At 65.3% G+C, this 57,113-nt stretch carries 51 protein-coding genes (1 of these 51 running past the window's edge); 17 read left to right on the forward strand and 34 right to left on the reverse strand.

Annotated features, from left to right (window positions below):
- Nucleotides 1–433: 433 nt before the first annotated feature.
- From DBO85_RS05200 to DBO85_RS05210, 3 genes are all read right to left on the reverse strand, one after another.
- Entirely contained in the window at nucleotides 434–1,993 is a 1,560-nt protein-coding gene (locus DBO85_RS05200) for a cation:proton antiporter family protein (RefSeq protein ID WP_108106159.1), read from the reverse strand.
- A 185-nt stretch (nucleotides 1,994–2,178) separates the two neighbouring features.
- Nucleotides 2,179–2,943, reverse strand: a complete 765-nt coding sequence (locus DBO85_RS05205; protein WP_108105963.1) for a sterol desaturase family protein — start codon at nucleotides 2,941–2,943, stop codon at nucleotides 2,179–2,181.
- Nucleotides 2,944–3,037: 94 nt separating this feature from the next.
- On the reverse strand, nucleotides 3,038–3,400 hold the full coding sequence (locus tag DBO85_RS05210; RefSeq protein WP_199286986.1) for an ArsR/SmtB family transcription factor: 363 nt from the start codon (nucleotides 3,398–3,400) through the stop codon (nucleotides 3,038–3,040).
- 139 nt (nucleotides 3,401–3,539) lie between these two features.
- Here DBO85_RS05210 and DBO85_RS05215 point away from each other — a divergent pair, with 139 nt between their 5' ends.
- From DBO85_RS05215 to DBO85_RS05240, 6 genes are all read left to right on the forward strand, one after another.
- Nucleotides 3,540–4,505 (forward strand): ADP-ribosylglycohydrolase family protein, encoded by a 966-nt coding sequence (locus DBO85_RS05215; protein WP_108106163.1) that lies wholly within the window; start codon nucleotides 3,540–3,542, stop codon nucleotides 4,503–4,505.
- The gene (locus DBO85_RS05220; protein WP_108105965.1) at nucleotides 4,502–5,494 is read left to right on the forward strand and encodes a hypothetical protein; all 993 of its coding nucleotides are present in this window, start codon (nucleotides 4,502–4,504) and stop codon (nucleotides 5,492–5,494) included. Before DBO85_RS05215 ends, DBO85_RS05220 begins: the two co-directional genes overlap by 4 nt.
- A gap of 491 nt (nucleotides 5,495–5,985) precedes the next feature.
- Entirely contained in the window at nucleotides 5,986–8,544 is a 2,559-nt protein-coding gene (gene nirB, locus DBO85_RS05225) for a nitrite reductase large subunit NirB (protein ID WP_108105967.1), read from the forward strand.
- On the forward strand, nucleotides 8,544–8,939 hold the full coding sequence (gene nirD / locus DBO85_RS05230) for a nitrite reductase small subunit NirD (RefSeq protein ID WP_108105969.1): 396 nt from the start codon (nucleotides 8,544–8,546) through the stop codon (nucleotides 8,937–8,939). Before nirB ends, nirD begins: the two co-directional genes overlap by 1 nt.
- Nucleotides 8,940–9,040: 101 nt before the next feature.
- Nucleotides 9,041–9,850, forward strand: coding sequence for a formate/nitrite transporter family protein (locus tag DBO85_RS05235; protein WP_108105971.1), 810 nt, complete (start codon nucleotides 9,041–9,043; stop codon nucleotides 9,848–9,850).
- Between the two features lie 25 nt (nucleotides 9,851–9,875).
- Nucleotides 9,876–11,597 carry a bifunctional protein-serine/threonine kinase/phosphatase gene (locus DBO85_RS05240; protein ID WP_108105973.1) on the forward strand — a complete coding sequence of 574 codons (1,722 nt, stop codon included), beginning with the start codon at nucleotides 9,876–9,878 and terminating at the stop codon, nucleotides 11,595–11,597.
- Nucleotides 11,598–11,693: 96 nt separating this feature from the next.
- On the opposite strand, the gene DBO85_RS05245 is transcribed toward DBO85_RS05240, so the two are convergent.
- Nucleotides 11,694–15,059: a PAS domain-containing protein gene (locus DBO85_RS05245; protein WP_177429738.1), complete on the reverse strand. Its 3,366-nt coding sequence runs from the start codon at nucleotides 15,057–15,059 to the stop codon at nucleotides 11,694–11,696.
- Nucleotides 15,060–15,265: 206 nt separating this feature from the next.
- Between DBO85_RS05245 and DBO85_RS05250 the strand changes: the two genes are divergently transcribed.
- Entirely contained in the window at nucleotides 15,266–15,733 is a 468-nt protein-coding gene (locus tag DBO85_RS05250) for an RNA methyltransferase (RefSeq protein WP_108105975.1), read from the forward strand.
- 430 nt (nucleotides 15,734–16,163) lie between these two features.
- Here the strand turns inward: DBO85_RS05250 and DBO85_RS05255 are convergent, their stop codons facing one another.
- The 4 genes from DBO85_RS05255 to rnd form a co-directional block, all read right to left on the reverse strand.
- Nucleotides 16,164–17,384: a M61 metallopeptidase family protein gene (locus tag DBO85_RS05255; protein ID WP_233356554.1), complete on the reverse strand. Its 1,221-nt coding sequence runs from the start codon at nucleotides 17,382–17,384 to the stop codon at nucleotides 16,164–16,166.
- A 55-nt stretch (nucleotides 17,385–17,439) separates the two neighbouring features.
- Nucleotides 17,440–17,889: a YcgN family cysteine cluster protein gene (locus tag DBO85_RS05260; protein WP_108105977.1), complete on the reverse strand. Its 450-nt coding sequence runs from the start codon at nucleotides 17,887–17,889 to the stop codon at nucleotides 17,440–17,442.
- A gap of 336 nt (nucleotides 17,890–18,225) precedes the next feature.
- Entirely contained in the window at nucleotides 18,226–18,516 is a 291-nt protein-coding gene (locus DBO85_RS05265; RefSeq protein ID WP_108105979.1) for a YcgL domain-containing protein, read from the reverse strand.
- A complete protein-coding gene (gene rnd / locus DBO85_RS05270) occupies nucleotides 18,513–19,640 on the reverse strand; it encodes a ribonuclease D (RefSeq protein ID WP_108105981.1) in 1,128 nt (375 codons plus the stop codon). The genes DBO85_RS05265 and rnd overlap by 4 nt, the downstream gene beginning before the upstream one ends.
- Before the next feature lie 254 nt (nucleotides 19,641–19,894).
- On the opposite strand from rnd, the gene DBO85_RS05275 reads away from it, so the two are divergent.
- The 4 genes from DBO85_RS05275 (at nucleotide 19,895) to DBO85_RS05290 (ending at nucleotide 23,914) form a co-directional block, all read left to right on the forward strand.
- Nucleotides 19,895–20,755: a sulfurtransferase gene (locus DBO85_RS05275; protein WP_108105983.1), complete on the forward strand. Its 861-nt coding sequence runs from the start codon at nucleotides 19,895–19,897 to the stop codon at nucleotides 20,753–20,755.
- 139 nt (nucleotides 20,756–20,894) lie between these two features.
- Nucleotides 20,895–21,524, forward strand: a complete 630-nt coding sequence (locus tag DBO85_RS05280) for a tetratricopeptide repeat protein (protein ID WP_108105985.1) — start codon at nucleotides 20,895–20,897, stop codon at nucleotides 21,522–21,524.
- 373 nt (nucleotides 21,525–21,897) lie between these two features.
- Nucleotides 21,898–23,181, forward strand: coding sequence for a TonB-dependent receptor domain-containing protein (locus tag DBO85_RS05285; RefSeq protein WP_108105987.1), 1,284 nt, complete (start codon nucleotides 21,898–21,900; stop codon nucleotides 23,179–23,181).
- Between the two features lie 115 nt (nucleotides 23,182–23,296).
- The gene (locus DBO85_RS05290; protein ID WP_108105989.1) at nucleotides 23,297–23,914 is read left to right on the forward strand and encodes a response regulator transcription factor; all 618 of its coding nucleotides are present in this window, start codon (nucleotides 23,297–23,299) and stop codon (nucleotides 23,912–23,914) included.
- A gap of 233 nt (nucleotides 23,915–24,147) precedes the next feature.
- Here the strand turns inward: DBO85_RS05290 and DBO85_RS05295 are convergent, their stop codons facing one another.
- Together DBO85_RS05295 and DBO85_RS05300 are read right to left on the reverse strand one after the other, a co-directional pair.
- Nucleotides 24,148–25,938: a hybrid sensor histidine kinase/response regulator gene (locus DBO85_RS05295; RefSeq protein WP_233356555.1), complete on the reverse strand. Its 1,791-nt coding sequence runs from the start codon at nucleotides 25,936–25,938 to the stop codon at nucleotides 24,148–24,150.
- A gap of 19 nt (nucleotides 25,939–25,957) precedes the next feature.
- The gene (locus DBO85_RS05300) at nucleotides 25,958–26,938 is read right to left on the reverse strand and encodes a lipase secretion chaperone (protein ID WP_158268874.1); all 981 of its coding nucleotides are present in this window, start codon (nucleotides 26,936–26,938) and stop codon (nucleotides 25,958–25,960) included.
- 284 nt (nucleotides 26,939–27,222) lie between these two features.
- On the opposite strand from DBO85_RS05300, the gene DBO85_RS05305 reads away from it, so the two are divergent.
- The 3 genes from DBO85_RS05305 to DBO85_RS05315 all read left to right on the forward strand — a co-directional run bounded on the left by DBO85_RS05305 (nucleotide 27,223) and on the right by DBO85_RS05315 (nucleotide 30,230).
- Nucleotides 27,223–27,558 (forward strand): four-helix bundle copper-binding protein, encoded by a 336-nt coding sequence (locus tag DBO85_RS05305; RefSeq protein ID WP_108105993.1) that lies wholly within the window; start codon nucleotides 27,223–27,225, stop codon nucleotides 27,556–27,558.
- A 242-nt stretch (nucleotides 27,559–27,800) separates the two neighbouring features.
- Complete coding sequence (locus DBO85_RS05310) at nucleotides 27,801–28,355, forward strand: peptidylprolyl isomerase (protein ID WP_108105995.1); 555 nt, start codon at nucleotides 27,801–27,803, stop codon at nucleotides 28,353–28,355.
- A gap of 45 nt (nucleotides 28,356–28,400) precedes the next feature.
- Nucleotides 28,401–30,230 (forward strand): ABC transporter ATP-binding protein, encoded by a 1,830-nt coding sequence (locus tag DBO85_RS05315; RefSeq protein ID WP_108105997.1) that lies wholly within the window; start codon nucleotides 28,401–28,403, stop codon nucleotides 30,228–30,230.
- 298 nt (nucleotides 30,231–30,528) lie between these two features.
- Here the strand turns inward: DBO85_RS05315 and DBO85_RS05320 are convergent, their stop codons facing one another.
- Nucleotides 30,529–33,306, reverse strand: a complete 2,778-nt coding sequence (locus tag DBO85_RS05320) for an ATP-binding protein (protein ID WP_199286987.1) — start codon at nucleotides 33,304–33,306, stop codon at nucleotides 30,529–30,531.
- 264 nt (nucleotides 33,307–33,570) lie between these two features.
- On the opposite strand from DBO85_RS05320, the gene DBO85_RS05325 reads away from it, so the two are divergent.
- Together DBO85_RS05325 and DBO85_RS05330 are read left to right on the forward strand one after the other, a co-directional pair.
- Nucleotides 33,571–34,977 carry an iron-containing redox enzyme family protein gene (locus tag DBO85_RS05325; protein ID WP_108106001.1) on the forward strand — a complete coding sequence of 469 codons (1,407 nt, stop codon included), beginning with the start codon at nucleotides 33,571–33,573 and terminating at the stop codon, nucleotides 34,975–34,977.
- Entirely contained in the window at nucleotides 34,974–35,954 is a 981-nt protein-coding gene (locus DBO85_RS05330; RefSeq protein WP_108106003.1) for a methyltransferase, read from the forward strand. The genes DBO85_RS05325 and DBO85_RS05330 overlap by 4 nt, the downstream gene beginning before the upstream one ends.
- Here DBO85_RS05330 and DBO85_RS05335 read toward each other — a convergent pair.
- The 23 genes from DBO85_RS05335 to trmJ form a co-directional block, all read right to left on the reverse strand.
- Nucleotides 35,930–37,069, reverse strand: a complete 1,140-nt coding sequence (locus tag DBO85_RS05335; protein WP_108106005.1) for a GNAT family N-acetyltransferase — start codon at nucleotides 37,067–37,069, stop codon at nucleotides 35,930–35,932. The genes DBO85_RS05330 and DBO85_RS05335 overlap by 25 nt on opposite strands.
- Nucleotides 37,070–37,076: 7 nt before the next feature.
- Nucleotides 37,077–37,544, reverse strand: coding sequence for a hypothetical protein (locus DBO85_RS05340; protein ID WP_108106007.1), 468 nt, complete (start codon nucleotides 37,542–37,544; stop codon nucleotides 37,077–37,079).
- Between the two features lie 128 nt (nucleotides 37,545–37,672).
- Entirely contained in the window at nucleotides 37,673–38,479 is an 807-nt protein-coding gene (locus DBO85_RS05345) for an amidohydrolase (RefSeq protein ID WP_108106009.1), read from the reverse strand.
- The gene (locus tag DBO85_RS05350) at nucleotides 38,467–39,615 is read right to left on the reverse strand and encodes a pyridoxal phosphate-dependent aminotransferase (protein ID WP_108106011.1); all 1,149 of its coding nucleotides are present in this window, start codon (nucleotides 39,613–39,615) and stop codon (nucleotides 38,467–38,469) included. Before DBO85_RS05350 ends, DBO85_RS05345 begins: the two co-directional genes overlap by 13 nt.
- Nucleotides 39,616–39,710: 95 nt before the next feature.
- On the reverse strand, nucleotides 39,711–41,171 hold the full coding sequence (der, locus tag DBO85_RS05355) for a ribosome biogenesis GTPase Der (RefSeq protein ID WP_108106013.1): 1,461 nt from the start codon (nucleotides 41,169–41,171) through the stop codon (nucleotides 39,711–39,713).
- Between the two features lie 115 nt (nucleotides 41,172–41,286).
- Nucleotides 41,287–42,438: an outer membrane protein assembly factor BamB gene (gene bamB, locus DBO85_RS05360; protein WP_177429736.1), complete on the reverse strand. Its 1,152-nt coding sequence runs from the start codon at nucleotides 42,436–42,438 to the stop codon at nucleotides 41,287–41,289.
- The gene (locus DBO85_RS05365; protein ID WP_108106173.1) at nucleotides 42,431–43,036 is read right to left on the reverse strand and encodes a tetratricopeptide repeat protein; all 606 of its coding nucleotides are present in this window, start codon (nucleotides 43,034–43,036) and stop codon (nucleotides 42,431–42,433) included. The genes bamB and DBO85_RS05365 overlap by 8 nt, the downstream gene beginning before the upstream one ends.
- Nucleotides 43,037–43,097: 61 nt before the next feature.
- On the reverse strand, nucleotides 43,098–44,387 hold the full coding sequence (hisS, locus tag DBO85_RS05370; RefSeq protein WP_108106015.1) for a histidine--tRNA ligase: 1,290 nt from the start codon (nucleotides 44,385–44,387) through the stop codon (nucleotides 43,098–43,100).
- 156 nt (nucleotides 44,388–44,543) lie between these two features.
- Complete coding sequence (gene ispG, locus DBO85_RS05375) at nucleotides 44,544–45,656, reverse strand: flavodoxin-dependent (E)-4-hydroxy-3-methylbut-2-enyl-diphosphate synthase (RefSeq protein WP_108106017.1); 1,113 nt, start codon at nucleotides 45,654–45,656, stop codon at nucleotides 44,544–44,546.
- Nucleotide 45,657: 1 nt separating this feature from the next.
- Entirely contained in the window at nucleotides 45,658–46,635 is a 978-nt protein-coding gene (locus DBO85_RS05380) for a helix-turn-helix domain-containing protein (protein ID WP_108106019.1), read from the reverse strand.
- Nucleotides 46,635–47,396, reverse strand: a complete 762-nt coding sequence (gene pilW, locus DBO85_RS05385) for a type IV pilus biogenesis/stability protein PilW (RefSeq protein ID WP_108106020.1) — start codon at nucleotides 47,394–47,396, stop codon at nucleotides 46,635–46,637. The genes DBO85_RS05380 and pilW overlap by 1 nt, the downstream gene beginning before the upstream one ends.
- Before the next feature lie 12 nt (nucleotides 47,397–47,408).
- Entirely contained in the window at nucleotides 47,409–48,554 is a 1,146-nt protein-coding gene (rlmN, locus tag DBO85_RS05390; RefSeq protein ID WP_108106022.1) for a 23S rRNA (adenine(2503)-C(2))-methyltransferase RlmN, read from the reverse strand.
- 20 nt (nucleotides 48,555–48,574) lie between these two features.
- Nucleotides 48,575–49,006 (reverse strand): nucleoside-diphosphate kinase, encoded by a 432-nt coding sequence (gene ndk / locus DBO85_RS05395; RefSeq protein WP_108106024.1) that lies wholly within the window; start codon nucleotides 49,004–49,006, stop codon nucleotides 48,575–48,577.
- 109 nt (nucleotides 49,007–49,115) lie between these two features.
- On the reverse strand, nucleotides 49,116–49,316 hold the full coding sequence (gene iscX / locus DBO85_RS05400) for a Fe-S cluster assembly protein IscX (protein ID WP_108106026.1): 201 nt from the start codon (nucleotides 49,314–49,316) through the stop codon (nucleotides 49,116–49,118).
- Nucleotides 49,317–49,330: 14 nt separating this feature from the next.
- Nucleotides 49,331–49,669, reverse strand: a complete 339-nt coding sequence (gene fdx / locus DBO85_RS05405) for an ISC system 2Fe-2S type ferredoxin (protein WP_108106028.1) — start codon at nucleotides 49,667–49,669, stop codon at nucleotides 49,331–49,333.
- Between the two features lie 5 nt (nucleotides 49,670–49,674).
- Entirely contained in the window at nucleotides 49,675–51,537 is a 1,863-nt protein-coding gene (hscA, locus tag DBO85_RS05410; RefSeq protein ID WP_108106030.1) for a Fe-S protein assembly chaperone HscA, read from the reverse strand.
- A gap of 44 nt (nucleotides 51,538–51,581) precedes the next feature.
- Nucleotides 51,582–52,103 (reverse strand): co-chaperone HscB, encoded by a 522-nt coding sequence (gene hscB / locus DBO85_RS05415; RefSeq protein ID WP_108106032.1) that lies wholly within the window; start codon nucleotides 52,101–52,103, stop codon nucleotides 51,582–51,584.
- A 15-nt stretch (nucleotides 52,104–52,118) separates the two neighbouring features.
- On the reverse strand, nucleotides 52,119–52,442 hold the full coding sequence (gene iscA / locus DBO85_RS05420) for an iron-sulfur cluster assembly protein IscA (RefSeq protein WP_108106034.1): 324 nt from the start codon (nucleotides 52,440–52,442) through the stop codon (nucleotides 52,119–52,121).
- A 10-nt stretch (nucleotides 52,443–52,452) separates the two neighbouring features.
- Nucleotides 52,453–52,839, reverse strand: coding sequence for a Fe-S cluster assembly scaffold IscU (gene iscU, locus DBO85_RS05425; protein ID WP_108106036.1), 387 nt, complete (start codon nucleotides 52,837–52,839; stop codon nucleotides 52,453–52,455).
- A gap of 41 nt (nucleotides 52,840–52,880) precedes the next feature.
- The gene (locus tag DBO85_RS05430) at nucleotides 52,881–54,095 is read right to left on the reverse strand and encodes an IscS subfamily cysteine desulfurase (protein ID WP_108106038.1); all 1,215 of its coding nucleotides are present in this window, start codon (nucleotides 54,093–54,095) and stop codon (nucleotides 52,881–52,883) included.
- Nucleotides 54,096–54,124: 29 nt separating this feature from the next.
- Nucleotides 54,125–54,616 carry a Fe-S cluster assembly transcriptional regulator IscR gene (iscR, locus tag DBO85_RS05435; RefSeq protein ID WP_108106040.1) on the reverse strand — a complete coding sequence of 164 codons (492 nt, stop codon included), beginning with the start codon at nucleotides 54,614–54,616 and terminating at the stop codon, nucleotides 54,125–54,127.
- 122 nt (nucleotides 54,617–54,738) lie between these two features.
- Nucleotides 54,739–55,521 carry a serine O-acetyltransferase gene (gene cysE / locus DBO85_RS05440; RefSeq protein WP_108106042.1) on the reverse strand — a complete coding sequence of 261 codons (783 nt, stop codon included), beginning with the start codon at nucleotides 55,519–55,521 and terminating at the stop codon, nucleotides 54,739–54,741.
- Nucleotides 55,514–56,293 (reverse strand): tRNA (cytosine(32)/uridine(32)-2'-O)-methyltransferase TrmJ, encoded by a 780-nt coding sequence (trmJ, locus tag DBO85_RS05445; protein WP_108106175.1) that lies wholly within the window; start codon nucleotides 56,291–56,293, stop codon nucleotides 55,514–55,516. Before trmJ ends, cysE begins: the two co-directional genes overlap by 8 nt.
- A 139-nt stretch (nucleotides 56,294–56,432) precedes the next feature.
- On the opposite strand from trmJ, the gene suhB reads away from it, so the two are divergent.
- Nucleotides 56,433–57,113: the 5' portion of a type III secretion system regulator SuhB gene (gene suhB / locus DBO85_RS05450; protein ID WP_108106044.1), read on the forward strand. The gene runs 135 nt beyond the window's last position; the window shows 681 of its 816 coding nt (coding positions 1–681); the start codon lies at nucleotides 56,433–56,435; its stop codon lies off the right edge, out of view.

Raw genomic sequence — 57,113 nt, forward strand, 5'->3', positions numbered from 1 at the left:
TCGTAGGGTGGATGACGCCTTGTTCATCCACCAGACCCCCGCCGTGGTGAACGTCTTCGACCATCCACCCCACGAAGATCCGCCCGCTCGGCACGCCCGCAACTCGTAGGGTGGATGACGCTTTGTTCATCCACCAGAACCCCGCTGTGGTGGATGGCTTCGACCATCCACCCTACGAAACTCCACCCGCTCGGTACGCCCGTAATTCGTAGGGTGGATGACGCCTTGCTCATCCACCAAAAGCCCGCCGTGGCAGATGGCTTCAGCCGTCCAACCTACGAAGCTCCGCCCGTTCAGTACGCTCACACCTCGTAGGGTGGATGACGCTTTGTTCATCCACCAGAACCCCGCTGTGGAGGATGGCTTCGACCGTCCACCCTGGTGCGGCAAAGCCAGGCCGGCGCTGCTACCGGTTCCGTCCGGGAGGCAAGCATCAGTCCCGTCGGGCCGGGCCTTGCAGATGCTGGGCGACGTTCTGCGCCAGGCCGGCGCCGGCTTCGGTCATGGTCAGGTAGGTATGATCGGCACCCGCCGCCTCGATCTCGCGTGCCACGTCCTCGTAGAGCGCATGCGACACCACCAGTCCGGTGAAGCCCTTCTCGCGCAGCTTGCGGCTGGCGATGATCTTCGCTTCGGCATCGTTCATGGTCAGGATCACCGCTTCGATGCGATTCATCTCCAGCGTCTGCCAGAACGTCTGATCCTCGGCGTCGGCATAGAGCACGTTGCGCCCTTCGCTACCGGCGCGCTCGACCATCACCGGGTCGGAGTCGAGGCTGATCAGGCGATAGCCCTTGCCCTGCAGATAGTCGTAGGCCGCACGCCCCGAACGCCCCATGCCCATCACCAGAATCTGCGCCTCGCCCAGGGAGACCGGCTGCTCGTCCGGGTGCCGGGTATTGCGCTCCAGGGGAATTAGGCGATGGGCCAGGCGGTCGTAGATCGCTGCGGAAAAGCGGTTGAACTGCGCCGAGATGATGAACGAGAAGACCACGCTCAGGGCGAGCGGTACCAGCCATTGCGGCATCAGCACGCTGATGACGATCAGCCCGAACTCGCTGTAGTTGGTCAGGCTCGCCGCACTGAGGAACGCGCTGCGCGAACGCAGACGGAACGCCAAGAACAGGAAGAAGAACAGCAGCGTCTTCAGCGGCAGCAGCGCTGCCATCACCAGGGCAAAGACCAGCGCATCGACGTCCGGCAGGCCGCCGATGCCGATCTGCAGAAAGAATCCGACCAGGAAGACTTCCTTGACCGACCACAACGAGTCCGACAGCTCACCGGCGCGCTTGTGCTTGGCCAGCAATGCACCGAACGCCAGTGCGCCGAGTTCGGAGCTCAGACCCACCGCCTCGAAACCCATCCCACCCACCACCAGTGCCAGCATCAGGCCGAGCAGTACCAGCAGCTCCTCGTGACCGCTGGCATCGAGCAGACGGAACAACAGCGGCCGCAGCAACGGCAGCAGGAATACCAGCAGCGCCCAGGCCGAAGGCACCTCGCCATTGGCCAGGCTCATGACGACCAGGGCGATCAGATCCTGGACGATCAGCACGCCGATCGCTACCCGGCCATGGAAGGCCTTGAGTTCGCGCCGACTCTCCAGCACCTTCGCCGCCAGCACCGTGCTGGAGAACGCCAGCGCTACCGAGAGCATCAGCGCCTCCTGCCAGCCGAGGTCGAGAAACAGCATGATCGGCGGCAGCATCAGCAAGGATGACAGACCGAAATGCAGCAGCCCGCCACCGATGACTTCCGGGCGCACCAGGTTGCCCGGTTTGAGCTTGAGCCCGACGGTAAACAGCAGCAGGAGCACGCCCAGATGCGAGAGGTGCGAAAGAATCTCGCTGTCCTGCTTGCCAACCCCCAACTGATCACCGAAGGCGGCCAGGGCGAAGCCGGCACCCAGATAGCCAATCAGCGGAGGCAGCCCCAGTTGCCGAGCAGCCAGCCCCAGACCAAAGGCAAACGCAATCCAGGTGGCTTCGATCATCCAGGCTTTCTCGGGCGGTATATGGAAGCGCTGCATTCTACGTGAGGGACGCACGTACCGCTCCGTCCGCCAGCATCAAGCTGCTGTGACTGGCAGTACGCTCGCATACCCGAGCATGCATCGTTCGATCATCGCCCAGCCTTGCGCCGGGAGCGCTGACGTCGGTCAACCGACATGGTGAACGTTCAGGATCGCCGGGGTACTGTCATAGGTGCAGCGGCCGCTACCTCGTTGACATCACGCATCAGCAGCATGTCGGCCAGGCGCGCCGAGGCTGGTGCATCGAACCCCACCCGACCCTCGAAACGCAGCGGGTTGTGGTAGGTGCCGAAGAGCATGTCCCACAGGGGCAAGTCGCCGTAGTTGCGGCCATGTATCTGGTATTCGTGATGCGCGGCGTGCATTTCCGGCCGCGGCACGATCCAGCCGAGCCAGCGCGGGGTATGGATGTTCCAGTGCTGGAACAGCGCCAGCAGGGCAAGCGTCAGAGATACCAGAGCGGCCGCCAGCGGCGCCAGGCCGAGCAGCACCACGCTGACCAGGATGCCAAGGGTGGACTTCACCAGCACTTCCAGCGGATGGCTGTAGAAGGCACCGGGAATATCCACTCGCAAGGCACTGTGATGCAGCTGATGCGCCGCGCGCCAGAGCGGGTCGAAACGGTGCTCGGCGCGATGCCACCAGTAGCCGATGAAGCTGCTCAGCAACAGACCGAGCGGGTAACCCCACAAGCCAAGTTCGGCCAAATCGAATACCTGCAGCGAGGTCAGTCCTGCCCAGTTCCAGAACAGCGGGGTAAGCGAAGCGATGACGATGACCGCAAGGAAGAACAGTGCGCCGGTCAGTTTCCAGCGCCTGACCGGGACGTAGACCCGCGCCGGCCAGCGCGCCTCGATCAGCCACATCAGCAGGAATGCCATGGGTACGGACAGCGACAGCAGGATTTTCATCGTAGGTTCCTCTCGGCCAATTAATGCATCAATGCACCTAAATGCACATATTAAGATAAAAAAGAAGGTGCTTTCGGCACCCCTTGCGCGCCGTTCAGCGCTTCGGACAACACACCGGTGCCAGCTTCCTGAACAGCTCGGTCAGCTCTTCGAGCTGACGCAGAACACCATCACCATCGATCTCGTAGAAGGTATGTCGGCCCTCCTTCGAAGCCCGCAGCAGACCGGCGCGCTCCAGCACCTGCAGGTGGCGCGCAACCACCGAGCGATCCTGCGGCATCTTCTCGGCCAGCGAGCCGACATCCAGCCGACCACGCAGCAGCAGCTCGCGCACCAGCGCCACGCGCGCCGGCTCGGTCAACGCCTTGATGAAGGTGGCGTTGAACGCATCGAAGGACTGGGCGGCGGCTTGTTCACGGGTCAGCATGGACCGGAAGATATGTGCACGCAGATGCATCAGTCAATCGATATTTCGCTTCACCGGTCCAGGGCGTTGCTCGATAAATAGCCGGGCAATGGCGTAGATTGCCCGCTCATCCTTCAGAAGAGCCAACGCAATGCCCCGCCTCGCTCCCCCAGAAGCCAAGCACCGCGAGATGCCCCCCAGCCTGCTTGAACGTTACCGCGGCTGCCTGCTCGGGCTGGCCTGTGGCGATGCCCTGGGAACCAGCGTCGAGTTCATGCCGCGTGGCAGCTTCAAACCGCTGACCGACATGCTCGGCGGCGGCCCCTTTGGCCTGCGTGCAGGGCAATGGACGGATGACACCTCGATGGCCCTGTGCCTGGCAGAAAGCCTTCTTTCCCGCGCAGGCTTCGACGCCCGCGACCAGATGGCGCGCTATCTCAACTGGTGGCAATGGGGCTATCTGAGCTCGACCGGAGAGTGCTTCGACATCGGCATGACGGTGCGCGATGCGCTGACCCGCTTCCAGCAGAATGGCGAGCCCTTCGCCGGCTCGCACGAGCCGAACACCGCCGGCAATGGCTCGCTGATGCGTCTGGCCCCGGTGGTGCTGTTCTTCCATCCGCAGCGCACGGAACTGCTCGCACGCTGCGCCGACAGCTCGCGCACTACCCACGCGGCGCGCGAGGCCGTCGAGTGCTGCAGGCTGTTCGGACTGATCCTGAGCGAGGCACTTTGCGGCGCCACGCGGGCCGAGCTGCTGCAGCAGGACCCCACCCGGTTCCACGAACCGGCCGTCGCGGCGCTGGCTCGCGGCGACTATCTGGAGCACTCCGCGGAGCAGATCGTCAGCTCGGGCTATTCGGTCGCCTCGCTGACAGCGGCCCTCTGGTGCTTCCAGCACAGCGACTCGTTCGAAGCCGCGGTGCTGCTGGCCGCGAATCTGGGTGACGACGCCGACACCACGGCGGCGATCACCGGCCAGTTGGCCGGTGCCTACTACGGCGTACAGGGAATACCCGCGCACTGGCTGGCACGCCTGCACATGCACGACGAAATCCAGCAGACCGCCGATCAGCTGTTGCGCGCAGCGCAGGCGCGCAACAGCATCTGCAGCGAACAGCTCGCGCAGCCATCTGAAGGGAATCGCAACCAATGAAGCTCCATGCGGCGCTACTGTCACTCTGCCTGGCCGGATGTGTTGCCACGCCCCCTGCCGAAAACTCCGACGCGATGATCCACGCCGGCTACCTGAAAGGCCACCTGGAGATGCTCGACACCCATGCACCCTGGATGAGCGATGCGCAGAAACAGGCGCATGCCGAATCCCAGGCGACAGAGGTGATGAAGAGCATCCGCCTGCAGCAGCAGACCGGCAAAGTGGTGCCGCCGGTCATCATCCCCATCGGTGCGCCGCCCGCCGGTGCGCCCTCCGCGCCCGACAGCGCTGCGGCAGTCGCCGCAACCGCAGCGCCACAGCCAACGCCCGTCAGCGCGCCGCCTGTCGTGGCGAGCGAGACGCTCACCCCGCCGCCAGCACCGGATACCCAGCAGAAACTGATGGTCGCCCTCGCCGGCGCCCTGGCACAGGACGAGCAGGCCACGGGCAACCACCAGGGCACCGATTTGCGGGTCGTCGGCAACCAGGATTTCGTCGCCGGAACCTATGTCATGGAGGGCGGCAGCTACTCGATCCAGGTCACCGCCAAGGGCGCCGATCTTCTGGTGATCGAGCCCAATCGCAGTTCGCTCTACCGCCGACAGACCGACGGCAGCTACCAGTTCCACAACCGCAACACCGGCAGCACCTTCTCCCTCCGGGTGGAGGATGAACGTACCCTGCTGCTCGACCGCGTGCCTTCCTCCGGCCGTCCGACCCGCATGCTGCGCGAGAGGGCGTTTCGCGCTGATCTGCACAGCAACAGCGAAGCCCTCCAGGAGATTGCCGAGCGCTACCGCCAACGCGCGCTGAGCGATCCCGAGGATGCGCAACTCTGGACCCTCTGTTCGGCCGCTGCCTACAAGCGCAGCATCAGCGACGACGCGGAGAATGCCCGCTACGCCCGGCAGATCGCCGCCAGCATCCGCCAGATACTCGTCAGCAGCAGCAATCCCTGCCCGGACGCCATCTCCGCCGAGCACTGGTAGTTCGCCGCGCACTTCTGCCACCTGCGGCGCGCAGCCCAGGTGAGCGGACTGCCGAGCCCGCCGCACCAAAACAGGGATGACCACGACGCCGCGCACCAATCCGGCACCAGCACCCGACCCGCCCACCGCCGCACAGCAGCCCCTGCCAACCGCTGCCACAGCCCTCGAACGCCGCCACAGCGCCCTATTGCTGGCCTGCCAGCTCCGTTCGCCGCCTTCCCCGAAGCCACCCCAAAGCCCTGGCACGCAACCTGCTAAGTCCCCTGCAACGCTCGCCGAGATACCCGGCGGGCACTCCCGAGTGGCCAGCGTCGGCCACCGCCCAAGGGGCGCGGGAGCGGAGCGAAACGGGCAACGCAGCCCAGGTTTTCCTCCCCATCAACACCCATGAATACCAGGCAAAGGCGCCTGGAGCTGGCAACGGCTCCAGGCGCCTTTTTTTGCGTGTCCGCCGGGCGAACCCCGGCAACGGCTTCGATTGAGGAATGGCCATGAACGCGATAGTCACCCCGCTCACCCGCGAAACACTGATCATCGTCGGCAACGGCATGGTCGGGCATCACTGCGTCGAGCAGCTGATCGCACGCGGAGCCCTGGCCCGCTACGACATCCATGTCTACGGCGAGGAGCGTCAGCGCGCCTACGACCGCGTGCACCTGTCCGAGTACTTCGGCGGCCGTGATGCCGAATCCCTGGCGATGTGCGATGCCGAGTACTACGCCAGCCACGGCGTGCACCTGCACCTGGGCCAGCCAGTGCTGGAGATCGACCGCGACCGCCGCGAGGTCGTCACCGCCGCTGGCCGTCGTGGCTACGACAAGCTGGTCCTGGCCACCGGCTCCTTCCCCTTCGTCCCGCCGATTCCGGGTGCCGAAGGCAACTCGCGCCTGGTCTACCGCACCCTCGATGATCTCGACGACATTCGCGCTGCGGCCAGCAAGGCCCGCCGTGGCGTGGTGGTCGGCGGCGGCCTGCTCGGCCTGGAAGCGGCCAACGCGCTCAAGTCGCTCGGCCTGGAAGCCCACGTGGTCGAATTCGCCCCGCGGCTGATGCCGGTGCAGCTGGATGCCGAAGGTGGCGCCGCGCTCAAGGCACGTATCGAGGCCCTCGGTGTGGGCGTACACCTGTCGCGCGCCACCCAGGAGATCGTCGCCGGCGAGGAGTACGCCTACCGGATGAACTTCAACGACGGCGAGTGCCTCGAGACCGACCTGATCCTCTTCTCCGCCGGCATCCGCCCGCAGGATGCGCTGGCTCGCGCCGCCGGCCTGGCCATCGCCGAGCGCGGCGGCATCGTCATCGACAACGACTACCGCAGCAGCGACCCGGACATCTTCGCCATCGGCGAATGCGCCAGCTGGAACGGCAGCATCTTCGGCCTGGTCGCGCCCGGCTACGGCATGGCACGCAACCTGGCCGCGCTGCTGGTCGGCGAGGCCCACGAAGCCTTCACCGGCGCCGACATGTCGACCAAGCTCAAGCTGCTTGGCGTCGACGTCGGCTCGATCGGCGATGCCCACGGTGCCACACCTGGCTCGCGCAGCTATCGCTTCATCGACGAGGCCAGCGCCAGCTACCGGCGCCTGGTGGTCTCCGCCGACGGCAAGCATGTGCTCGGCGCGGTACTGGTCGGTGACAACAGCTACTACGACACCCTGCTGCAGTACGCACAGAACGGTATCAAGCTGCCGGCCGATCCCTCCGCGCTGATCCTGCCGCAGTCCGAAGGCGCCCCGGCGCTGGGCCCGGACGCCCTGCCCGAGACCGCGACCATCTGCTCCTGCCACAACGTCAGCAAGGGCGCGGTGTGTTGCAAGGTCGACGCCGGCGTCACCGACCTGGGCGAGCTCAAGGTGCAGACCAAGGCCGCCACCGGCTGCGGCGGCTGCAGCGCGCTGCTCAAGCTGGTGTTCGACGCGGAGCTCGCGGCCCGTGGCGTGGAAGTCGACAAGAGCCTCTGCGAGCACTTCGCCTACACCCGCCAGGAGCTCTACGGCATCGTCCGCGTCGAGGGCATCAAGGCCTTCGACGAACTGCTCGCCAAGCACGGCCGCGGCCACGTCGGCTGCGACATCTGCAAGCCGGCGGTGGGCTCGATCCTCGCTTCCTGCTGGAACCAGCCGATCACCGACCCGGCGCTGGTACCGCTGCAGGACACCAACGACACCTTCATGGCCAACATGCAGAAGAACGGCACCTATTCGATCGTGCCGCGCATCGCCGGTGGCGAGATCACCCCGGACAAGCTGATCGTGCTCGGCGAGGTGGCGAAGAAGTACGACCTCTACACCAAGATCACCGGCGGCCAGCGCATCGACCTGTTCGGCGCCCAGTTGCACCAGTTGCCGGAGATCTGGGGCGAGCTGATCAAAGCCGGCTTCGAGACCGGCCATGCCTACGGCAAGAGCCTGCGCACGGTGAAGTCCTGCGTCGGCAGCACCTGGTGCCGCTACGGCGTGCAGGACAGCGTCGGCATGGCGCTGCGCCTGGAGGATCGCTACAAGGGTCTGCGTTCGCCGCACAAGATCAAGTTCGCGGTCAGCGGCTGCACCCGCGAATGCGCCGAGGCGCAGAGCAAGGACGTCGGCGTGATCGCCACCGACAAGGGCTGGAACCTCTACGTGGCCGGCAACGGCGGCATGCGTCCGCGCCACGCCGAGCTGCTGGCCACCGACCTGGATGACGCCACCCTGGTCCGCTACATCGACCGTTTCCTGATGTTCTACGTGCGCACCGCCGACCGCCTGCAGCGCACCTCGGTCTGGCGCGAGAGCCTGGAAGGCGGCCTGGACTACCTCAAGCAGGTCATCATCGATGACAGCCTGGGCCTGGGCGCCGAGCTGGAAAGCCAGATGCAGCACGTGGTCGACACCTACGAGTGCGAGTGGGCCAATGCCCTCTCCGATCCGGACAAGCTCAAGCGCTTCCGCACCTTCGTCAACGACGCCCGCCCCGACCCGGACATCCACTTCGTCCGCGAGCGCGAACAGCGCCGGCCGGTCCACGCCCACGAACTCCACCTGATTCCCGTCGCCGAGGAGGTGCTCTGATGAGCCAGTCGAATGTTCTGCAAGCCGATTTCGCCCGCGCATCGATCCTGCGCGAACCCGCCACCTGGCTGCCGCTGTGCCGTCGCGGTGACCTGGTCGCCAACTCCGGCGTGGTGGCCTGGCACGAGGGCGTGCAGGTTGCGCTCTTTCACCTGGACCAGGGCGCGGCCGGCGAGCGCCTGTTCGCCATCGAGAATCGCGACCCGAAATCCGGCGCCAACGTGATCGGCCGCGGCATCCTCGGCCAGCTCAAGGGCGAGCTGGTGGTGGCCTCGCCGCTGTACAAGCAGCACTTCCGTCTGGAAGACGGCAGCTGTCTGGAGTACCCGGAGCAGAGCCTGCGGGTCTGGCCCGCGCGACTCAACGGCGACGCCGTGGAGATCGGCCTGGACTGAGCGCCAGGCGCCCGCCGCCGGTACGGACGGGCGCAACGAAACAGCACTACGCGCGGCGCTGCCTGCCCGGTGCCGCCGCCAACCTTTGAGGAAGCCCCCAGATGTCCTATCTCGTTCCCGCAGAATTCGTCAGCAAGATGGTCGACGCCGGCGAATCCAAGATCTACATGTCCACCCGTGATTCGCTGATCCGCGCCTACATGGCCGGCGCCATCCTGGCCCTGGCGGCAGTATTCGCCATCGCCGTCACGGTACAGACCGGCTCGCCGCTGGTGGGCGCCATGCTGTTCCCGGTCGGCTTCATCATGCTCTACCTGATGGGCTTCGACCTGCTCACCGGCGTCTTCGTGCTCACCCCGCTGGCACTGCTCGACCGCCGCCCCGGCGTCACGGTCAGCGGTGTGCTGCGCAACTGGGGCGTGGTGTTCCTCGGCAATTTCGCCGGCGCACTGACCGTGGCTTTCATGATGGCCTTCGTCTTCACCTACGGTTTTTCCATCGAGCCGGGCGCCATCGGCGAGAAGATCTCGCACATCGGCGAGGACCGCACCCTGGGCTACGCCCAGTACGGCGCCGCGGGCTGGTTCACCATTTTCCTGCGCGGCATGCTGTGCAACTGGATGGTCTCGATGGGCGTGGTCGGTGCAATGATCTCGACCTCGGTGAGCGGCAAGGCGATCGCCATGTGGATGCCGATCATGCTGTTCTTCTTCATGGGCTTCGAGCACTCGGTGGTGAACATGTTCCTGTTCCCCTCCGGCATCATCATGGGTGGCGACTTCTCGGTCATGGACTACATGATCTGGAACGAGATCCCCACCGTCCTCGGCAACCTGGTCGGCGGCCTGGCCTTCACCGGCCTGACGCTCTACACCACTCACGTGCGCACTGCGCCCAAGCGCGTGATCTGACCCACGCTCGCCCGGAGCCAGGCCCATGTCCAGTCAGCTCAAGGTCAGCATCGGCCAGCACAGTGACAAGGGCCGCAAGCAGGTCAACCAGGATTTCCACGGCGCCGTGCTGCCGCTGGAGCCGCAGCTCAGCAGCAAGGGCGTGGCCCTGGCGCTGGCCGACGGCATCAGCAGCAGCGAGGTCAGCCAGGTGGCCAGCGAGGCCAGTGTCGCCAGTTTCCTCGCCGACTATTTCTGCACGTCGGAAACCTGGTCGGTGAAGAAGTCGGCGCAGCGGGTGCTCAGCGCGATCAACGCCTGGCTGCATTCGCAGACCCGCCACAGCCAGTACCGCTACGACATGGATCGCGGCTACGTCTGCACTTTCAGTGCGCTGGTGCTGAAGTCCTCGACTGCCTACCTGTTCCATGTCGGCGATACCCGCGTCTATCGACTGCGCGACGGCCGCCTGGAGCAGCTCAGCGACGATCATCGACTATGGATCTCCCGCGAGCAGAGCTACCTGAGCCGCGCGCTGGGGATCAATCCGCACCTGGAGATCGACTACCAGGCCCTGCCGCTGGAGCGTGGCGATCTGTTTCTGCTGGCCACCGATGGCGTCTACGAGCATCTCGATGCACAACGAATGATCGAGACCATCCAGGCCCACCCCGACAACCTGGACACCGCCGCCCAGGCGATAATCGCCGCGGCCCTGGCGCGAGGCAGCGACGACAATCTGACCATCCAGTTGCTGCGCGTCGACGCCCTGCCCGACCGCAACGCCGACGAACTGCAACAGCAGCTGCGCGAGCTGCCCCCACCTCCCGTGCTGCAGGCGCGCAGCGAGCTGGACGGCTTTCGCATCGTTCGCCAGCTGCACGCCAGCAGTCGTAGCCATGTCTACCTCGCCACGGACGGCGCCGACGCCACCCCGGTGGTGATCAAGACGCCGTCGATCGAGCAGGGCCAGGATGCGGCGTACCTGGAACGCTTCCTGATGGAGGAGTGGATTGCCCGGCGCATCGACAGCCCGCACGTGCTCAAGGCCCGCGAGCAGACCCGGCGCCGGCACTACCTCTACAGCGTCAGCGAGTTCGTCGATGGTCAGACCCTGGCGCAGTGGATGATCGACAACCCGCGCCCGCCGCTGGAAACCGTGCGCGGGCTGATCGAGCAGATCGCCCGGGGGCTGCGGGCGTTTCACCGGCTGGAGATGCTGCACCAGGACCTGCGCCCGGCCAATCTGATGATCGATGCCAGCGGTACGCTGAAGATCATCGATTTCGGCTCGACCCGCGTCGCCGGCCTGACCGAACTGGCGGCGCCGGGCAGCCGCGACGAGCTGCTCGGCACGGCGCCCTACACCGCTCCCGAGTACTTTCTCGGCGAAGCCGGCTCGGTGCGGTCGGACGTCTTTTCACTGGCGGTGATCTGCTATCAGATGCTGGGCGGCAAGCTGCCCTACGGCACTCGCGTGGCCGCTACCCGCAGTCGTGCAGCACAGGCGCGCCTGCACTACCAGCCACTGCGCGACGATGATCGTAGCCTGCCGGCGTGGATCGACGAGGTCCTCCGAAAGGCGCTGCAGCCCGACCCCAACAGGCGCTATCAGGACGTCGCCGAGTTCACCCACGCCCTGCGCCACCCCAGCCAGGAATTTCTCATGCGCAACCGGCCGCCGTTGATCGAGCGCAACCCGGTGCTGTTCTGGAAGTGCCTGAGCCTGGCGCTGGGGATCGCCGTGCTGGCGCTGTTGCTCGATTGAGCCCCAGGGCCAGTCGCGGCGGGTGCTGACAGTGCAACCGGCGCCGTCTCAGGCCTGGCTGGCCGCGCCTGGCCGGCCGCACCTGGCCGGCCGCACCTAGCCCGCCGCGCCGTGGCCAGCCGCGGTCTGCCCGATGATCTGCAGCAGCGCCTGCTGGGAAAACGGCTTGGCCAGGCGCGGCAGATCCTGCCCGATCTCGGGCGGCAGCTCGGCATAGCCGGAGACCAGAATCACCGGCAGCTGCGGATGGCTCACGCGCAGTTGTTCGGCCAGCTGCACACCGGTCATCTGCGGCATGGCGTGGTCGGTGATCACCAGATCGACCTTGAGCTGGCCGAGCATGACCAGCGCATCCTGGGCCGAACGCGCGCTGAGCACCCGGTGACCGTGTTCGCTGAGCATGTCGGCGGTGTTGAGCAGCACCAGTTCGTCGTCGTCCACCGCCAGAATGGTCAGCAGCGGCCCCTGCCAGGCGGGGTCGGGGCTTGCCTGCCAGACGGGCTCGGCCGCCGTGACGCTGCCATCGTCGAGCGCCGGCAACCAGATGTTCGCCGTGGTACCGACGCCGGGCCGGCTCTCCAGCACCAGGGTGCCGCCGGACTGCAGGGCCAGGCCATGGACCATCGACAGCCCCAGCCCGGTGCCCTTGCCCACCCCCTTGGTGGTGAAGAAAGGTTCGCTGGCGCGCTTGAGCACGACCTCGTCCATGCCTTCGCCGGTATCGGTGACCGACAGACAGACATAACGTCCCGGCAGCAGGCCGTGCTCGCCGTCGTCGAGTCGCTGCTCGCGCGCAGCGATGATGATGCGCCCGTGCCCGGCCATCGCATCGCGGGCGTTGACCGCCAGGTTGAGCAGCGCCGATTCGAGCTGGTTGGGGTCGGTCTCGACCAGTGACAACTGCTCCGGAAAGCTGGTTTCCAGCACCACACTGGGACCGAGCGAGCGCACCAGCAGGTCGCGCATGTCGACCACCAGCTCGCACAGGTCGATACGCGCCGAGCGCAGCTCCTGCTTGCGGGCGAAGGACAGCATCCGCCCGGTGAGGGTGGCGCCGCGTTCAGCCCCGGCCTTGGCGTTGTCGAGAAAGCGCAACAGTGCCGGATCGGCCGGCATGCGCTTGCGCAGCAGTTCCAGGCTGCCGAGTACGATCATCAGCAGGTTGTTGAAGTCATGCGCGATGCCGCCGGTGAGCCGGCCCAGCGCTTCCATCTTCTGCACCTGCTGCAGGTTCTGCTCGGCCTTCAGGCGGGCGGTCTTCTCCACCGCCTCGGGGACCATGCCGACCACCTCGCCGGCATCGTCCAGCACCGGACGCAGGGAAAAGTCGAAGCTGCGCACCCCGGTCGGCAGGTTCAGCGTCATGCTGACGTTCTCCGAACTGCCAGCTGCCACCCGCTGCACGGCGGCACGCACGGCCTCGGGCATGCCGGGGGTGGCGCTGAACCAGGGTGTTTCCCAGTAAGGCAGTCCCTGCACCCTGGCATTGTCCGCGTCGATGCCGGCAAGCGCGGTGGCATTGGAATAGAGCACGCGCCCCTCGACATCCAGCAGCCCCTGGTACAGGTGCGACGTCTCGAAGATGGCCCGCAAGCGGGCTTCGCTCTGCGCCAGCGCGGCGGTGCGCTCGGCGACCTTGGCCTCCAGTTCGAGAACGAAGCGCTGTTCGCGTTCACGCGCCGCCGTCTGGAACCTCAGGCGTTCGATATGCGACCAGGAGCGCTCGGTCACCTCGGTTAGAAGGGAAAGCTCGTAGGGGCCCCAGATCCGCGGCTGGCGATCATGCACGGCCATCAGCGCGGTCAGCCGGCCGTCCTTGACCAGGGGCAGGCAGACGGTCGCCTCCAGACCGAGACTGAGAAACACCTCCGCCTCGGCGCCCTCCAGCTGGTGGCGCACATCATTGATGATCAGCGGCACGCCGGCACGCAGGTTCTCCACCGCCATGCGCCCGAAACTGGCAAGGCTGTAGTGGCCGACCAGGCTGGAGGCCCCCGGCGCGGTCCAGTCGCCACGCACGCTGAAGCCATCCTGGTCGGCGTCCATGTCGGCGTAGGCGCAGACCGATACGTCAAGATGCTCGCCGAGCAGGCGCGTGGTGCGCTCCAGAATGGTGTCGGCGTCAGTGCTGCCGGCGGTTTCCTTGGCCAGCAGATCGAGAAAGCGCAGACGCCGCTCGTTTTCGCGCAGCGCATCTTCGGCCTGCTTGCGCGTGGTGATGTCGGTGGAGGCACCGAACCACTCGAGCAGCGTGCCATCGGCGGCGAACAGCGGCACGGCGCGCAGCAGCATCCAGCTGAAGGCACCATCGGGGCGATGCAAGCGGTGCTCGAGCTCGAACACCTGCGGATGGGCACAGGCATCGCGCACCGCCCGCAGCACCCGCGGACGGTCATCGGGGTGCACACAGTTGCTCAGCCAGTCGCTGAGGGGCGTGGGATCCTCGAGCAGACCCTTGCCATCGAGATGGCGCAGGTATGTCCACTGCGCATCCATCTGATAGACCACGTCGGCGGTGGCGTTGACCAGTGCGCGAAAGCGCTCCTCGCTGTTGCGCACCCGTGCCTGCGCCTCGATCCGCGCGGTGACGTCGAAGCCTTCGACGAAGATGCCGGCGACCTGACCTTCCTGATCGGTCAGCGGCTGGTAGACGAAGTCCAGAACACGCTCTTCCGGCGGCTGGCCGGCAGCGCGCTGCAGACGTACCGGCCGCGCCGAGCCGACGAAGGCCTCGCCGCTGCGGTAGACGGTATCGAGCAGATCAAAGAAGCCCTGCTGCTCCAGCTCCGGCAGCGCCTCGCGCACCGGCCGACCGATCAGATCACGCTCGCCAACCAGGCGCCGGTAGGCGGGGTTGGCCATCTCGTAGACATGGTCCGGGCCGCTGAGCATGGCCATCACGCCCGGCGCCTGCTCGAACATGCGAGTCAGACGTGCTTCCTGCAGCTTCAAGCGCTGCTCGGCACGCACTCGATCACTGGTTTCCACCACCACCGCGATGACCCCGGCCGGCTGGCCGCTCTCGTCGAGCACCGGCGAATAGTCCAGATTCATCCAGACCCGTTCGGCTCGCCCACTACGATAGAGCGTCAGCTCCTGATCCCGATACGCCAGGGTCCCCCCGGCCAGGCCCACCTTCATCACGTTGTCGTTGAATTCAGCGACCTCCGGCCAGCCTGCGCGCACCTCGCTGCCGAGCAGCGCCGGATGCCGTGCGCCGGCAATGACCGCGTAGGCATCGTTGTAGATCATGATGCCCGGCTCGCCCCAGAGCAGCGCGATGGGCACTGGTGAGCGCAGCAGCAGCCCGGTGACAGTCTTCAGGCTCTGCGGCCAGTCCTGCAAGGGGCCCAGGGGGGTCTGCGACCAGTCCAGATCGCGGATCAACCCGCTCAGCTCACTGCTCTCGGGGAGAAATGTCATCTCACTCTGCTGCGCCTGTCGCTTGTCTTCGTCACTCATCCAGGTCCGATCCACCAGCCGATCCATGCGGACTCCTGTCCGCGCTCAAACGCGACTATCGTGCAGATGTCCGCCGCAATCATAGAAGCCGCCGCGCCCAGTTAGTTCGCTGAAAATCAGCCAGAACATGCGTTGCCTGCAGAACTCCACAGGCGACCAAGCGGCTGTCACTTCCGTATACTCGCGTCTTTTTTCGAGAAGCCGCCATGGCCAACAAGCGTTACGCCTGCATCGGCCTGAGCAATCCCAAGTCCCCGGAAAACGTCGGCTCGATCATGCGTGCAGCCGGCTGCTATGGGGTCAGCTCGGTGTTCTACAGCGGCACCCGCTACGACCGCGCACGCGACTTCATCACCGATACCAAGAAGGTCCATCAGGACATTCCGCTGATCAACATCGACGATCTGCGCAAGATCCTGCCGCTGGGCTGTATACCCGTCGCAGTGGAGCTGGTCGAAGGTGCCCGCCCACTGCCGTCCTATACCCACCCGGACCGCGCGCTCTACCTGTTCGGCCCCGAAGATGGCTCGCTGAGCAAGGAATTGCGCGACTGGTGCGAGGACGTCATCTACATCCCCACCCAGGGCTGCATGAACCTCGCCGCCACGGTCAACGTGGTGCTCTACGATCGCCTGGCCAAAGGCAACAACACGCGCTCCGGACCGCAGTTCTAGTGCCCTCTCCCGCTGGGAGAGGGAAAAGCCGCACATGTTCGGCACCTGTGTTGACCCCACCCCGCGCCATCGCCTCACGGCTGTCTTTCTCCCTTTGGGAGAAGGTGGCGCGCAGCGTCGGATGAGGGAGGTCGCAGACGGCAGGGACCTGGCCGGGATTTCTAAAGGCAGCCGCGAATCGCCGAAGCATCCCTCCTGAGGCAATCACAGGCACCAAGCCGGCCGAAGCATCCCTCACCCGCCTTCGGCACCCTCTCCCGATGGAGAGGGAAAAGCCGTGGCGCATTCGCCACGCTGTTTGGCACAACACCGTGCCCGGTACAGCTTTCCTTCTCCCAGCGGGAGAAGGTGGCGCGCAGCGCCGGATGAGGGATGCGTCGGCGTGCAGGATGGCGGGCGAGGTGCGCCCTGTCCTTCCGTCGAACAAGACTCAACGCAGCAGGCGGCTTTCCAGCACTTTCGAGCGTTCGCCGAGGACGTTTTCGCTGATCTCGATGAAATCCTTGGTGCTGACCTTTTCCAGGCGCATCAGCGCTCGGGTCACGTCATCCAGGGAGTGCCGGTTGCCGGTACCCTTGCGCAGCTCGGCATCCAGATCGCGCAGCAACAGCACCGCGCGCGCAGTGACCGGGCCCGTCGAACGCTCGGTACGCAGGCTGCTGACGTTCTTGCTCCAGTTCTTGAGGCGCGCCATGGTCTTGGCGTGGCGGTCCTCGCTCAGGCCGCCGGCACGACGCATCAGCTCGATCGCGTAGTACTCGGCGATACCCTCGCTGATCCAGTCGCTGCGATCGGTGTCGCGAATCCTGCTGACCACGTGGACCAGCTCGTGCACCAGCGAGCTGGTGCCATTCTCGCTGACCAGCGGCCGATCACTGTGCAGGAACAGCGAGTTGCTCGCCGACAGCCCGCCACGCCACATCGGATCATCTGCGCCGACGATCAGCAGCTTGTCCAGCGGCCGCGGAAAAACCTCTTCCATATGCGGCCAGACGAAGGTCAGAAAGGTGGTGACATCCATTCGCCGCATACCCTCGCCAACAGGCGCGGCGACGGTCAGCATGGTGTGGCCGATCTGGGTGCGCCGGCTGCCGATCTTGCCGGCGACCATCCAGCCGACGGGGCGATCGAACAGGCGCTCGGGGTTGTCGATGCGAAAACGGTTCTTGCCGATCCGCGGCCAGCCGGTCTCGACGCTCTTCCAGCCCGGCGGCAGATCGAACTGCAGGCGCGCGACCAGGCGCACACCATCGAGTTGATCGAGAAACGCCGGTGGGATCAGGTCGTCGCCACGCAGCAGAGCCCAATCCGAGGTCATCCGCGCGTCGTAGCGCCCCGAATCGCGCTGATGGCTGATGCGTACCTTGTAACTCAGCGTCGCTTCGCCTTCCGCCGGCTTCCAGACGCCGCGCTGCGGACTTTCCAGCGTCCATTCACCCTCGGCGACAAAGTCGCTGAAGCGCTCCTGGTCACCCAGATCGAAGGCCAGCTTGCGTACCACCTCGCCCTTTTCCAGGCGAATGCTGACCTCGGCCTGATCCTCCTCCGGCAGAAAGCGCACCTGGTAATCGAGGTCGTAGTTCTTCGCCCAGCCGGCAGGCACGACCAGAAGCAGAAAAAGCGGCAGCAGACAACGCAAGGCAGTGGGCATGAACAGGCTCCTGAGACGGCAATCGGAGCATCTGACCGCGACGGACGCCGCGCGGTCAACCGGCGCGAAAAATCAGATGCTCTTCCCAGTCGTCCTCGGCCACGCTGCTCTCGCTGAGCATCCGCCCGGACTGGGAAATCCGCTCGCGGTGCACCGCGTCCGGATCGCCACAGACCAGGTGGTGCCAGAGCGGCAGGTCCTTGCCTTCGCTGACCAGACGATAGGCGCAGGTCGGCGGCAGCCATTTGAACTCGTCAGCCTGGGCAGCGGTGAGCTGGACGCAATCGGGCACCGAGCGCCGCCGCTCGGCGTAGTCGCTGCAGCGACAGCTGGTCAGATCGAGCAGTTTGCAGGCGATGCGCGTGTAGTAGACGCTGCCGTCGTCCTCATCCTCGAGTTTCTGCAGGCAGCACAGGCCGCAGCCATCGCACAGCGACTCCCATTCCTGGGCATCGAGCTGGGCGAGGGTCTTGCGCTTCCAGAAGGGTTCGACTTTGGCAGCCATGGCACTGCGGCACCGGGGGAGACGGAAAGGGCCGGCAGTCTAGCCGCGCCCCCGGCAGCCGCCAAGCGCGGCCGGTCGCCTGCGCCTTTCACGCGCGCTTGCGCCAGCCGGCAGGGCGCCATAACCGCAGGGCATTGCGCCCTGCTCCACGGCCCCTTCCGACCCAGGAAACCTCTGAAAAAGTACTGCGCTCGGCCTGGCGTCGTTGAAATCCCCCCCGCCGCGGGCCCGGTCAACGTGACCCGGTAAAAATGCTCATTTACCCTACGTAAACTGCGCTTTTTCGGCTGATTTCGCCTCGCCAGACCTTCGCTCGCTACCTTTTTCAGAGGCTCCCTAGAGCGGATCGTTGCGCCGCAACAGCTCGTCGGGCAGGTGTTCGATGTAATCGTCTTCGGCCGGCGGCATCTGCAGGTGATAGCCCTGCTTCTCGATGTTTTCCAGCACCTGATGGATGTCCTCACGCGCCAGCTTGCGCTCGGGGCTCAGGACGAAGTCGAAACGATGCTGCGGCGTGCCGAAAGCGGCGAGCAGTCCCTCCGGGACACGTTCCAGCGCCTCGCGCTTGTCGACGTAGAGGTACATCTCCTTGTGCGGATGCTTGTAGATCGAGCAGATGCGTTTCATCGGTTTTCTCCGGCCAGGCAGTCGAGCAGCGCCTGGCCCATCAGTTCCCGGCGCCAACCGCGCAGGGAGTCGGGCAATTGGTAGGGGCCATGGGGGTAACCGCTCTTGAGCAGGGCCTCCAGCGGCTTCTTGCGCAGCATCAGTTCGGGGGCGATATCCAGCCGTTCGGCCTCGCGCTGACCGACCGCACGCAGTTTCTTCAGCAGCGCCGACGCTTCCAGCGGCAACGGCTCGGGCACCGCCGGCGGCCAACTCTCGGGCGGCGTGGCGGCAGCGTCTGCGATCATCTTCAGCAGCAGCTGACCGTCCTGACGCAGGGTGCGCGGGTGCATGTCCTCGATTCGCGCCAGCGTGGTCAGATCCTTCGGCTGGGTACGCGCAATCGGCCACAGGGAATTCTCGCGCAGCACCCGATTGCGCGGCTGGTCGCGGCGGCGTGCCTCGCGCTCGCGCCAGGCATAGAGCACGCGCAGCACGGCAAGCTGCTGGCGAGAGAGCTTCCAGGCCAGTTTGCCGTCGCGGTAGAGCTCGTCCGGATCGACCTCACGGCCAAAGGCGAGCAGCAGCTCCGCACCGTCCTCCAGCACCCAGGCGCGCTTCTCCTCGCTCAGGCGTGCGTCCAGCGCCTCGTAGACTTCGGCAAGATGCAGGGCGTCTTCGGCGGCATAGCTCAGCTGCGTCTCGCTCAAGGGGCGCTGCAGCCAGTCGGAGCGGGTTTCGCCCTTGGGCAACTCGATGCCCAGTACCGCCTGGACCAGCCGTGAGTAGCCCATGGAGAAGCCCAGGTTCAGATAGCCGGCCGCCAGCTGGGTATCGAACAGGGGTGCCGGCAGACTGCCGGTAAGCCGCGACAGCACCTCGAGATCCTCGCTGCAGGAATGCAACACCTTGATCACCGCCGGCGCGCGCAGCACTTCGGCCAGCGCTGACCAGTCATGGATCAGCAACGGATCGATCAGATACACCCGCCCGGCGGCACACACCTGCAACAGGCCCGCCTGGGGGTAGAAGGTGTCGACCCGGACGAATTCGGTATCCAGCGCCACGAACGGCAGGCGCAGCCAGTCGTCGCAGTGCAGTGCCAGCGTCGCCTCGTCGGTGATCCAGTGAATGTCGATGGCCAAGGGGCTTCCTCCTCTCGGTCGCCCGAGCCGGGCGCCACAGTCGCTCCGGGGCAAGTGCGGCCGGTGAGCGGGCGCGCAGTATATCGTCTGCCACTCGCCGCCGGGGCGGCGGTTGCAGCCGGTGCACATCGCTGTTCAAACTGACGCGGCGCCGGCCCGCTGCAGCAGAAACCCGCTGCATGACCCGTACCGGAGCGGCTGCGCTGCCACCTCTTACCCGATTGCCCGACAGTCGACCGACCAGGAGATTTCCCATGGCCCTCGCCCAACTGCTCCAACCGCGACAGCTCGCCGAACGTCTGGGCACGGCCAAGCTGATCCTGCTCGACTGCCGCTTCGCCCTGGAAGATCCGGACCACGGCCGTCGGGCCTACGCCCAGGGGCATATTCCCGGCGCGCATTTTCTCGATCTCGCAGCGGATCTTTCCGGCATCGATACGGACGGGGAGTCCGGACGCCATCCACTGCCGTACCCGCAACAGTTGCTGCAGCGACTGCGTGCCTGCGGCTGCAGCGCCGATTCGCAGATCGTGCTCTATGACGACGGCCCCGGCGCCTTCGCCGCCCGCGCCTGGTGGCTGCTCGCCTGGCTGGGCAAGCGCGACGGGGTATGGCTGCTCGATGGCGGCTTCAAGGCCTGGCAGAGCGAGGGCCTGGCGCTGTGCGACACGATGCCTGGCGTCGCCAGCGGCACGCTCGACGGCACGCCGGACCAGCGCCTGCTGATCAACGCGGCCGAATTGCTGGAACGACTGCAGGACAGCAGCCTCTGCCTGCTGGACGCCCGCGCCGAACCGCGCTTTCGCGGCGAGGTGGAACCCATCGATCCGATCGCCGGCCATATCCCCCGCGCCCAGTGCGCGCCCTTTACCGACAATCTCGCCAGCGATGGCCGTTTCCTTGCGCCGACGGCGTTGCGCCAGCGTTTCGCCGCCCTGCTCGGCGAGCGCCGGAGCGAAGATCTGGTGGCCTACTGCGGCTCCGGCGTCACCGCCTGCCACAATCTGTTCGCCCTGTGCCTGGCCGGTTATCCGTTGGCGACCCTGTACGCAGCCTCCTGGAGCGGCTGGATCTGTGACCCGACACGCCCACTGGCCCGCGCGGACCACCCTTGATCGCCCGGCACGCACCATCAGTCAGGCAGATAAGGCAAAGCCGTTCACAGCTCGACAGTAATCCCTGCACACCCCGTTGCACGGACGCTGCGTTTTTCTCAGACTAGCGCCCATTAATCCGCCAAACGGTACCCTCGAGATGGACTTCAAGATCAAGCAAACCCTCCCCGCCCTGCTGTTCTGCCTGAGCCTGGGGCTCAATGCCCACGCCGCCGAATTCGAAGCCAACGTCTGCGAACTGGAGGACGAATGGTCCGAGCTGACCGGCGAAGAAATGGCAGCGGCGGCCGAGGCCGGCCATGCCTCGGCCCAGTACAACCTGGCCCTGGCCTACGACGAGGGTGACGACGATTTCGAGCTGGACGAGGAAAAGTCCGCCTACTGGTACGAGCAGGCTGCCAAGCAGGGCAACGCCTGCGCCCAGTACAACCTGGCGATCGCCTACGAAGAAGGCCTGGGTGTCGAGCAGGACCAGGACAAGGCCGTCTACTGGTACAAGAAATCCGCCGAACAGGGCGACAGCGATGCCCAGTTCAACCTGGCGATCTGCTACGAGGACGGCAGTGGTGTCGAGCAGGACTACGAAATTGCTCTGAGCTGGTTCCGCAAGGCGGCAGCCCAGGGTGACCCGGACGCCCTGTTTGAAGTCGGCAACTACTACGCCCAGGGGCTGACGGTGGAGGAAGACTCCGAAGAAGCCCGCCGCTGGTACCAGAAGGCGGCGATGAAAGGCCACGTCGGTGCAGCCAAGGCCCTGAAGGACCTCTAAGCAGATCGACTCGCAAGGGCGGACCCGCAAGGTTCCGCCCTTTTCTTTTGCCCGCGCCACGGACCAGCCGCGGGCACGATCCAGAAGCCTGGGCAAACACCAGGCTCAGTCCCACGCCTCATCCGCGACTGCCGCAATGCACGGGAGCCCAAGGACCCGAGGACGCCCCCCCGCAGAACTTTCCCCGCTGGAGCGACCTCCAAGTCGCGATCCAACCAGCCGGTCGCACAAGACAGGAAAACCCAGCAATCATCGATGATTGCCGCACATTGTCCGACAATCGCCAGAATATCGCGAAAGTTGATCATCTGGTCAGAGTCCGACAATCCTGCTAGGTTGCGCGCCGCTTCTTACCCCCAGCAGGAGTCGATCAATGCAGTATCCCTTTGCGAAGGGCGCCCTGGCGCTCGTCATCGCCGGCCTTTGCGGGCAGAGCATGGCCAACGGTCTGGCCATCAACGAACAGAGCGTTAGTGGCATGGGCACAGCCTTCGCCGGACGCTCGTCCTCGGCACAGGATGCCAGCACCCTCTTCGGCAACCCCGCGGGCATGTCCAAGCTCAAGCAGAGCGAAGTCAGCGCAGGCTTCGGTTACGTAATACCGAGTACCGACATCGATAACGTCAACAGCGGCGTGCGCGGCACCAGCAACGGCGACATCGCACCCAAGGCGCTGGTGCCCTTCGCCTACCTGGTCACTCCAGTGAATGAAGATCTGCACCTGGGCCTGGGCCTCTACGTGCCCTTCGGCGTGATCAGCGACAACGAGAAGAGCTTCCAGGGACGCGGCCATGGTCTCTACTCCAAGGTCCAGGTCACTACCCTGCAGCCGACCATCAGCTATCGCATCAACCCGAGCGTGTCGATCGGCTTCGGCCCGACCATCAACAAGCTCGACGGCAAGCTGACCAATATCCTCAACACCGCCCCGCTGACCGGCTCGGATACCAAGGTCAACATCGAGGGCGACGACATCGGCTACGGCTACAACGTCGGCGTACTGGTCGATCTGAATGAGCGCACCAGCTGGGGCCTGACCTACCACTCCAAGGTCGATTACAACCTCGAAGGTCGCACCAAATTCCAGGGCTCGGCTTTCAGCCTGGGCGCGCTCGGCGTGCGCAGCGAGTACGACGCCAGCCTCGACATCAGCATGCCGGAGTCGGTCGACACTTCCATCACCCATCGTCTCGACGACCAGTGGACAGTCTATCTGGGCACCACCTGGACGCGCTGGAGCCGACTGGAGGAAATCCTGGTGGAGAACGAGGGCGCCGCCGGGCGCTTTGCCGGCATCCGCGAGCAAATGAGCTGGCGCGATACCTGGTCGCATGCCATCGGCGCCGCCTACCAGCTCAATCCGCAGCTGGTTCTGCGCGCAGGCGTTGCCTACGACCAGACCCCGACCACCAACGCCCATCGCAACGTGCGTATCCCGGTCGGTGACCGCAAGATCTTCAGCCTCGGCGCCGGTTGGACGCCCAGCCCGGAACTGACCATCGATCTGGCCTATGCCTACATCCACGAGGAGAAGGTTTCGGTCAACCTGGCCGACACCGGAGCAGCGGCGCCGGGGGTGTTTCTCAAGCCGGCCTACAGCGCCGACTACCGCAACAGCGCGCACGGCATCGGCAGCCAGCTGACCTACCGCTTCTGAAATGCGCGAGCGCCGCAGGGCGCTCCTGCCTCCGGCCGCCCGCTCCCCAAGGGCGGCTCGGTTGGGGTAGACTCCGACGGCGAACAATAATTAAAACGCCGCATGAGACTTCACCATGACAGCGCTCTGTACCACCCTGCCCGAGCATATTTCCCTGCTCCTGGTCGACGACCACAAGATTTTCCTCGACGGGCTTTCTCTGGCCCTGAGCTCGCTGACCCGCGAGCTGGAAGTTCACACCGCGCAGAATGCCGAGCAAGCCGAGCAATGGCTGCAGCAGCGCGACTTCGATCTGATCCTGCTCGACCTGAAACTGCCCGACATGCCCGGCCTGGAACTGCTGCGCCGCTGGCAGGCACAGGGTCGCATGACCCCGGTGGCGATTCTCAGCGCCAGTGACTCGACCCAGGATGCCCAGGCTGCGCTGGCCGCCGGCGCGCTGGGCTTCATCCCGAAAAGCTCGGACAGCGAGGAACTGCGCCTGGCGGTCACCCGCGTACTGCTCGGCGAAAGCCTGCCGGCGCCGCAACCGACCCCCATTGCCGAGCTCACCCCGCGCCAGCAGGAGATTCTCCCGCTGCTCGCCGACGGCCTGCCGAACAAGCTGATCAGCCGACGCCTGGGTCTTTCCGAAGACACCGTGAAAACCCACCTGAAGGCGCTCTATCAGGAACTCAACGTGCACTCGCGCACCGCCTGCGTCGCCGCGGCCCGCCAACGCGGCTGGATCTGAGACTCACCGAGTCCGGCCATGCCGACCTTTCCTTCTCCCTCCGGGAGAGGGTGCCGAAGGCGGGTGAGGGAAAGTCCAGACGACTCGCCGCCAGCCCGATGCGGATGCCACACCGGGGCACCCTGCAGCCGGGGCTTCCCTCATCCGGCGCTGCGCGCCACCTTCTCCCGGCGGGAGAAGGGCAGGTACCGCGCTGACTCCCCAGGCACGCCCCCAACCGAGACCGCAAACGCTCAAGCCTGGCCTGGCACCGCCGCCTGGCTGGGCTGTCCATTCAGATGCCGGGCCAGTGCCTGGCGCAGACGCGCCGGCAGTAGCGGTTTCCCCAGCAACTGCACGCTCTGGTGCATGCAGCGTTCCTGCAGGGCGGGTGAAACGTCAGCGCTGACCAGCAATGCCGGCAGCATCGTGCCGCAGCGCTCGCGCATTGCCTCCAGCGCCTGCAGGCCGTCCAGCTCACCGCTCAGACGGTAGTCACTGATCAGCAGCTGCGGCTGCAGGTCGTCGAGCACGAGCAACGCTTCATCGAAGTTGACACAGGCCCGCACCTCGCAGCCCCAGCGTTGCAGCAGCGCCTGCAGCGCCTCGCGGCTGGCGCGATCGTCCTCCAGCAGCAGCACCCTGCCCGCCATGACCTGCTGGCGGGCAGGCTCCTCTATCGCTGCCGGCTCGGTCAACGGCAGCCGCAGAAGAAACCGCGCGCCGTGCCCTGGTGCAGAATCCAGCCTCAAGGGATGCCCGAGCAGCCTGGCCAGCTGGCGCACGATGGCCAGACCCAGGCCCAGGCCCTGGTCGGCATTGCGCCCCGGATTGTCGAGCTGACGAAACTCCTCGAAGACCAGCTCCTGTTGATCCTCGGCCAGGCCGACGCCATCGTCGCCTACCTCCAGCAGCACGTCCTCAGCGTCCTGCTCGGCGCGCAGCCAGATATGCCCGGCCTGCGCATGGCGCAGCGCGTTGCTGAGCAGGTTGCGCAACATGCGCTCGAGCAGCGCCGGGTCGCTGCGCACCCAGAGCGGCTCGTCGCATTCCACCAGCAGTCGCACGCCCGACGCGGCCGGATCTCCCTGTGCTTCGTCGCGCAGGCGCTCCAGCATGGGCAGCAGCGCGATGCTCTGGATCTGCGTCTGCACCGCACCGGTGAGTGTCAGGCGGTTGTAGTCGAGCAGCGACTGGAGCATGCGCCCAAGCTGCTCGACCGAGATATTCAGCTGCTCGCTGACCCGTTGAACCTCGGCGTCGGCTGCGCATTCCTGCAGATGCTGGGCATACAGCCCCATCGCATTGAGCGGCTGGCGCAGGTCGTGGCTGACTGCCGCCAGTTGCCGCAGCTTGCTCTGGGTCTCGGCTTCGCTGCGACGCCTCGCGATGTTCAGCAGGCGCAGGTTGATCCAGCCGCTGCGATGGGCATGCTCCTGCAGGTAGCTGCCGGTGCTGCCGATCAGGTTGACGCAGCCGAGGAACAGCAGCTGGTAGGCAAGCTGCTCGGAGTTGTTGTTGAACATCAGCCCCAACACCAGGAACAGGCCATACAGCAGCCAGCCGGAAAACATCACCGTGCGAAACGGCAGGCTGAGCACACCATGGCCGAACACCAGAAACAGCAGCAATCCCTCATAGGGCATCTGCTCGCCCTGAATGTGGCTGGCGTAGATCAGCAGTACGACAAGAATGCCGCAGACCAGATAGGCGGTGGCGAAGTACCGCTGGGCCCGCTCCGGATCGGCGTCGGGCAAGCGGTAGTAGAGCCAGGAGGCAATGATCGCCACCACGCTCAGCAGGCGCAGCGGCAACAGCCAGAGATTGACCTCGAACGGCATCACCAGCAGGTCGTGCAGGCCGTACACCAGTTGGAAGGAAACCGCCGCCAGGATCACCATCCGGGTGCCCCAGTGCCGCTGCATGAAACGAAACCGGTCGCGGGCGAACAGCTGCTCCAGGCGCCGACTGAAGCGCAGGTGATTGTGTCCACGGCGTTGCTGCGTGAGCAGCAGACGCTCGAGTTCCTCGATGCTCAATTCCATGCGCGCCACTTCATCGCGTTCAGCGCGACGCCTCGTTCTTGTTGTTGGCGAATGCATCGTAGTGTTCCACGCGCAGCAGTTCCTCGCCAGAGAACATGCTCCGACGCAATTCGGTGGCACGCGAAGCAACGTCCTGAGGGGCCAGGTCGCTGCGTCGCAACGCCGCAAGCTGGCGCCGATAGTCATGGTAGCGGGTGCGCCAGAGCCGCTCCTCGCGTTGCTCGGCGAGCATCCGCTCGACCGCGGGAGGATCGTAGTGCAGGGTCAGGAAGCCACGCATCTGCTCCTCGCTCACCCCGGCGCGCAGCAGACGATCGATCTCCGCCTGCAAGCCCAGAGCGCGGCCATGCCGGCGACCGGTTTCCCTCGCCTCGGCAGGCAGCTGCTCACGCAGTTCGTCCAGGGCACGCAGGCGCGCAGCCGGCTCCAGGTCAGCGCGCAGCTGCACGTCGAGGGTGCCGAGGATAAAGCGCGAATAGGCCTCCTCGGCGCCAAAGAAGGCCTCGACCACTGCCTCGTCCAGGTACTGCCGACGCAGACTCGCCAGCTGGCGCGCCTGCTGGCGAAGCATCTCGCGCTGGAGGTGAGGGTCGCGGGGCGGCACGTAGGGGCGATCCATCAGCACCTGGCGGGCGCGGCGATAGTCGAGATAGTCGCCCAGCAGCTGTTGCAGCTGACCGAGTGCCGGTTCGTCGAGACGGGCATCGGCGTCCTCCAGCAGCAGCGTGGTCGCGCGGTCCACCCCGGTGCGATCCGCTGCGCTGAGGAAATAGTCGAAATAATCGCGCACCCCCAGGTCGATCACCAGGTTGTGCTGCGCATCCACCTTCAGGTCTCCGTCCAGGTGACGGTAGCCCTCGGTCATCGCCGCTGGACCCTGCTCGCTGGGCGCCGCCAGGCGAGGTTTGTCGGCACTGCGCGGTGTCAGCGTGACTGCCAGCGCGCTGAACAGGCAGGCGACCGACACGCCCCAGACCAGCACGCCCGGACGCGGAATCAACCCGGCCATCCGCTGTGCGGCTGGCTATGGCTGCAGCACCGATCAAGGCTGTGCATCGAAGGGGAAACTCCTGGGTTCTGGGTGCCTGAAGCAGCGGTGGACATCCGGCAGTCTATGAAGCTGTCCCGGCCTCCCCCATCACCCAGACGAGTGAGAGGCATGGCCAGATCACTCCTCCGCGAGGCAAAGGAAAGGCCTGCTCGACCTTGCCTTTGGTCAATCCGCTGGAACAGAGGACGGCTTCACCGGTCCAGCGCAGAACAACCACCAAAAGGAGACCGAGCATGAACCGAAACGACATGCAGAGCTGCATCCAGGCCTGCAACGCCTGCGCCATCGCCTGTGAACACTGCGCCAGCGCCTGCCTGCAGGAGTCGAACGTCGAAGCGATGCGTCGCTGCATCCAGCTCGATCGCGACTGCGCCGATCTCTGCCGCATGGCTGCGGCCCTGATGGCCCGCGGCAGCGATCTGGCAGCGGACTTCTGCGGCCTGTGCGCCAAGGCCTGTCGCGCCTGCGCCGAGGAGTGCGCACAGCACCAGCACGATCACTGCCAGCAATGCGCGCAGGCCTGCCATCGTTGCGCCGAGGAGTGCGAAAGCATGGCCAGGGCCGCCTGAGCCAGGCGCCGTCTCGCGGCAGCGATGCGCGCTGCCGCTCCTTTCCCAACGCCCCTGCTGCAGGGACGCATTGCCTAACGCAGCTCATTCCTGAACCTTTGCGGCGCCCGTCATCCCCAACATCGCGACAAAGGCATAACATGCTGCCGCGTCCGGCCGGGAACACTCCCGCTGCCGCTCGGTCCAACTTCGTCGCGCCAGGGCCCTCCCTGCTGCCGCGCCCATGAGAAAAGGAACACCGCATGTTCAGGAAAATCGCCGTCACCCTCTGCGCCCTGCTGTTCGCCGGCACGCTTGCCGCCGCCGAAAACCCGCGCGTGCTCATCACCACCAGCCTTGGCGAGATCGAGGTAGAACTGGATGCGCAGAAGGCGCCGATCAGCGTGGAGAACTTCCTCGCCTATGTCGACAAGGGCTACTACGACGACACCCAGTTCCACCGCGTGATCCCCGGCTTCATGGTCCAGGGCGGCGGCTTCGACGGCAACATGGCGCAGAAGTCCACCGCCGCACCGATCCGCAACGAAGCCGACAACGGTCTGCGCAACGAACGTGGCACCCTGGCCATGGCACGGACCCAGGCGGTGCACTCGGCCACCAGCCAGTTCTTCATCAACCTCGCAGACAATGCCTTCCTCGACCACGGCGGCCGCGACTTCGGTTACGCGGTGTTCGGTCGGGTGAGCAAGGGCATGGACGTGGTCGACCAGATCGCCAAGGTGCCGACCGGCAGCCGTGCCGGCCACCAGGACGTACCGCGCCAGCCGGTGATGATCGTCTCCGCGCGCCGTCTCTGACGACACCCCGGGGCCGCTACAGCGGCCCTTCTGCCGGACCCCAGCATGCTATTTCGCCGCTTCGAAGCGCTCATCGATCCATTCAAGCCCGCCCCCGACGTCGCCCCGCCGCGCACCCTGCTGCGCTTCTACTGGCACTTCATCCGGCAGATCTGGCCGGTGTTCCTCGCCCTGATGGTGGTCGGCCTGGGCGCGGCGCTGATCGAGGTGGCGCTGTTCAGCTATCTGGGACGGATCGTCGACCTGGCACAGGACGGCGATGGCGCGACCTTCTTCCGCGAGCATGCCGGCGAGCTGGCCTGGATGGGCTGCGTGGCCCTGCTGCTGCGGCCCCTGGTCTTCGGTCTGCATGATCTGCTGGTGCACCAGTCGATCGCACCGAACCTGACCAACCTGGTGCGCTGGCAGAACCATCGCTACGTGCTGCGCCAGAGTCTTTCCTTCTTCCACAACGATTTTGCCGGGCGCATCGCCAACCGGGTGATGATGACCGCGCCCTCGCTGCGCGAGTCGGCGGTACAGGTACTCGATGCGCTCTGGCACGTACTGATCTACGCGGCCAGTGCGATCTGGCTGTTCGCCGCTGCCGACGTGCGCCTGACCCTGCCGCTGCTGGTGTGGATCTGCGCCTACGTGGCGCTGCTCTGCCACTTCGTGCCACGGGTCAAGCAGCGTTCGCTGGATGCCTCGGGCGCGCGTTCCAAGGTGATGGGGCGGATGGTCGATGGCTACACCAACATCGCCACCCTCAAGCTGTTCGCCCACACCCGCGACGAGGAAGACTACGCCCGTGGCGCCATGGCCGAGCTGCTCGAGCGAGTGCGCGCCATCACCCGCACCATCAGCGCCATGGACATGAGCATCACCGCGCTGAACGGCGTGCTGATCACCGCCACCTGCGCCCTCGCCCTCTGGCTGTGGAGCATCGGCGAAATCAGCGTCGGCTCCATCGCCCTGGCCACCGCCCTGGTGATCCGCATCAACGGCCTGGCCGAGTGGATCATGTGGGTGGTCAACGGCATCTTCGACAACATCGGCACCGTACAGGACGGCATGCAGAGCATCGTCCAGCCGCGCCTGGGCATGGACCGACCCGACGCCCAGCCGCTGAGCGTGGAGCATGGCGAGGTACGTTTCGAGCAGCTGCATTTTCACTATGGCAAGGGCAGCGGCGTGATCGAAAACCTCGAACTGGCAGTGGCTGCCGGCGAGCGTATCGGCCTGGTCGGCCCCTCCGGCGCCGGCAAGTCGACCCTGGTCAACCTGCTGCTGCGCCTGCACGACCCTGAAGCCGGACGCATCCTGGTCGACGGCCAGGACATCGCCGGCGTGACACAGGAAAGCCTGCGCGCGCAGATCGGCACCGTCACCCAGGACACCTCGCTGCTGCACCGCTCGATCCGCGAAAACCTTCTGTACGGCAAACCCGACGCCAGCGAGGAAGAGCTCTGGCAGGCCGCCCGCCAGGCACGCGCCGACCAGTTCATTCCCGACCTGGTCGACAGCGAGGGCCGTCGTGGCATGGACGCCTATGTCGGCGACCGCGGGGTCAAACTCTCCGGCGGTCAGCGTCAACGCATCGCCATTGCCCGGGTGCTGCTGAAGAACGCGCCGATCCTGATCCTCGACGAGGCCACCGCCGCGCTGGATTCGGAGGTGGAAGCAGCGATCCAGGACGCCCTCGAGCCGCTGATGCAGGGCAAGACGGTGATCGCCATCGCCCACCGGCTGTCGACCATCGCGCGCATGGATCGCCTGGTGGTGCTGGACCAGGGGCACATCGTCGAAACTGGCAGCCACGCCGAACTGCTCGCTCGCAGCGGCCTCTACGCGAGACTCTGGCAGAAGCAGACAGGCGGCTTCGTCGGGGTCTGAAGGGCAATTTCCTTCTCCCTCCGGCAGAGGGAAAAGCCGCGCCGGCTCGCAGCTCTTCAGCCCCACACCGAGCCATAGCCCCACAGCTGTCCTTCTCCCTCCGGGAGAAGGTGGCGCGCAGCGCCGGATGAGGGAGGCCTCGGCGTGCAGGCGGCCGAGCAAGGCCTGAGCCATTCGCAGGCCACGTGTCGCCCGCACCATCCCTCACCCGCCTTCGGCACCCTCTCCCGGTGGGAGAGGGAAAAGCCGTACATCCTCCAGGCCCGGCATGAAGGTCGCGCGATCTCCGGCATGCCTTTCAGTCCAGCTCGGCGCCATCGCCTTCAGCGAGCATCTCCAGCACCCGACTGCTGAGCATCTCCACCGAGAATGGCTTGGTCAGCAGCCCCATGCCGCTCTTGAGCATCCCGTCCGGCAACACGCCGTGGGCTGCGTAGCCGGTCATGAACAGCACCTTCAGGGTCGGCCGCTGCATGCGCGCCACATCGCTCATCAAGCGGCCGTTGATACCGGGCAGACCGATATCGGTCAGCAGCAGATCGATGCGTGTGGCGGATTCGAGGATCTCCAGCCCGCCAGGACCATCGGCTGCTTCGAGCGTACGGCAGCCAAGCTCGTTCAGCACCTCGACCACCAGCCGGCGCACGGCTTCCTGATCCTCCACCACCAGCACCACTTCGCCGTTGGCCCGTTGCTCGCCGGTGCTGCGCGTCACCACCGGCAGGCGCCCCTGGCGCCCATGGTGGCGTGGCAGATAGAGGCTCACCCGGGTGCCGCTGCCGACTTCCGAGTCGATGGTGACGTAGCCTTCGGACTGGCGCGCAAAGCCGTACACCATCGACAGACCCAGGCCGGTGCCCTTGCCGATGGCCTTGGTCGTATAGAAGGGTTCGAAGGCCCTCTCGATCACGTGTGCCGGCATACCGGTTCCGCTGTCGCTGACGCTCAGGCGGACGAATTCTCCGCTGACCGGCGCCGCGCTGCCCTGCAGGCTCTCGCCCTCCAGGCACAGATTGCTGGTGGCAATGCTCAGACGCCCACCCGCCGGCATGGCGTCGCGGGCATTGAGCGCCAGGTTGAGAATGGCGTTCTCCAGCTGGTTGGCATCGCAGAGCACCGACCAGAGCTCGCTGGCCGGCTGCAGCAGCAGCTCGACGTTTTCGCCAATGCTGCGCCGCAGCAGTTCTTCCATCGCCAGCAGCAGGCGATTGGCATCCGCCGGCACCGGCGCCAGCGGCTGGCGCCGGGAGAACGCCAGCAGGCGATGGGTCAGCGCCGCGGCGCGATTGGCGGAGGCGCCCGCGGCCTCGACGTAACGTTCGATATCGTCCAAACGGCCCGCTGCGATGCGCCGCTGCATCATCTCCAGCGAGCCGATCACCCCGGTGAGCATGTTGTTGAAGTCGTGGGCGATGCCACCGGTGAGCTGGCCGACCGCCTCCATCTTCTGCGACTGGCGCAATGCCTCCTGGGCAGCCTCGCGCTCGCTGGCTTCGTCACGCAGGCGCTGCAGCGCCTCGGCCAGGGCAATGGTGCGCTCGTTGACCTTGGACTCGAGCGTCTCGTTGAGGCGGCGCAGCGCCTCTTCGGCATGAATCTGGTCGCTGACATCGTTGCCTTCGACGAAGATCCCCGAGACGCTGCCGTCCGCCTCGAGGATCGGCTGATACACGAAGTGCACGTGCAACTGCTCGAGCGGCGCCAGGGGTGCTCGCTGCAGACGGATCGGCATGTTGCGGCCGACATAGGGCACGCCGCTGCGATAGACCCCGTCGAGTAGCTCGACGAAGCCCTGATTCTCCAACTCCGGCATCGCCTCGCGGACCGTCAGGCCGACCAGATGACGCGGCCCGACGATGCGCTGGAAGGCCTCGTTGGTCTGCTCGAAGACATGCTGCGGACCGCGCAGCACGCAGATGAAACCGGGCGCCTGCTGGAACAGCGCATGCAGACGGTCGCGCTCGGCGGTACGCTGCTCAACCTCCGCGGTCAGGCCCTCGTTCACCAGGCGCAGGCTCTCTGCCGCCTCCTGCTTGATCCAGGCGACTTCGGCAAGCACCTCGACCCGGCGCCGCTCGGCCTCGATGGCATCCACCCGCGCCAGGGTCGCACCGATCTGCCCGGCAACCAGGCCGATGAAGCCCAGATAGCCCAGATCACGCGGCCGGTAGGGATTCAGCCCGACCACCAGCGCGCCGTTCGGGCGCTGCAATTCGCGCCCGGCCAGGGCGACCACGGCGATCCGCTGCGGCGGCCGATCCCAGGCACCGCAAGGCAGTGGCTGCGCCGCCTCCCCCAGCGGCAGCTCGAAGGCTTCCTCGCTTTCCCACAGACGATCCAGCTGCCACTGCTGCAGCTGGAGCTCGTCCAGACTCGCCGCCGCGCAAGGATGACTGCGCTCGATGCCGCTGGCACTGGCCAGCCAGGCACTGCCGGCATCGTTGAAGACGTAGACCATGGCGAAGGGCAGGTCCTGCGGGTTCTCCCCCAGGGTATCGGCGATCGCCTGGAACAGCGCCGAACGCGACTCGGCCTTGCCCAGGTTGGACGCCAGTCGACTGAGAGTCGCCAGGCGGCGTTCGTTGATCACCCGCTCGGTGTCATCGGCCTGGTAACAGAGCACACCGGCCACCCCGCCCTTCTCGTCGAACAGCGGGTTGCAGGAGATGTTGTGGTAGGTCTCCTCGGCATAACCGCCACGGGTGAGGATCAGCGCCAGCGACGGGTCCCAGGTACCGCGTCCGCTCTCGCGCACCTTGCGCACATGGCCGTGCAGGGGACTGCCGGCAGCGACCAGGACTTCCGCCAGCGGCCGGCCGAGCACGTGAGGATGACGCTCGCCCATGGTTCCGCGGCAGCCATCGTTGTAGAACAGACGGGTGTCTTCGCCCCAGCCGACCCACATCGGCGCCCGCGACACCAGCATGATCCGCAAGGCATGGCGCAACGCTTCCGGCCAGCCGGTGGGGGGACCCAACGGGTCCTGGCTCCAATCGCGACCGCGCAGATGGCGGGCCACCTCGCTGTCGCCGGGAAACACGCTGTAGAGGGGATCGGGTGAAGAAGCTTGATTCAAGGGCGGACCCCGGCGGACTGGCCAGAAATACGAAGGTTCCTCCGTGCCACGCGGGCGCCCGCGACAGCCGTCCGGACGCGCCATCAGGTCACGTTACTGCCACCCCGGTGCGAATGGCGGCAAGCATACCCGAGAGTCGCTGCGCATGATGCAGGTTCGCGCACAAGCACCGCTCGCGACCCGGCGGCGACGCACGGCCGGAACCGATTGCCCCTGGCCGCGCCCTAAACCCCACATACAGTCGCAACGAGAGCCCTGTCCGGCATGCGAGCCCAGACCTTCACCCCACCGTTTTTTGCCACCCACGCCAACGTTTTCCAGCAAGGCCAGCTGCGCAGTCTGTACAACGCGCTGCTGGAGCAGCCGCTGAGCGATGAGCTGCGCGCCCAGGCCGCAGACTTTCTCGACCGCCAGCTGCAGGAGCTGCAGGCGCAGACTGACAACTGCGACCTCCCCCAGGACCCGGCCCACTGGCAGGCCTGGCTGGAACAGCGCAACGCCAGCGTCGGCGAAGCCTTCCAGGAATATCGCCAGCAGCGCCAGACCGGCGCCCCGCGGCGTTACTTCCGCCACCGCGCCCACGCCCTGCACTTTCTGCGCAGCGTGGCGCCGACCAAGCTGGTCGACGGTTCCTGGCTGCATGGTCTGTTGCGGCACTGGCGTGATCCGGCCTATGCCGGCCTGATCCGCATCTACCTGGAAGAACTGGGCGGTGGTCGCCCGGACAAGAACCATGTGCGGCTCTATCGTCAGCTACTCGCCAGCCAGGACTGCGCCGACCAGCAGGATCTCGACGACGCCTGCTACCAGCAAGGCGCCATCCAGCTGGCATTGGGCTGGCTGGCGGACGACTACCTGCCCGAGCTGATCGGCTTCAATCTGGGCTACGAGCAGCTGCCACTGCACCTGCCGATCAGCGCCTTCGAGCTGGCCGAGCTTGGCCTGGACCCCTACTACTTCACCCTGCACGTCACCGTCGACAACGCCGCCAGCGGCCACGCGCGCATGGCACTGGAAAGCATCCGCGGTCTGATTCCAGCCGGCAGCGACGCACAGGCATTCATGCGCCGGCTGCGCCTGGGCTATCGCCTGAACGATCAGGGACCCGGCACTCTGGACGCCATCAGGGCGTTCGACCCGCAGCAGTCGCTGATCGACATGCTGACGCGCAAGGCCGAGGTCGGCCGACACCTGCATGCCGACTACTGTCAGATCGAAGGCCGCACGGTCAATCAGTGGCTGAGCGAGCCCGGCGGGATCGCCGGCTTCCTCGACGCCCTGCAGCGCCGCGGCTGGATTCGCCGTGGCGAGCAGGCCAGCCATAGCCGCTTCTGGGGTCTGATCGAAGGCGAGCGGGCACAGATGTTCGGGGTGTTCAACGGCTATGAGCGGCAGTTGCTGCGTGACTGGATCGAGACACCGGCGGACGCCGACAGCGCCGTTAAAGGCAGCAACGGGCGACGCCGGCCCAGACCACAGTACTCCACCGCAAACGTCGAGGCTCCGGAAGATCGCGACAGCCAGTTGCTGGCGTTGCGCCTGAAGCAGCTGCCCACGCCGGCCGCACGGATCGATGAACTGCTCGGCTGGATGACCCCGGCCCGCCACCACCACCCCGCCGGACTGCTCGCCACCCGTGAGTTCTGTCGCCTGCTGGAGATACCGGCATGAACGCTCCGCTACGCACCGAAGCCCTTCGCCAACAGGCCCTGCTCGCATTGCTGCGCTATCTGCAGGATCAGGGCTACGACTTCATCACCCCCACCCCGGCCACCCACGCCCGGGTCCTCGCGCGGCCGACGCCCGGCCGCTGCGGTAGCGATCTGCGCGACGCCTTCGGCTGGAACCGCCCGTTCCCGGCGGCTCTGCTGCCGCAAGCATTGCTGCAACAGCTGCAGGCGGTGGGAATGGTCTACGGCGAAGGTGCGTTGCGCCGCAGCAGCGTGCGGGTCGCCAGCCTGGGTGAAAACCTGTTGCTGCACTCCGCCTTCCCCACCGAGGCTGAGGATGCAGTGTTCTTCGGGCCGGACAGCTATCGCTTCGTGGCGGCGATCGAGGCGCACCTGCAGCAACGCGAGGCGCCGCTGCAACGCGCACTGGACATAGGTTGCGGCGCCGGGCCCGGCGCCCTGTGCATCGCCCGCCATGCGCCGCAGACCGAAGTACTGGGTGTCGACATCAACCCGGCGGCGCTGGAACTGGCACGCCTGAACGCGGCGTTCGCCGGCGCCGACCACCTGCAGCTGTGCGAGAGCGACCTGTTCGGCGCCCTGCAGGGCGACTTCGACCTGATCGTCGCCAATCCGCCCTATCTGCTCGATCCGAATCAGCGCACCTACCGTCACGGCGGCGGCCAGCTCGGTCTGGGTCTGTCCCTGCAGATCGTCGAAGCCGCGCTACCGCGCCTGAGTCCGGGCGGTAGTCTGCTGCTGTACACCGGCGTCGCCATGCGCGACGGCGAAGACCCGCTGCTCAGCAGCCTGGGGCCTGCGCTGCAAGGCAATGGCGCCTGCTGGCGCTACCGCGAAGTCGATCCGGACGTATTCGGCGAGGAACTGGAGGTGCCGGCCTACGCCGACGTGGAACGAATTGCCGCCGTGGTGCTGGAAGTACGCCGCGCCCCTCAGGCGCCTTCGTTGCGCCTGTAAGGCAGTGCCTCGCGCGCCTGCTCGGCGTAGGCGCGTACACCCGCTCCTTCGGCGGCGAGGAAATCGGCCACCGCCGCGCGCAGACCGGGATGCGCCAGCCAGTGCCAGGAGCGCGTCAGCACCGGCTCGAAGCCGCGCAGCAGCTTGTGCTCGCCCTGGGCGCCGGCATCGAAACGCCGCAAGCCCAGCTCCAGCGCCTGCTCGATACCCTGGTAGAAGCAGGTCTCGAAATGCAGCCGGTCGAATTCTCCCAGGCAACCCCAGTAGCGTCCGTACAGGCAATCCTCGTCGAGCAGGGAGAAGGTCATCGCCACTGGCTGACCGGCGCGCCGGGCGAACACCAGCTGCAGCGCCTGCGGCATGCGTTCGGCGAGCAGGCTGAAGAACTCCCGCGTCAGGTACGGCAGGCGTCCGCGGACCCGATAGGTATTGGCGTAACAGGCATAGACGAAGTCCCATTCCAGCTCGCTGAGCTGGTCGCCGCGCCGACGCTCGAAGTCGATGCCGAGCCCCGCCACCTGCTCGCGCTCCTTGCGCATCTGCTTGCGCTTGCGCGAACTGAGCGCATCGAGAAAGTCCTGGAAGTCGCGATAGCCGCGATCGAACCAGTGGAACTGGCAACCGAGGCGTTCCAGCCAACCTTCGCGACCCTGCAGCAGGGCATCACTTGGCCCATCGGTGAAGTTCACATGGATGCCCGACAGCCCTTCGCCCAGCGCCTGCCTGGGCAGCGCATCGAGCAGGGCCGCGCAGGCCCGGGCATCGCCCAGCAGTCGCGGCCCCTGCACCGGACTGAAGGGCACGCCACCCAGCAGCTTGGGGTAATAGCCGATACCGGCTCGCTGGCAGGCCTCGGCCCAGGCCATGTCGAAGACGTACTCGCCGAACGAATGCTGCTTCACGTACGCCGGCATCGCGGCCACCAGGCGACCACTGTCATCGCGCCAGAGCCGGTGCGCAGGCAGCCAGCCGCTGTCACCGCCGACGCTGCCGCTGTCCTCCAGGCTGGACAGGAAGGCGTGGCTGAGGAATGGCTGCGCGCTACCTGCCAGCGCATCCCAGTCGGTCGCGACGACCTCGGCCAGTGATCCGCATCGGACCAGCGCAGCACTCATCGACGGCTCAGATCAGCTCGAACAGCACCAGCGGCAGCATCACCACCAGCACCAAGGCGAACAGGCCCAGGCCAAACAGCAGGCCGATACCGGCGGCACGCCAGTTGGAGTAAAGCGCCCCCCCCTGCTCGGTGTGCAGGACCATGGCCGGCCCGATGCGCTGCTGGGCGAGGAAGAACATCCCGGCCACCTGGGCAATGGTGAAGGGAATCGCCGGCACGCTCTCCGGCAGGATGAAAGCCAGTGCCATGCAGACCACAAAGATGGCGATCGCAATGCCCCAGACTGCACCCGTCTCGCCACCGCGACCGAGCGCCTGGAGATTCTTGCCGAGCAGGAAGGCGCCGGCCAGCGGCGAGCCGAGGAAAGTCGCCAGGCCCACCGCGCCGAGCTTGTAGAGCGGTACTTCGGTCGCGTGGGTCAGGGGGTTGGTGAGTTCGGCACTGGGGGTCTTGAAGGGGTTTTCAGCGTCCATGCGGGCTCCTGGGCATGTTGCGGATCGTTGGACCGAGGTGGATTTCAGACTGTCTCCGCGCTCGGCACGGCGCGGAATCTGCTACCGGGCATCCAGGGCGTTTGCGTCGCAACGGCCGCAGCGGAGCGCTAGAGCTCCAGCACGAATCCATCGGCATCGCGAAACGCCGGGAAGTGCTCACGATAGGCCGCCAGTTTACGCGGATCCAGGCTCAGCTTGCGGACGCCATCGGCATCTTCGCAAGCCAGCAGGCAGTCGCCCTGGAAATCCAGCACCTGGCTGTCGCCGGCGTAGTCCAGGCCCTTGCCGTCGCGGCCGACACGGTTCAGCGCCGCCACATAGCACTGGTTTTCGATGGCCCGCGCCGGCAGCAGGCGGTTCCAGTGGGCGCGCCGTGCCGCCGGCCAGTTGGCGGTGTAGAGCAACAGGTCGGTGCCGCCGGCATCGCGGCTCCACACCGGAAAGCGCAGGTCGTAGCAGATCAGCGGGCGAATGCGCCAACCCTTGAGCTCGAACAGTGCCTGCTGCTCGCCCGCACTGAAATGCTGGTCTTCCCCGGCCATGCGAAACAGGTGGCGCTTGTCGTAATGCGCCAGGCTGCCGTCCGGACGCGCCCAGAGCAGGCGGTTGCGGTAGCTGCCATCGGCCGCGCGGATGATCAGGCTGCCGGTGACCACTGCCTCCAGCTGTCGGGCCTGCTGCTGCAGCCAGAGGCTGGTGGGACCGTCCTCCTCTTCAGCCAGGCGCGCCGACTCCATGGAGAAGCCGGTGCTGAACATTTCCGGCAGCACGATCAGATCCGCGCCGCGTGCCTGCGCCAGCAGCGGCTCGAAGTGGGCGCGGTTGGCCGCCGGGTCCTGCCAGACCAGTTCGGTCTGGATCAGCGCCAGGTCAAGATCGGGCTTGTTCATGCTCACTCCGTTCAGATCGCGCACAGGCGTTGTGCTGCGGCACGCAGGGTGTCGTCGCGCTTAGCGAAACAGAAGCGCACCAGGCGCATGTCCGCCGGCGGCTCACGATAGAACACCGACACCGGGATCACCGCCACGCCCTGCTCGCGGGTCAGCCACTCGGCCATGGCCACGTCATCCAGATCAGGACGGATCGCCGAGTAGTCGGCCAGCTGGAAATAGGTGCCTGGCGAGGGCGTGAAGACGAAGCGCGAGTCGGCCAGCAACGCGCAGAACAGATCGCGCTTGGCCTGGTAGAAGCCCGGCAGCTCGGCCAGATGCTCCGGATGCTGCTGCATGAACTCGGCCAGCGCCCACTGCAGCGGGGTCACCGCGGTAAAGCTGACGAACTGGTGGACCTTGCGCAGCTCGGCGCTGAGCGCAGGCGGCGCGAGCACATAGCCGGTCTTCCAACCGGTGACGTGATAGGTCTTGCCGAAGGAGCCGACGACGAAGGCACGCTGATACAGCTCATCATGCCGCAGCACGCTCTGGTGCTCGGCGCCGTCGAACACCAGGTGCTCGTAGACCTCGTCGCTGAGCAGATGGATATCGCGGTCGCGGATCAGCGCGGCCAGGCGGTCCAGGTCCGCTCGCGAGAGCAGTGCCCCACTGGGGTTGTGCGGACTGTTGATGATGATCAGCCGGGTGCGCGCGCCGATGGCCGCCTCCAGCGCCGGCCAGTCGATGGCGAAGTCCGGCAGACGCAGGCGCTGATGCACGCAGATGCCGCCAGCCAGTTGCACCGCCGGCTCGTAGCTGTCGTAGCAGGGATCGAAGACGATCACCTCGTCGCCAGGATGCACCAGCGCGTGGATGGCGCAGAAGATCGCCTGGGTCGCGCCGGGGGTGACGGTGATCTCGTCCTGCGCCGACAGGTTGCGGCCATAGAGCCGCTGGACCTTGAGCGCCAGTTGCTCGCGCAGCGCCGGCAGGCCGGTCATGGGCGCGTACTGGTTGTGTCCTTGCAGCACTGCGCGAGCGACCGCCTCGCGCAGTGCATCGGGACCGTCGAAATCCGGAAAACCCTGGGACAGGTTGATCGCCCCGCACTCGGCCGCCAACTGCGACATGCGGGTGAAGATGGTGGTGCCGGTGTGGGGCAGTTTGCTCTGGATCATCAGCGAATATCCGAAAGCTGGAAGCGGATCAGCCTGCGGGGTGGCACCAGGCGCGCGCCCGGCTCCTTCTTCGGCGTCAGGCTTCCAGGTGCTATCTAGCGTTTGTCCTTGCGCTTCTTCTCGGCCTTCTTGCGGTGCGACATGAGCCTGCGCTTCTTGTTCACCTGGCGGTCGGTGAGGGTGTTCTTCTTGCCCTCGTAGGGGTTGTCGCCGCCCTTGAACTCGATGCGGATCGGCGTGCCGACCAGCCGCAGCACACGCCTGTAGGTGTTTTCCAGGTAGCGCACATAGGACTTGGGCACCGCCTCGACCTGGTTGCCGTGAATCACGATCAGCGGCGGGTTGGCACCGCCCAGGTGGGCATAGCGCAACTTGATGCGGCGACCGTTGACCAGCGGCGGCTGGTGCTCCTGCACCGCGCCTTCGAGGATCTGTGTCAGGCGGCTGGTCGGCCAGCGGGTAATCGCCGACTGGAAGGCGGCCTGCACCGACTTGTACAGGTTGCCGACGCCGGTGCCGTGCAATGCGGAGATGAAGTGGATGTCGGCGAAGTCGACGAAGAACAGCCGGCGCTCCAGCTCGGTCTTCACGTATTCCTTCTCGCCGTGGTCCATGCCGTCCCACTTGTTCAGCGCGATCACCAGTGCGCGACCGGATTCCAGCGCGAAGCCGAGCAGGTTGAGGTCGTGGTCGACCACCCCTTCGCGGGCGTCCATCACGAAGATCACCACGTTGGCGTCCTGGATCGCCTGCAGGGTCTTGACCACCGAGAACTTCTCGACCGACTCGAAGATCTTGCCGCGCCGACGCACGCCGGCGGTGTCGATCAGGGTGTACTTCTCGTCGCCACGCTCGAAGGGGATGTAGATGCTGTCGCGGGTGGTGCCGGCCTGGTCGTAGACGATAACCCGGTCTTCACCGAGCATGCGGTTGACCAGCGTCGACTTGCCGACGTTGGGCCGACCGATGATGGCGATCTTGATGCCGTCCTTCTCGCTGGGGCCGGGAATCCGCGTCGGCTCCTCACCTTCGGCGACTTCTTCCGCGGGCAATTCTTCCTGGTCCTTGGGAAATTCGCCGAGCACGGTTTCCAGCATCTGGGTGATGCCGCGGCCGTGGGCGCCGGCAATCGCCAGCGCGTCACCGAGGCCGAGCGGGCTGAACTCGGCACGGGCAACGTCGCTATCGAGGTTGTCGACCTTGTTCACCACCAGAAAACTGCGCTTGTTGCGCTTGCGCAGGTGCTCGCCGATCGACTGGTCCGCCGCGCACAGCCCGGCACGGGCATCGACCATGAACAGCACCACGTCGGCTTCCTCGATGGCCTGCAGCGACTGCGCCGCCATCTTCGCGTCGATCCCCTCCTCGTCCCCGGAGATGCCCCCGGTATCGATGACGATGTAGGTACGCCCCTGCCACTTGGCCTCGCCGTACTGGCGATCACGGGTCAGACCGGACAGATCGCCGACGATGGCGTCGCGACTGCGGGTCAGGCGGTTGAACAGGGTGGACTTGCCGACGTTGGGGCGGCCCACCAGGGCGATAACGGGAACCATGAGGCTCTCACCTGCGATATTTGCGAAAACACAAAGGCCGCTGCGTTGGGCAGCGGCCGGACATTCATTGCACGAGGAACGGCCCGGTACGCCCCGCAGGGCGCCCGGCCGGCGGTCACTGGATGGTCAGTGCCACCAGCTTGCCGCCGTTGCCGTAAGCGTAGATCCACTCACCCGCAACCACTGGCTGGGCACGCAACCCGGCGCTGTCGATACGCTCGCGACCGACGAAACGACCGTCGACCTGGCTGAGCAGATGCAGATAGCCCTCCAGATCGCCCACCAGCACGTAACTGGAAATCACCGCCGGTGCCGACAGCTTGCGACGCTGCAGCGAATCGTTGCTCCACAGCGCGGAGGCGGAACGCTCGTCGACGCCCACCAGGGTGCCTTCGGCTTCGCTCACGTAGACACTGCCATAACCCTGGGCCAGGCCCATGGCGCTGGAGGCCTGACGCTCCCAGAGAATTCGTCCGCTGCTCAGATCGAGCGCCGCCAGGCGACCCTGGTAGCTCACCGCGTAGACGATGCCGCCGGAGAGCAGCAGCCCGCCGTCGATGTCGACGATGCGCTCAAGCTCGGAACGGCCCTGGGGTACGGCAACGCGCTGCTCCCAGATCGGCAGGCCGCGCGCGGTATCCAGTGCCAGCACCTTGCCGGTGGAAAGACCGGCAATCGCCAGGTTGTTGGTCAGCACCGGGCTACCCGAACCGCGCAGGGTCAGCACGGCCGGGGTGTTGTCGAAGACCCAGCGCTGGTTGCCGCTGTAGGCCTCGAATGCGTAGAGAGTGTCGTTCTGGGTCTGCACCACGACGATATCGCCGTTGGTTGCCGGCGCTGCGAGCACCTCGCTGTTGACCTTGGCGCGCCACTTCTCTTCGCCACTGTCGGCGTCGAGCGCGAGCACTTCGCCTTTCAGCGTGCCCAGCAGGACCAGACCGTAGCCTGCCCCCACCGCGCCGGATACCGGCGTCTTCAGGTTCTGCTTCCAGATCACCTTGCCGGTCAGGCGGTCGAGCGCCATGACCAGACCTTCGACGTCGGCGGCAAAGATGCGCTCGCCGTCGACCGCCGGGACCAGCATGTTGTAGGTATCACCCTGGCCATCGCCGATCGAGCGGCTCCACTGGGTCTTCAGGCTCACTTCACGCTCGAACTTGGGCAGTTCGGCCGGTGGCAGTTCCTTCTTGTCGGTGCTGCTGCAGCCCGCGGCCAATACGGCCAGCGCCAGCAGTGCGGCATTCTTCCAGCGCATCACGTCATGCATCCTCTTTGGCCAGGTCGTCGAGCTTCATCTGCAGGGTACCCTGCGCCGCTTCCTCGGAAAGCGCGGCCTTGGCCTTTTCATAGGCGGCATGCGCGTCGTCGGCACGACCCAGGCGGGCCAGCAGGTCACCACGCAGTTCCTCGCGGATCGCTTTGAATTCGTCAACCTGGGCCGGCTTCTCGAGCAGCGCGAGCGCTTCCTCGACCTTGCCCTGGGCCGCCATCACCCGCGCCAGGCGGTGCTGCGCCAGATCGGCAAGCGTCGCATCGGCAGGATCGTCGACCACCGCCTGCAGGGCGCCAGCCGCGTCGTCGAGCTTGCCCGAGTCGACCGCAAGCTTGGCCACGAACAGGCTCGCATACTGCGCCTGGACGCTGCCGGCGTGTTCCTTGTTCAGGCGCGAGGCCAGATCGACGACCTTGGTCGTATCCGGCGCCGGCGTCACCGCCAGCTCGAGCAATTGCTGATAGAGCGCACCGGCGGCAGCGGCCTGAGCGGCCTCATGCTTCTGCCAGGCCTGCCAACCGAAGACACCGGCAAGAGCCAGCACGCCGCCCATCAACAGGGGCTTGCCGTTGCGCTGCCACCAGTCCCTCATCAGCGCGATCTGCTCTTCTTCGCTGTGCGTGCTCACCCGTTGCTCCTTAAATGTGCGGAATTCAGATTTCGTTCAGTAGTGCGGCCAGCTGGCCGGCGAGGTCGTCCAGGGCCAGCGTCTGCTGTTCCCCCTGGCCGCGCAAGGGTTTGCAAGCTACCACGCCACGGGCCAGTTCGTCCTCACCCAGAACGAGGGCGAAGCGCGCCCCACTCTTGTCGGCCTTCTTGAACTGGCTCTTGAAACTGCCGGCACCGTTGTTCAACCACAGCCGCGTGCCCGGCAATGCTTCGCGCAGGGTCTCGGACAGGCGCAGGGCAGCCAGCTCCGCCGGTTCGCCAAAGGTGCAGAAGTACAGATCGGCCTGGCCCTGCGGTTGCGGCGGCAACAACTCGAGGGTTTCCAGCAACAGGACCAGGCGCTCGATGCCCATGGCAAAGCCCACCGCCGGTGTCGGCTTGCCGCCGAACTGGCTGACCAGGCCATCGTAACGCCCACCGGCACAGACCGTGCCCTGGGCGCCAAGCTTGTCGGTGACCCACTCGAAGACGGTGCGGCCGTAGTAATCCAGGCCGCGTACCAGCTTGGGATTGATCTGGTAGGCAATGCCCAGCGCGTCAAGACGCGCGCGCAGACCGTCGAAGTGCGCCTGGGATTCCTTGTCGAGGTAGTCCGCCAGCATCGGCGCATCGACCAGCAGCGCCTGGGTCTGGGCGTTCTTGCTGTCGAGGATGCGCAACGGATTGGTATCCAGGCGGCGCTGGCTGTCCTCGTCGAGCTGCTCGAAGCGCGCCTGCAGATAGTCGACCAGGGCTTCCCGATAACGCCCGCGGGCTTCGCTGGAGCCCAGGCTGTTGAGCTGCAGGGTGACCGCATCGCGCAGCCCGAGCTGTTGCCAGAGCCGGGCGGTAAGCGCGATCAGTTCGGCATCGATGTCTGGACCATTCAGGTTGAACACCTCCACGCCGATCTGGTGGAACTGCCGATAGCGGCCCTTCTGCGGCTTCTCGTAGCGAAACATCGGCCCGGTGTACCAGAGCTTCTGTACCTGGCCAGCCCCATTGAGGCCATGCTCGAGTACCGCACGCACGCAGCCGGCGGTACCTTCCGGGCGCAGGGTCAGCGACTCCTCGTTGCGGTCGAGGAAGGTATACATCTCCTTGTCGACCACGTCCGTGCCCTCGCCGATACCCCGGGCGAACAGCTCGGTGTACTCGACGATCGGCAGGCGGATCTCGCTGTAGCCGTAGCCATCCAGCAACGTCGCGAAGGTGGACTCCAGGTAGCGCCAGGCAGGCGTCTGCGCTGGCAGTATGTCGTTCATGCCACGGATGGCTTGCAGGGTCTTGCTCACGAATGATCCCTAGATCTGTTCTCGACACCGCTGCGCTGGTCCATGCAGGGTCGGAAACAGAGGCAAAAATGCTTGTTTACAGTGGTGAACCGCGCGCGTTCGCCTGTTTCCTGGTTGTCTGTTCTGCCCATGCGCGGTACGCAGAGACAGCCTGAATCAGCCGCGGGCAATCACCGCCGCGTCAGCCTCGACCTTCTCGGCCGCCTTGCGTCGGATCAGCTTTTCCAGCTCATCCACCAGATTCTCGTTGTTGAGTTTCGAGGCCGGGACACCATCGATGTACACCAGATTGTTCGGCGTACCGCCGGTGAGGCCGATGTGTGCTTCCTTGGCCTCGCCCGGCCCGTTGACCACGCAGCCGATCACCGCGACGTCCAGCGGCACCAGCAGATCCTCGACCCGCGCCTCGAGCTCGTTCATGGTCTTGACCACGTCGAAGTTCTGCCGCGAGCAGCTCGGACAGGCGATGAAGTTGATCCCGCGCGAACGCAGGCGCAACGACTTGAGGATGTCGTAGCCGACCTTGATCTCCTCGACCGGATCGGCTGCCAGGGAGATGCGAATGGTGTCGCCAATGCCCTCGGCCAGCAGCATGCCCAGGCCGACCGCCGACTTGACCGTACCGGAGCGCAGACCGCCCGCCTCGGTGATGCCCAGGTGCAGCGGCTGCTCGATCTGCTTGGCCAGCAGGCGATAGGCTTCCACCGCCATGAACACGTCGGATGCCTTCACGCTGACCTTGAAGTCGGGGAAGTTCAGTCGGTCGAGATGTTCGACATGGCGCAGCGCTGACTCGACCAGTGCCTCGGGGGTCGGCTCGCCATACTTCTTCTGCAGGTCCTTCTCCAAGGAGCCTGCGTTGACGCCGATGCGGATCGGGATGCCCCTGTCGCGGGCCGCCTCGACCACCGCACGCACGCGGTCCTCGCGGCCGATATTGCCCGGATTGATGCGCAGGCAGTCGACGCCGAGCTCCGCCACCCGCAGGGCGATCTGATAATCGAAGTGGATGTCCGCCACCAGCGGCACCCGCACCTGCTGCTTGATTCGGCCAAAGGCCTCGGCGGCATCCATGTCCGGCACCGAGACGCGCACGATGTCGGCACCGGCATCTTCAAGACGACGAATCTGCGCCACGGTGGCGGCCACATCGTTGGTGTCGGAATTGGTCATGCTCTGCACCGCGATGGGGGCATCGCCACCGACCGGCACCGAGCCGACCATGATCTTGCGGGAAAGCCGACGCTTGATTGGAGACTGACAGTGCATGCTATTGACCCAGGCTCAGACGTGCGGTTTCGTTGCTGGTGAAGGGCGCGATATCGACTGGCGAACCGTTGTAGCTGACGCTCGCTGCGCGGGCCACGCCCAGGCGCAGCTCCAGCGGCGCCTTGCCCACCACCCGCAGGCTCTCGCCCTTGCGCTTGAGCCCACCGGCCAGAATTTTGCCGTCGGCATCCTTCACCTGTACCCAGCAGGTATCGCTGAAGACGACTTCAACAGTCCCCTGTCCCGCAGCTGCCTCCGCCTGCACCGCCGGCGCGGCAGATGCAGCAGCCTCCGGAGCTGGCGTAACGGTGGAGGCCTGCGCCTGCGACGATGCCGCCGGAGCCTGCGCCTGAATCTGCGCCGACGCGGCCGGAGCGCTGTCGCTGGCCGGCGGAGCAACTGGCTGGGCGTCGACCGGTAGTGCTTCGCTGTCCATCGGCAGCGGATCGACCTCGGCAGCAAGCAGCGCTTCATCTTCAAGTTCAGTCAGCGGATGCAGCTGCAAACGCCCGTCCGCGCCTTCAACCTCAATGTGCACCGGTGCCTGACCAAGCGGGTCGGTCGGAGCTGTGGAGCGCTCCTGCCACCAGTAGAAGCCAAGGCCTGCGAGTGCCAGTAAAAGAACGAAACTCAGCAGACGCAGCAACGAATGCGCGACCCGCACCGGCTGCTCGATCTGACCAAGCGCATGCACCTCACTGCCCGCCGCGTCAGTTCCGGTGAACTGGTCGAATTCCAGCACGATGCGGTTGGGGTCCAGCCCGAGCAGGCGCGCATAGCTGCGTACATAACCACGGGCAAAGGTGTGCCCGGGCAACTTGTCGAACTCCCCGGCTTCCAGCTGCTGCAGGCGTGCGACCGAGAGATTCAGCTGAACGGCCGCCTCCGCGACGCTCAGCCCTCGCGCTTCACGGCCCTCACGCAGGCTGTCGCCAGGGTTGGCCCGAGGCATTACCGATTCGAGAGACTCCTGCTTCATCACTGCTCCGCGAGAAATTGCTTGTATTCGGCAGAGCCGGGGTAGAGACGACGCAGCTGCAGACCCAGGGTGGCAGCACGATCACGGTTGTCGAAGATGCGCGCCAGCCGGGCACCCAGCAGCAGGCTGCGGGCATTCTGCTCGGTCATCTGACTGAAACGGCCGTAATAGCTGTTGGCCGCCGGGTAATCGCCACCCTCATAGGACAGCACCGCCATTTCCAACAGAGCACGGGGCTGCTGGCTGTTCAGACGCAGCGCGCGGGTAAAGGCGGTACGTGCATCATCGGGACGCTTGAGCTGCAGGTAAGTCAGGCCGAGGTTCTCGAACACGCGCGAACGCTCGCCGTACATGGTGTCTTCGGAGGCCTTCTGGAAACTCTCCAGGGCTTCGTTGTAACGTTCGCGCTCGAACAGGAAGCTGCCGTAGTTGTTCAGCAGTCGAGCATCCGAACCGCGCACCGACAAGGCCTTGCGGAAGTGCTGGTCGGCCAGTTCGTACTCCATCTCGCGCTGGAAGGCCAGCGCCAGGATCGCGTGGGCATCGGCGCTGTTGGGATCGAGTTCCAGCGCCTGCTTGAGCGGCTGCTTGGCCTTCTCGGTCATACCGCGTTCCAGATAGCCGAGGCCCAGCTGAACGTAAGCATCGCGCGCCTGATCACGACCGTCCGCGGTCTTCATCGGATCGACATGGCCACTGCTGACGCAGCCGACGAGCAGACTCAGGCAAAGAACCGATAGTGCAGTACGCAGGAACGACATGTATTACTCCCTTCAGCTTCGATTTGCGGTACGTGCCGGGGCCGCCTCGGCGTCCAGATCGCGAATGGCGATATAGCGCTCGCTACGTCGAGTGCGATCCTGGACCTGACCGACCAGTTGGCCACAGGCGGCATCGATGTCATCTCCGCGGGTGGTGCGCACGGTAACATTGTGGCCGGCCTTGTGGAGCAGATCCTGAAAACGCCGGATCGCGTTGTTGCTCGGCCGCTCGTAACCGGAATGCGGAAAGGGGTTGAACGGAATCAGGTTGATCTTGCAGGGCATGTCGCCCAGCAGCTCGACCATCTGCGCGGCATGCTCGGGCAGATCATTGACGTCCTTGAGCAGGGTGTACTCGATGGTCAGATAGCGCTTGTCGCCGAGACCCTCGATGTAGCGCCTGCAGGCGGCCAGGACTACCGCCAGCGGATACTTCTTGTTGATCGGCACCAACTGATTGCGCAGCTCGTCGTTGGGCGCGTGCAGCGACAAGGCGAGAGCGACATCGGTCACTTCGGCGAGCTTGTCGATCATCGGCGCCACGCCGGAGGTGGACAGCGTCACCTTGCGCTTGGAGATGCCGTAGCCGAGGTCGTCCATCATGATCTGCATGGAGTCGACCACGTTGTCGAAATTCAAAAGCGGCTCGCCCATTCCCATCATCACCACATTGGTGATGGCCCGGTCGACCTTGGCCGGAATGGTACCGAAGGATTTGTTGGCGACCCAGACCTGGCCAATGATCTCGGCGGCGGTCAGATCACTGTTGAAGCCTTGCTTGCCAGTGGAGCAGAAGCTGCAGTCCAGCGCACAGCCGGCCTGCGAGGAAACGCACAGGGTGCCACGGCTACCCTGGGGGATGTACACGGTCTCGACGCAGCTGCCGGACGCCACACGCACCACCCATTTACGGGTGCCGTCGGTGGAGATGTCCTGGCTGACGACTTCCGGACCGCGAATCTCGGCACAGCCCTTGAGCTTTTCGCGCAGGGCCTTGCCGAGATTGCTCATGGCGTCGAAATCATCGACGCCAAAATGGTGAATCCACTTCATCACCTGACCGGCGCGGAAGCGCTTTTCCCCGATGGACTCGAAGAATTGCTCCATGCCGGACTGGGTCAGCCCGAGCAGGTTCACTTTGCCGGCAACTTGATTCATGGATTCACCCTCGACTCATCTCAGCGGATGCGGTCGCACAGCTCGGTAGCAGCGAAGAAGTAAGCGATTTCGCGCGCAGCAGACGCTTCGGAGTCGGAACCGTGAACGGCGTTTTCGTCGATGGAAACGGCGAAATCGGCGCGAATGGTACCGGCAGCCGCTTCTTTCGGGTTGGTGGCACCCATCAGTTCACGGTTTTTCAGGACGGCATTCTCGCCTTCCAGAACCTGGACGATGACCGGACCGGACGTCATGAAGGAAACCAGATCCTTGAAGAAGCCACGCTCCTTGTGCTCGGCGTAGAAACCGGCGGCCTCGCGCTCGGACAGTTGAACCATCTTGGAAGCCACGACGCGCAGACCGGCCTTCTCGAAACGGCTGGTGATCTCGCCTACGACGTTCTTGGCGACAGCGTCCGGCTTGATGATGGAAAAAGTACGTTGAACGGCCATTTGAAACTCCAGAAACAAGGGGTTAAAGCGAAAAATAAAACCCGCGAATTATACGCGGGTTCAACAGGCTTGCATAAGAGCAGTGCACAATCGCGGTGCCCGACGGCAACTACTGCTGCTCTTCGATCCAGGCGGCCTGAATGGCCTCCAGCACCTTCTCGCCGGCACGCCCCGGATCGTCGGAAAAGTCCGGCAATTCCAGAACCCAGCGATGCAGATCGACAAAATTGATGAAGCGCGGATCAACGTCCGGCTTGCGCTCGCTCAACTCGATGGCGATATCGAGTACATCCGTCCACTTCAGACTCATCCCGGCCTCCTGCCTCAGTGCCCTTCGGACACCTGGTTGATGGTGTAACGCGGAATTTCCACGACCAGATCCTTGTCCGCGACCGTCGCCTGACAGGAGAGTCGCGAGTTCGGCTCCAGACCCCAGGCCTTGTCGAGCATGTCGTCCTCCAGCTCGTCGGACGCCTCGAGCGAGGCAAAACCCTCGCGAATCACCACGTGACAGGTGGTGCAGGCGCAGGACTTCTCGCAGGCATGTTCGATATGGATACCGCTGCGCAAGGCTGCGTCGAGCACGGTCTCCCCCGCTTCGGCCTCGACGACGGCGCCCTCCGGGCAATGCTCGGCGTTGGGCAGGAAGATGATCTGCGGCATAACTGTCAGTCCTCGATCTCATTGAGGTTGCGCCCGGCCAGCGCGGCCTTGACGGTCGCATCCAGGCGGCGTGCCGCGAAGGCATCGGTGATCTGGCTCAAACGCCGGATCTGCTGTTCTATCGCTGCCTGGTCCTGTCCGGCCAGCAGGCTGCGCAACTCGTCCATCTGGATCTGAATGGCCTGGCGCTCTTCGGCATCGAGCAGCCGCTCGCCATCTGCAGCAAGCGCAGCCTGCACCGCTTCGAGCAGCCTTTCGCCATCGACCTGCTGTTCGCGCAGGGCACGGGCGTCGCGATCGTCGCTGGCGTGCTGGAAGGAGTCCTGCAGCATGCGGGTGATCTCACCATCGGTAAGTCCGTAGGACGGCTTGACCTGGATACTCGCCTCGACACCCGAGCCGAGTTCACGCGCGGCCACGCTGAGCAGACCGTCTGCATCGACCTGAAAGGTCACGCGGATCTTCGCCGCGCCGGCGACCATCGGTGGAATGCCGCGCAGTTCGAAACGTGCCAGCGAGCGGCAGGCCGAAACCAGCTCGCGCTCACCCTGCAGCACGTGAATCATCATGGCCGTCTGGCCATCCTTGTAGGTGGTGAAGTCCTGGCCGCGCGCGACCGGGATGGTGGTATTGCGCGGAATCACCTTCTCCATCAGCCCGCCCATGGTCTCGAGACCCAGCGACAGAGGAATCACGTCGAGCAGCAGCAGCTCCTCGCCCTCGCGGCGATTGCCTGCCAGGGTGTCGGCCTGGATGGCCGCGCCGATCGCCACCACCTGATCCGGATCGATATCGGTGAGCGGCTCACGACCGAACAGCTCGGCGACCGCCGTGCGCACGCGCGGCACACGGGTCGAACCACCCACCAGAACCACTGCCTCGACTTCGTGCGCCTCCAGCCCCGCATCGCGCAGCGCGCGGCGGCAGGACTTGAGGCTGCGGGCAACCATGGGCTCGATCAGCCCGTCGAAATGCTCGCGAGTCAGCAGCCCCTGCCAGCCCTCATACCCGACCACAACCGAGGTCGCCGCGGTAAGCGCTTCCTTGGCAGCACAGGCAGCGCGCAGCAGACCACGCTGGGCGCCCGGCTCGATATCGGCGGACAGCCCCATCTCGGCAATCATCCAGCCAGCGATGGCCATGTCGAAATCATCGCCACCCAGGGCCGTGTCGCCGCCCGTGGCAAGGACCTCGAAAACGCCGCCGGTCAGACGCAGGATGGATACATCGAAGGTGCCGCCACCCAGATCGAATACCGCAACGACGCCCTCGGCCTGCTGGTCCAGACCGTAGGCCACGGCCGCCGCGGTCGGCTCGTTGAGCAGTCGCAGAACGTTGAGACCCGCGAGCCGCGCGGCGTCCTTGGTGGCCTGGCGCTGGGCATCGTCGAAGTAAGCCGGCACGGTGATCACCGCGCCCACCAACTCACCACCCAGGGCTTGCTCTGCACGCTGGCGCAGTACCCGGAGAATTTCGGCAGACACCTCGACCGGGCTCTTGGCGCCCTGGACGGTGTCGATGAAAGGCATCTGCGACTCACCGACAACGAAGTGATACGGCAACTGCTCACCGAGCTGCTGCACATCATCGAGACCGCGGCCCATCAGGCGCTTGATCGATACCAGGGTATTGAACGGATCAATTGCTGCGGCCGCCTTGGCGCCGGCGCCCACCTCGACGCGGTCCGCGTGATAGCGCACCGCGCTGGGCAGGATCACCTGACCCTCGGCATCCGCCAGGGGCTCGGCAATACCGCTACGCAGGGCAGCGACCAGCGAATTGGTGGTACCCAGGTCGATACCCACTGCCAGGCGCCGCTGGTGCGGCTGCGGGCTCTGGCCGGGTTCGGCGATCTGCAATAGGGCCATAGGTCGTCGGATATCCAGAGTGCCGCCTGAGCGACACTAAAACGTTAGTCGTCGAGGCGCTCTTCGAGATCGCGCACTTCGTGATTGAGCTTTTCCAGGAACTGCATGCGTCGCATCAGCCTTACAGCCTCCGCATGCCGCGCGGAGTCTTGCCAACAGAGCTCGAAGTCGTCATTGAGCCGCTCCTGGGCAGCCTTGAGGCGCTGTTTGAAGGCCGCGAGCGCAGGCAGATCAGCGCTGTCCTGAAGCTCCTCGAGCTCCTCGCGCCACTGCATCTGCTGGATCAGGAAGTCCGGATCCTGCACCGTCACCTCGAGCGGCAGCTCGCCATCACGCAGCGACAGCAGGTAGCGGGCGCGCATGGGTGCACTGCGCAGAACCTGGTAGGCGTCGTTTAGCGCCGCGGACTCTTCCAGCACCTGACGCTTCTCGCGCTCGCCGGCATCGGCGAAGCGATCCGGATGCACCTCGCGGGCGCGCTTGCGATAGCGCACGCCGAGATCATCCAGATCAATGCGAAAGGCTGGTTTCAGATCGAACCGGGCGAAGTGACAGAGATTTCCCACTGGGTTCAGCCTTGCTCAGACGTTGAAGCTCTCACCGCATCCACATTCACCGCGGACGTTCGGGTTGTTGAACTTGAAGCCTTCGTTGAGGCCTTCCTTGACGAAGTCCAGCTCGGTGCCATCGAGATAGGCGAGGCTCTTCGGATCGATGATCACCTTGACGCCGAAGCTCTCGAACACCTCGTCGTCGGCCTGGGTTTCGTCGACGAACTCGAGCACGTAGGCCAGGCCCGAACAACCGGTGGTGCGTACGCCGAGCCGAATGCCCTCACCCTTGCCGCGCCCTTCCAGCGAGCGCTGGACGTGACGAGCCGCCGCTTCTGTCATGCTGATGGCCATCGTCGCCTCCTCAGACCAAGCCTTTCTTCTGCTTGTAGTCGCGTACCGCCGCCTTGATGGCGTCCTCGGCAAGCACCGAGCAGTGGATCTTCACCGGTGGCAGCGCCAGCTCTTCGGCGAGCTGGGTGTTCTTGATGGTTTCCGCCTCATCCAGCGTCTTGCCCTTCATCCACTCGGTGGCCAGGGAGCTGGAAGCAATGGCGGACCCACAGCCATAGGTCTTGAACTTGGCATCTTCGATGATGCCCTGCTCGTTGACCTTGATCTGCAGACGCATCACGTCACCGCAGGCCGGCGCGCCGACCATGCCGGTGCCGACATCCGGGTCTTCCGCATCGAGCTTGCCGACGTTGCGGGGGTTCTCGTAGTGGTCAATGACCTTTTCGCTATATGCCATATCTGCCAATCCTCACTCATCAGGGCCGTTCATCGACGGCTTCAGTGTGCCGCCCACTCAACCTTGGAAAGGTCGACACCCTCTTTGAACATGTCCCACAGCGGCGACAGCTCGCGCAACTTGGTGACCGCCTCGCGCACCTTGGCGGCGGCGTAGTCGACCTCTTCCTCGGTGGTGAAGCGGCCGAAGGTGAAGCGGATCGAGCTATGCGCCAGCTCATCGTTGCGACCCAGCGCACGCAGCACGTAGGACGGCTCCAGTGACGCCGAGGTACAGGCGGAACCGGAGGATACGGCGAGGTCCTTGAGCGCCATGATCAGCGACTCGCCCTCGACGTAATTGAAACTCAGATTCAGGTTGTGCGGCACGCGGGCAGTCAGGCTGCCGTTGACGTACAGCTCTTCCATGTCTTCCAGCTGACGGTAGAAGCGATCACGCAGAGCGGCAATGCGCTGATTTTCCTGCGCCATCTCTTCCCTGGCGATGCGGAAGGCCTCACCCATGCCGACACACTGGTGAGTCGCCAGGGTACCCGAACGCATGCCGCGCTCATGGCCACCGCCGTGGGTCTGGGCCTCCAGTCGCACGCGCGGCTTGCGCCGAACGTAAAGCGCACCGACGCCCTTGGGACCATAGGTCTTGTGCGCCGAGAAGGACATCAGATCGACCTTGAGTTCCTCCAGATCGATATCCACCTTGCCAGTGGACTGAGCCGCATCAACATGGAAAAGCACACCACGCGCACGGGTCAGCTCACCGATCGCAGCGATATCGTTGATGGTGCCGATCTCGTTGTTGACGTGCATGATCGACACCAGCACGGTGTCCTCGCGCAGTGCCGCCTCGATCATCGCCACAGTGATCAGACCGTCTTCGCCCGGCTCCAAGTAGGTAACCTCGAAACCTTCGCGCTCGAGCTGGCGGGTCGTGTCGAGCACCGCCTTGTGTTCGATCTTCGAGGTAATGATGTGCTTGCCCTTGCCACTGTAGAAGTGCGCAACGCCCTTGATGGCGAGGTTGTTGGACTCGGTGGCACCGGAGGTCCAGACGATCTCGCGCGGGTCGGCATTGACCAGCTCGGCGACCTGGCGACGAGCATTCTCGACCGCCTCCTCCGCCTTCCAGCCGAAGACGTGCGAGCGCGACGCCGGATTACCGAAGTTGCCATCCACCAGCAGGCATTCGCTCATTTTTTGCGCAACACGCGGATCGACCGGCGTGGTCGCGGAGTAATCAAGATAAATCGGCAATTTCATGGACAACTCCTATCAGGCGAACGCCCTGCTCATTCAACGGCGGACGTTTCTATCTTTTCGAGATCGGGCATCCTGCCAGTGCCACGCCGCAGGTTCTGACGCTGCGCGACCTCCTGCACCTCGCGGCGACTGACCAGGTCAGCCAGACTGATGCCGCGCAGGAACTCGTGGATACGATCACTGAGATCGCACCACAGGTGATGGGTGAGGCAGGTATCACCGGCATGGCAATCACCAAGCCCCTGACACCGCGTGGCATCAACCGACTCGTTGACCGCGTCGATGACCTGGGCGATCTGGATATCGGCCATCTCCCGAGACAGCTGATAGCCGCCACCGGGACCGCGCACACTGGAAACCAGGCTACGACGACGCAACTTGGCAAACAGCTGCTCGAGGTAGGAAAGGGAAATTCCCTGACGCTCGGAAATATCCGCCAGGGACACAGGCCCCTGCTGAGCATGCAAGGCCAGATCAAGCATGGCCGTAACGGCGTATCGGCCCTTTGTAGTGAGTCGCATGGCACTTACCACGTGATCGCTGAAGTGGCGCGATTATGCTATTTCCGAGTATTTAAGTCAACTATAAGACCTATTAAAACACTCAGGTTTGCAGGAGAAAGCGGGGCCGCATCATAACAGACTCAATCTCCGCGAACATCTGCCACAGGCTCTACCTTGACCTCCGCGAAGTCTTCATCGCGCAGCGCCGGCAAGTCCTTGGCGCAGTAGTCACTGCCGAGCGCCTTGAGCGCCCCGCACATTCCTTCCAGGCGCGCATCGACTGCCTGAAGGTGATCAAGCAACTGACCTATCGCCCGCGCAATGGGGTCGGGCATGTCCTGACTCACACCATAGGCATCGAAGCCGAACTTCTCGGCGATCGCCTGGCGCTTAGCCTCCTGCTCATCGTCCACCTTGACGATGATCCGCCCCGGAATGCCGACCGCAGTCGCACCGGCCGGCACCGGCTTGGTTACCACCGCGTTGGACCCGATCTTGGCGCCAGCACCCACCGTGAAGGGACCAAGCACCTTGGCACCCGCCCCCACCACCACGCCATCCTCCAGCGTCGGATGGCGCTTGCCGGCATTCCAGCTGGTACCGCCCAGGGTCACACCCTGATAGAGGGTCACGTCATCACCGATCTCTGCCGTCTCGCCAATCACGATGCCCATGCCGTGATCGATGAAGAAACGCCGACCGATCTTCGCCCCAGGATGAATCTCGATCCCGGTCATCCAGCGACCAAAGTTGGACAGCACACGGGCCAGCCATTTCCAGCCCGCGCACCACAACCAGTGCGCCAGACGATGAACCCAGATCGCATGCAGCCCCGGGTAGCAGGTGAGCACCTCGAAGGAGTTACGCGCCGCAGGGTCGCGATGGAATACGCTTCGGATGTCTTCTCGCATGCGCTCAAACATCGTTCTCTCTCCGCTTGTGGGGCTCGCCACGGACCGTCTTCTGGGTTTCGGTGAGGATACCGCGCAGAATGTTCATTTCCAGCCGCGTCACATCCGCGCGCCCATAGAGCCTGCGCAGTCGCGACATCAGATGCCGGGGTCGCTCGGGAATCAGAAAGCCGATTTCGATCAGGGTCTGCTCGAGATGGACGAAGTACTGCTCGAGCTCGTCGGCGGTCACCGGCTGCGCATTGACGTCCGCACCCGCCTCGAGCTTGGTCATCTTGGTCGGCTGATCATGCGCAGCCAGCCAGGCCATGCGCGCCTCGTAGACCAGCACCTGCACGGCGGCCGCCAGGTTCAGCGAGCCGAACTCGGGATCCGACGGTATATGCACATGGAAATGGCAACGCTGTAGCTCCTGATTGGTCAGCCCGGCGTATTCGCGACCAAACACCAGCGCCACCTCGCCGCCCGCCTGGATCTGCTCCAGGCATTTGCTCGCCGTCTCGCGCGGATCCAGCAGCGGCCAGGGAATATGCCGATCACGCGCACTGGTACCGAACACCAGACTGCAGCCGACCAGCGCTTCCTCCAGGGTGGCAACCACCTGCGCAGCCTCCAGCACGTCTGTCGCGCCCGAGGCACGCGCATCGGCCTTGGGGCTCGGAAACTCCTGCGGATCGACCAGCACCAGGCGATTGAGACCCATGTTCTTCATGGCCCGCGCCGCGCCACCGATGTTGCCGGGATGACTGGTATTGACCAGGACCACGCGAATGTTCTGCAGCACAACGCCCACCAGCAGAGATCAGGGGGCTGGAATCTTACAGAAGCCCTTGGGCGAAAACCACGAACGAAGGCAGCCGCTTCTTAGTCCGGCGAATTCTGATAGAATTGCCGGCTTTCTTTAACGACCCAGGTGTACATCCATGCAGCCCATGCTGAACATCGCGCTGCGCGCAGCCCGCAGCGCCGCAGAACAGATCTTCCGCTCCATCGAACGCCTGGATGTCATCGCCGTCGACGAGAAGAAAGCCAAGGACTATGTCACCGAGGTCGACCGTGCCGCGGAGCAGACCATCATTGCTGCCCTGCGCAAGGCCTATCCGACCCACAGCTTTCTCGGCGAAGAAGGCGGCGCGATCGAGGGCAGCGGCGAAGGCGCCGAGTACCAGTGGATCATCGACCCGCTCGACGGCACCACCAACTTCATCCGCGGCATCCCGCACTTCGCCGTGAGCATCGCGTGCAAGTACCGTGGCCGCCTGGAGCATGCCGTCGTCCTGGACCCGGTTCGCCAGGAAGAATTCACCGCCAGCCGCGGTCGCGGCGCCGCAATCAACGGCCGCCGCCTGCGCGTCAGCCCGCGCAAGAGCCTGGAAGGGGCCCTGCTCGGCACCGGCTTTCCGTTTCGCGATGAGCAACTGGACGGCCTGGAAAACTACCTCGGCATGTTCCGCGCCCTGACCGGTCAGACTGCCGGCATCCGCCGTGCCGGTGCTGCGAGCCTGGACCTGGCCTACGTCGCCGCTGGCCGTTTCGATGCCTTCTGGGAGTTCGGCCTGTCGGAGTGGGACATGGCCGCCGGCGCGCTGCTGGTCCAGGAAGCC

The organism is Pseudomonas mangrovi (genome assembly GCF_003052585.1).
In the GTDB taxonomy this organism is placed as follows: Bacteria; Pseudomonadota; Gammaproteobacteria; order Pseudomonadales; family Pseudomonadaceae; genus Aquipseudomonas; species Aquipseudomonas mangrovi.

Coding starts and splice junctions, on each gene's coding strand:
- DBO85_RS05200 (WP_108106159.1), bottom strand. CDS start 1,993: ATGATCGAAGCCACCTGGATTGCGTTTGCCTTTGGTCTGGGGCTGGCT.
- DBO85_RS05205 (WP_108105963.1), bottom strand. CDS start 2,943: ATGAAAATCCTGCTGTCGCTGTCCGTACCCATGGCATTCCTGCTGATG.
- DBO85_RS05210 (WP_199286986.1), bottom strand. CDS start 3,400: ATGCATCTGCGTGCACATATCTTCCGGTCCATGCTGACCCGTGAACAA.
- DBO85_RS05215 (WP_108106163.1), top strand. CDS start 3,540: ATGCCCCCCAGCCTGCTTGAACGTTACCGCGGCTGCCTGCTCGGGCTG.
- DBO85_RS05220 (WP_108105965.1), top strand. CDS start 4,502: ATGAAGCTCCATGCGGCGCTACTGTCACTCTGCCTGGCCGGATGTGTT.
- nirB (WP_108105967.1), top strand. CDS start 5,986: ATGAACGCGATAGTCACCCCGCTCACCCGCGAAACACTGATCATCGTC.
- nirD (WP_108105969.1), top strand. CDS start 8,544: ATGAGCCAGTCGAATGTTCTGCAAGCCGATTTCGCCCGCGCATCGATC.
- DBO85_RS05235 (WP_108105971.1), top strand. CDS start 9,041: ATGTCCTATCTCGTTCCCGCAGAATTCGTCAGCAAGATGGTCGACGCC.
- DBO85_RS05240 (WP_108105973.1), top strand. CDS start 9,876: ATGTCCAGTCAGCTCAAGGTCAGCATCGGCCAGCACAGTGACAAGGGC.
- DBO85_RS05245 (WP_177429738.1), bottom strand. CDS start 15,059: ATGAGTGACGAAGACAAGCGACAGGCGCAGCAGAGTGAGATGACATTT.
- DBO85_RS05250 (WP_108105975.1), top strand. CDS start 15,266: ATGGCCAACAAGCGTTACGCCTGCATCGGCCTGAGCAATCCCAAGTCC.
- DBO85_RS05255 (WP_233356554.1), bottom strand. CDS start 17,384: ATGCCCACTGCCTTGCGTTGTCTGCTGCCGCTTTTTCTGCTTCTGGTC.
- DBO85_RS05260 (WP_108105977.1), bottom strand. CDS start 17,889: ATGGCTGCCAAAGTCGAACCCTTCTGGAAGCGCAAGACCCTCGCCCAG.
- DBO85_RS05265 (WP_108105979.1), bottom strand. CDS start 18,516: ATGAAACGCATCTGCTCGATCTACAAGCATCCGCACAAGGAGATGTAC.
- DBO85_RS05275 (WP_108105983.1), top strand. CDS start 19,895: ATGGCCCTCGCCCAACTGCTCCAACCGCGACAGCTCGCCGAACGTCTG.
- DBO85_RS05280 (WP_108105985.1), top strand. CDS start 20,895: ATGGACTTCAAGATCAAGCAAACCCTCCCCGCCCTGCTGTTCTGCCTG.
- DBO85_RS05285 (WP_108105987.1), top strand. CDS start 21,898: ATGCAGTATCCCTTTGCGAAGGGCGCCCTGGCGCTCGTCATCGCCGGC.
- DBO85_RS05290 (WP_108105989.1), top strand. CDS start 23,297: ATGACAGCGCTCTGTACCACCCTGCCCGAGCATATTTCCCTGCTCCTG.
- DBO85_RS05295 (WP_233356555.1), bottom strand. CDS start 25,938: ATGGAATTGAGCATCGAGGAACTCGAGCGTCTGCTGCTCACGCAGCAA.
- DBO85_RS05305 (WP_108105993.1), top strand. CDS start 27,223: ATGAACCGAAACGACATGCAGAGCTGCATCCAGGCCTGCAACGCCTGC.
- DBO85_RS05310 (WP_108105995.1), top strand. CDS start 27,801: ATGTTCAGGAAAATCGCCGTCACCCTCTGCGCCCTGCTGTTCGCCGGC.
- DBO85_RS05315 (WP_108105997.1), top strand. CDS start 28,401: ATGCTATTTCGCCGCTTCGAAGCGCTCATCGATCCATTCAAGCCCGCC.
- DBO85_RS05325 (WP_108106001.1), top strand. CDS start 33,571: ATGCGAGCCCAGACCTTCACCCCACCGTTTTTTGCCACCCACGCCAAC.
- DBO85_RS05330 (WP_108106003.1), top strand. CDS start 34,974: ATGAACGCTCCGCTACGCACCGAAGCCCTTCGCCAACAGGCCCTGCTC.
- DBO85_RS05335 (WP_108106005.1), bottom strand. CDS start 37,069: ATGAGTGCTGCGCTGGTCCGATGCGGATCACTGGCCGAGGTCGTCGCG.
- DBO85_RS05340 (WP_108106007.1), bottom strand. CDS start 37,544: ATGGACGCTGAAAACCCCTTCAAGACCCCCAGTGCCGAACTCACCAAC.
- DBO85_RS05350 (WP_108106011.1), bottom strand. CDS start 39,615: ATGATCCAGAGCAAACTGCCCCACACCGGCACCACCATCTTCACCCGC.
- der (WP_108106013.1), bottom strand. CDS start 41,171: ATGGTTCCCGTTATCGCCCTGGTGGGCCGCCCCAACGTCGGCAAGTCC.
- bamB (WP_177429736.1), bottom strand. CDS start 42,438: ATGCATGACGTGATGCGCTGGAAGAATGCCGCACTGCTGGCGCTGGCC.
- DBO85_RS05365 (WP_108106173.1), bottom strand. CDS start 43,036: ATGAGGGACTGGTGGCAGCGCAACGGCAAGCCCCTGTTGATGGGCGGC.
- ispG (WP_108106017.1), bottom strand. CDS start 45,656: ATGCACTGTCAGTCTCCAATCAAGCGTCGGCTTTCCCGCAAGATCATG.
- DBO85_RS05380 (WP_108106019.1), bottom strand. CDS start 46,635: ATGAAGCAGGAGTCTCTCGAATCGGTAATGCCTCGGGCCAACCCTGGC.
- pilW (WP_108106020.1), bottom strand. CDS start 47,396: ATGTCGTTCCTGCGTACTGCACTATCGGTTCTTTGCCTGAGTCTGCTC.
- rlmN (WP_108106022.1), bottom strand. CDS start 48,554: ATGAATCAAGTTGCCGGCAAAGTGAACCTGCTCGGGCTGACCCAGTCC.
- ndk (WP_108106024.1), bottom strand. CDS start 49,006: ATGGCCGTTCAACGTACTTTTTCCATCATCAAGCCGGACGCTGTCGCC.
- iscX (WP_108106026.1), bottom strand. CDS start 49,316: ATGAGTCTGAAGTGGACGGATGTACTCGATATCGCCATCGAGTTGAGC.
- fdx (WP_108106028.1), bottom strand. CDS start 49,669: ATGCCGCAGATCATCTTCCTGCCCAACGCCGAGCATTGCCCGGAGGGC.
- hscA (WP_108106030.1), bottom strand. CDS start 51,537: ATGGCCCTATTGCAGATCGCCGAACCCGGCCAGAGCCCGCAGCCGCAC.
- iscA (WP_108106034.1), bottom strand. CDS start 52,442: ATGGCCATCAGCATGACAGAAGCGGCGGCTCGTCACGTCCAGCGCTCG.
- iscU (WP_108106036.1), bottom strand. CDS start 52,839: ATGGCATATAGCGAAAAGGTCATTGACCACTACGAGAACCCCCGCAAC.
- DBO85_RS05430 (WP_108106038.1), bottom strand. CDS start 54,095: ATGAAATTGCCGATTTATCTTGATTACTCCGCGACCACGCCGGTCGAT.
- iscR (WP_108106040.1), bottom strand. CDS start 54,616: ATGCGACTCACTACAAAGGGCCGATACGCCGTTACGGCCATGCTTGAT.
- cysE (WP_108106042.1), bottom strand. CDS start 55,521: ATGTTTGAGCGCATGCGAGAAGACATCCGAAGCGTATTCCATCGCGAC.